General features: G+C 67.6%; 36 protein-coding genes and 4 pseudogenes (1 of these 40 running past the window's edge). 22 read left to right on the forward strand and 18 right to left on the reverse strand.

Going from position 1 to position 57,671, the window contains the following annotated elements; translation table 11 throughout:
• Window positions 1–670 precede the first annotated feature (670 nt).
• From ABS772_RS23425 to ABS772_RS23475, 11 genes and pseudogenes are all read left to right on the forward strand, one after another.
• Window positions 671–1,249, forward strand: a complete 579-nt coding sequence (locus tag ABS772_RS23425; RefSeq protein WP_350397090.1) for a tetratricopeptide repeat protein — start codon at window positions 671–673, stop codon at window positions 1,247–1,249.
• Between the two features lie 33 nt (window positions 1,250–1,282).
• Window positions 1,283–3,046 carry a serine protease gene (locus ABS772_RS23430; RefSeq protein WP_350397091.1) on the forward strand — a complete coding sequence of 588 codons (1,764 nt, stop codon included), beginning with the start codon at window positions 1,283–1,285 and terminating at the stop codon, window positions 3,044–3,046.
• 12 nt (window positions 3,047–3,058) lie between these two features.
• Window positions 3,059–4,411, forward strand: a complete 1,353-nt coding sequence (locus ABS772_RS23435) for a hypothetical protein (protein WP_350397092.1) — start codon at window positions 3,059–3,061, stop codon at window positions 4,409–4,411.
• 50 nt (window positions 4,412–4,461) lie between these two features.
• Window positions 4,462–7,572, forward strand: a complete 3,111-nt coding sequence (locus ABS772_RS23440) for a virulence factor SrfB (RefSeq protein WP_350397093.1) — start codon at window positions 4,462–4,464, stop codon at window positions 7,570–7,572.
• Window positions 7,573–7,574: 2 nt separating this feature from the next.
• Window positions 7,575–10,226: a virulence factor SrfC family protein gene (locus tag ABS772_RS23445; protein ID WP_350397094.1), complete on the forward strand. Its 2,652-nt coding sequence runs from the start codon at window positions 7,575–7,577 to the stop codon at window positions 10,224–10,226.
• A 25-nt stretch (window positions 10,227–10,251) separates the two neighbouring features.
• The gene (locus ABS772_RS23450; RefSeq protein ID WP_350397095.1) at window positions 10,252–11,331 is read left to right on the forward strand and encodes a hypothetical protein; all 1,080 of its coding nucleotides are present in this window, start codon (window positions 10,252–10,254) and stop codon (window positions 11,329–11,331) included.
• A 233-nt stretch (window positions 11,332–11,564) separates the two neighbouring features.
• The gene (locus tag ABS772_RS23455) at window positions 11,565–13,223 is read left to right on the forward strand and encodes a hypothetical protein (protein WP_350397097.1); all 1,659 of its coding nucleotides are present in this window, start codon (window positions 11,565–11,567) and stop codon (window positions 13,221–13,223) included.
• 37 nt (window positions 13,224–13,260) lie between these two features.
• Window positions 13,261–13,845 carry a tetratricopeptide repeat protein gene (locus ABS772_RS23460; protein ID WP_350397098.1) on the forward strand — a complete coding sequence of 195 codons (585 nt, stop codon included), beginning with the start codon at window positions 13,261–13,263 and terminating at the stop codon, window positions 13,843–13,845.
• Between the two features lie 4 nt (window positions 13,846–13,849).
• Window positions 13,850–14,794, forward strand: a complete 945-nt coding sequence (locus ABS772_RS23465) for a tetratricopeptide repeat protein (protein WP_350397099.1) — start codon at window positions 13,850–13,852, stop codon at window positions 14,792–14,794.
• Between the two features lie 343 nt (window positions 14,795–15,137).
• Window positions 15,138–15,908: pseudogene (locus ABS772_RS23470) on the forward strand (IS630 family transposase); the annotation flags it as partial.
• 115 nt (window positions 15,909–16,023) lie between these two features.
• Window positions 16,024–16,128, forward strand: a pseudogene (locus ABS772_RS23475) (IS5/IS1182 family transposase); the annotation flags it as partial.
• Between the two features lie 85 nt (window positions 16,129–16,213).
• On the opposite strand, the gene ABS772_RS23480 reads toward ABS772_RS23475, so the two are convergent.
• The 5 genes from ABS772_RS23480 to ABS772_RS23500 form a co-directional block, all read right to left on the reverse strand.
• Window positions 16,214–16,513 carry a hypothetical protein gene (locus tag ABS772_RS23480; protein WP_350397100.1) on the reverse strand — a complete coding sequence of 100 codons (300 nt, stop codon included), beginning with the start codon at window positions 16,511–16,513 and terminating at the stop codon, window positions 16,214–16,216.
• 242 nt (window positions 16,514–16,755) lie between these two features.
• Window positions 16,756–17,223, reverse strand: coding sequence for a hypothetical protein (locus ABS772_RS23485; protein WP_350397101.1), 468 nt, complete (start codon window positions 17,221–17,223; stop codon window positions 16,756–16,758).
• Window positions 17,224–17,279: 56 nt separating this feature from the next.
• Window positions 17,280–17,939, reverse strand: coding sequence for a hypothetical protein (locus ABS772_RS23490; protein WP_350397103.1), 660 nt, complete (start codon window positions 17,937–17,939; stop codon window positions 17,280–17,282).
• A gap of 4 nt (window positions 17,940–17,943) precedes the next feature.
• The gene (locus ABS772_RS23495; protein WP_350397105.1) at window positions 17,944–23,847 is read right to left on the reverse strand and encodes a hypothetical protein; all 5,904 of its coding nucleotides are present in this window, start codon (window positions 23,845–23,847) and stop codon (window positions 17,944–17,946) included.
• Window positions 23,844–32,900, reverse strand: coding sequence for a hypothetical protein (locus ABS772_RS23500; protein ID WP_350397106.1), 9,057 nt, complete (start codon window positions 32,898–32,900; stop codon window positions 23,844–23,846). Before ABS772_RS23500 ends, ABS772_RS23495 begins: the two co-directional genes overlap by 4 nt.
• Window positions 32,901–33,415: 515 nt before the next feature.
• Here ABS772_RS23500 and ABS772_RS23505 point away from each other — a divergent pair.
• Window positions 33,416–34,594, forward strand: coding sequence for a M12 family metallo-peptidase (locus ABS772_RS23505; RefSeq protein ID WP_350397107.1), 1,179 nt, complete (start codon window positions 33,416–33,418; stop codon window positions 34,592–34,594).
• Between the two features lie 100 nt (window positions 34,595–34,694).
• Here the strand turns inward: ABS772_RS23505 and ABS772_RS23510 are convergent.
• From ABS772_RS23510 to ABS772_RS23540, 7 genes and pseudogenes are all read right to left on the reverse strand, one after another.
• Window positions 34,695–35,319, reverse strand: a pseudogene (locus ABS772_RS23510) (IS630 family transposase); the annotation flags it as partial.
• Window positions 35,320–35,328: 9 nt separating this feature from the next.
• Window positions 35,329–35,488 (reverse strand): annotated as a pseudogene (locus tag ABS772_RS23515) (IS110 family transposase); the annotation flags it as partial.
• Window positions 35,489–36,115: 627 nt separating this feature from the next.
• The gene (locus ABS772_RS23520; protein ID WP_350397156.1) at window positions 36,116–38,146 is read right to left on the reverse strand and encodes a sensor histidine kinase; all 2,031 of its coding nucleotides are present in this window, start codon (window positions 38,144–38,146) and stop codon (window positions 36,116–36,118) included.
• On the reverse strand, window positions 38,134–39,504 hold the full coding sequence (locus ABS772_RS23525; RefSeq protein WP_350397108.1) for a sigma-54-dependent transcriptional regulator: 1,371 nt from the start codon (window positions 39,502–39,504) through the stop codon (window positions 38,134–38,136). Before ABS772_RS23525 ends, ABS772_RS23520 begins: the two co-directional genes overlap by 13 nt.
• A gap of 211 nt (window positions 39,505–39,715) precedes the next feature.
• The gene (locus tag ABS772_RS23530) at window positions 39,716–41,353 is read right to left on the reverse strand and encodes an OFA family MFS transporter (protein WP_350397109.1); all 1,638 of its coding nucleotides are present in this window, start codon (window positions 41,351–41,353) and stop codon (window positions 39,716–39,718) included.
• Window positions 41,354–42,015: 662 nt separating this feature from the next.
• On the reverse strand, window positions 42,016–42,360 hold the full coding sequence (locus ABS772_RS23535; protein WP_350397110.1) for a winged helix-turn-helix domain-containing protein: 345 nt from the start codon (window positions 42,358–42,360) through the stop codon (window positions 42,016–42,018).
• A 100-nt stretch (window positions 42,361–42,460) separates the two neighbouring features.
• The gene (locus ABS772_RS23540) at window positions 42,461–43,711 is read right to left on the reverse strand and encodes a molybdopterin molybdotransferase MoeA (RefSeq protein ID WP_350397111.1); all 1,251 of its coding nucleotides are present in this window, start codon (window positions 43,709–43,711) and stop codon (window positions 42,461–42,463) included.
• Between the two features lie 183 nt (window positions 43,712–43,894).
• Here ABS772_RS23540 and modA point away from each other — a divergent pair, with 183 nt between their 5' ends.
• Window positions 43,895–44,692 (forward strand): molybdate ABC transporter substrate-binding protein, encoded by a 798-nt coding sequence (modA, locus tag ABS772_RS23545; protein WP_350397112.1) that lies wholly within the window; start codon window positions 43,895–43,897, stop codon window positions 44,690–44,692.
• Between the two features lie 70 nt (window positions 44,693–44,762).
• Here modA and ABS772_RS23550 read toward each other — a convergent pair whose 3' ends face one another.
• The 5 genes from ABS772_RS23550 to ABS772_RS23570 form a co-directional block, all read right to left on the reverse strand.
• Window positions 44,763–45,896, reverse strand: coding sequence for a metallophosphoesterase (locus ABS772_RS23550; protein ID WP_350397113.1), 1,134 nt, complete (start codon window positions 45,894–45,896; stop codon window positions 44,763–44,765).
• Window positions 45,897–45,931: 35 nt separating this feature from the next.
• Complete coding sequence (locus ABS772_RS23555) at window positions 45,932–46,984, reverse strand: alpha/beta hydrolase family protein (protein ID WP_350397157.1); 1,053 nt, start codon at window positions 46,982–46,984, stop codon at window positions 45,932–45,934.
• Window positions 46,985–47,556: 572 nt separating this feature from the next.
• Window positions 47,557–48,600, reverse strand: coding sequence for a YeeE/YedE family protein (locus tag ABS772_RS23560; protein ID WP_350397114.1), 1,044 nt, complete (start codon window positions 48,598–48,600; stop codon window positions 47,557–47,559).
• A gap of 69 nt (window positions 48,601–48,669) precedes the next feature.
• On the reverse strand, window positions 48,670–49,026 hold the full coding sequence (locus ABS772_RS23565; RefSeq protein WP_350397115.1) for an ArsR/SmtB family transcription factor: 357 nt from the start codon (window positions 49,024–49,026) through the stop codon (window positions 48,670–48,672).
• Window positions 49,027–49,081: 55 nt separating this feature from the next.
• Entirely contained in the window at window positions 49,082–49,423 is a 342-nt protein-coding gene (locus tag ABS772_RS23570; protein WP_350397158.1) for a thioredoxin family protein, read from the reverse strand.
• 92 nt (window positions 49,424–49,515) lie between these two features.
• Between ABS772_RS23570 and ABS772_RS23575 the strand changes: the two genes are divergently transcribed.
• Window positions 49,516–50,250, forward strand: a complete 735-nt coding sequence (locus ABS772_RS23575) for a cytochrome c biogenesis CcdA family protein (protein ID WP_350397117.1) — start codon at window positions 49,516–49,518, stop codon at window positions 50,248–50,250.
• 17 nt (window positions 50,251–50,267) lie between these two features.
• Here ABS772_RS23575 and ABS772_RS23580 read toward each other — a convergent pair whose 3' ends face one another.
• The gene (locus tag ABS772_RS23580; RefSeq protein ID WP_350397118.1) at window positions 50,268–51,008 is read right to left on the reverse strand and encodes a hypothetical protein; all 741 of its coding nucleotides are present in this window, start codon (window positions 51,006–51,008) and stop codon (window positions 50,268–50,270) included.
• A 78-nt stretch (window positions 51,009–51,086) separates the two neighbouring features.
• On the opposite strand from ABS772_RS23580, the gene ABS772_RS23585 reads away from it, so the two are divergent.
• The 8 genes from ABS772_RS23585 to ABS772_RS23620 all read left to right on the forward strand — a co-directional run.
• Entirely contained in the window at window positions 51,087–51,662 is a 576-nt protein-coding gene (locus tag ABS772_RS23585; RefSeq protein ID WP_350397119.1) for a thioredoxin family protein, read from the forward strand.
• Between the two features lie 168 nt (window positions 51,663–51,830).
• Window positions 51,831–52,307 carry a sulfur oxidation c-type cytochrome SoxX gene (gene soxX, locus ABS772_RS23590; RefSeq protein ID WP_350397120.1) on the forward strand — a complete coding sequence of 159 codons (477 nt, stop codon included), beginning with the start codon at window positions 51,831–51,833 and terminating at the stop codon, window positions 52,305–52,307.
• A gap of 17 nt (window positions 52,308–52,324) precedes the next feature.
• Window positions 52,325–52,783 carry a thiosulfate oxidation carrier protein SoxY gene (gene soxY / locus ABS772_RS23595; RefSeq protein ID WP_350397122.1) on the forward strand — a complete coding sequence of 153 codons (459 nt, stop codon included), beginning with the start codon at window positions 52,325–52,327 and terminating at the stop codon, window positions 52,781–52,783.
• Window positions 52,784–52,827: 44 nt separating this feature from the next.
• Window positions 52,828–53,157 carry a thiosulfate oxidation carrier complex protein SoxZ gene (gene soxZ, locus ABS772_RS23600; protein WP_350397123.1) on the forward strand — a complete coding sequence of 110 codons (330 nt, stop codon included), beginning with the start codon at window positions 52,828–52,830 and terminating at the stop codon, window positions 53,155–53,157.
• A 55-nt stretch (window positions 53,158–53,212) separates the two neighbouring features.
• Complete coding sequence (soxA, locus tag ABS772_RS23605; RefSeq protein ID WP_350397124.1) at window positions 53,213–54,055, forward strand: sulfur oxidation c-type cytochrome SoxA; 843 nt, start codon at window positions 53,213–53,215, stop codon at window positions 54,053–54,055.
• A 15-nt stretch (window positions 54,056–54,070) separates the two neighbouring features.
• Window positions 54,071–55,750, forward strand: coding sequence for a thiosulfohydrolase SoxB (soxB, locus tag ABS772_RS23610; RefSeq protein WP_350397125.1), 1,680 nt, complete (start codon window positions 54,071–54,073; stop codon window positions 55,748–55,750).
• 53 nt (window positions 55,751–55,803) lie between these two features.
• Entirely contained in the window at window positions 55,804–57,099 is a 1,296-nt protein-coding gene (soxC, locus tag ABS772_RS23615) for a sulfite dehydrogenase (RefSeq protein WP_350397126.1), read from the forward strand.
• Window positions 57,083–57,671: the 5' portion of a c-type cytochrome gene (locus ABS772_RS23620; RefSeq protein ID WP_350397127.1), read on the forward strand. Its footprint extends 92 nt past the window's final position; only the first 589 of its 681 coding nucleotides appear in the window; its start codon is at window positions 57,083–57,085; its stop codon lies off the right edge, out of view. The genes soxC and ABS772_RS23620 overlap by 17 nt, the downstream gene beginning before the upstream one ends.

A 57,671-nucleotide genomic window follows, 5' to 3' on the forward strand; every position in this document is an offset into this window, starting at 1 on the left:
GGCGCGAAGCGGCAAGTATGGATCAAGCACCCTGCGCCCGCTCCTCATGTCCGGCGGACGATTTCCGCTGGTGAACGCCTCGACGACATAGCCGACAGTGGTCATTGCGCCGCCGAGGATCAGCACGCCGGCCATCAGCGGGAACGGCCGGCGCTCCGCTAGCGCGAGGGCAACCACAGGGGCAGGGCCGTTCCCCGTCGCCACCGGCCGGACCGAGGCCAGTGGGATCAGACCGAGGATCAGTGGTAGAGACACCGCGAGTTGCACTCAGGCACGAAACTGCCCAGGCCAAGGCCAAGGAGCCGGGTCAGCGCGCTACCGGCGGTGGCAGTGCCGCCCCAAAACCGCACGGCCCTGGCCCACTGTGGGCACCGTGCGGGCGAACCCAGGCACGAGAGCTGTGCCCCCGTTGCCCGTCGCGTGCTCTACCTGCTCCGCCCGGTCACCACCTGTGGCCCGGCCGCGACACCGACCAAACCATCCCCAGCCAACGCCGACGAAACCCCGCCTCACCCTTCCCGACGATGACTTGAGATTGTAGATCTTTCGCCCTGTGGGCGACCTCGCTGAACCGTGCTGACCTCGTTCGATGGTGCTTCCATTGGCTACCCTTGAACGCTCACGCACGTACCCGTCTGGCACCACGCATCTTTTGTTTAGTGCGATGCTAGTGACGAGCCTTATCGGTCCGGCCGCTGCGCTCGAAGAACTTCGAGACGGCGGGGCAATTCAGATGTGTGATCGATTGGCGAGTGCTCCCTGGGATCCGGACGCCCCCGACTTACAGCACACGGTCGCCTTCCAGAGCCTGCGCGCGAGCGAGGCTATCGCGGCGTGCCGGGAGGCCATCGACCAAGCGCCACGCTTACGCCGACTGCACTTTCAACTCGGCCGCAGCTTCGATCGTCTTGGGGCCAACCAGGATGCCTTCCAGGCCTATCAACGAGCGGCAGACCTCGGAAGTGGCGCGGCTAAGGTCAACATCGGTATCCTCTTCCGGCAGGGGCGTCGTTTCGAGAAGAACGACGTCAAGGCGCGTTCCTGGTTTCTTGACGCCGCCAAGTCCGGCATCCCGGAGGGCATGTACTGCTACGCCACTGCCCTCGATAACGGGATCGGCGGGCTGCCCGACGTTGCGTCGGCCAAACTGTGGTACGCGAAGGCCGCCGAACGGGGGACTGCGAAGGCCCGCGACGCGCTCGTCCGCCTCGAGATCGACGGCGCTGGCACGGGGGCGCGCTGTGATTAAGCGCAGCCATCGGCACGCCATCAAGGGCCGGCTATGACCAGTTCGCCGCGCTTTGTCGCTAGCCGCACGCTGTCCGGACTCGAGACCGTCGAGATGGACGGACGGCCCGTCGTCGAGGCCTACGAACGCCTGCGCGACCTCCTGCGGCGCCACGGCGGCGACATTACCAGCCTCTTCGCCGAGCCCGTGATCTCTCACAGCAACGGTGCGGCGCCGGCCCGGATCGATTGGTACACGACCCACGAGGGCCCCGTCCGTTCCTTGGCCGACCTCGACCCGCCGCTGGCCGATGCCCTGCGCCGCCGCATCCGCGCGGCGCTCGCGGCGCTGGCTCCAACGCTGCGCGACCCCGACGGGGGCGCGTTCGCCTCCGCCTGCCTCAACCTCGCATCACCCAGCTCCGTCCTCGCGGTCGGGGACGCGCCGCTCTTCGTCGACTGGGGCCTGCTCCCGGCGGGTCTAACAGCCGATGACCGCGGACGCGCGCGCCACCACGCGGAAGTCCTGCACGCGCTCGCGCCCGATGATCTGCCTGATCCCCCGATCAACCGCGACGACTGGGCGGCCAACTTCAAGCCAACGCCCCCCTCGTCCCCCGCCGGGCCCCCCAGTCCCCGGCAGCGGCGGTCAGCCCAACCGGCAGGAAGCGCGGTGACAGTGCCGATCCTCGCGGCCGCGATCGCCGCCGCGCTCGTCGCGCTATCCTACGTCCCGGGCGTGCTGATCTTCCCGCAGCCCCCGCAAGCGATGACAGTCGAGGCGCGGGCTGTGCAGACGGCGTGGCTCGACGGCCTCAGACAGCGCCGAGAGACCTTGGCCGCTGCCGAGGGGTTCGCCTGCCCCAAGCTCCGCTCCGAACTGCCAACGCTCGTCCCACAAAGCCCGGCGGGTGTGCGCTTGCCGGCGAACGCAGTGGCGCCGCCGCAGGCCCGCGCTAGTCTGGATGCGGTCGATGCGTCGAACTCAGCGGCTCGGTCCGATGCGTCCGGGACCGACGGCCTTGTTGACCGGCTCGAGCGCGGCACCGTCCTCGTCCTGGCCGGTGAGGCCGCCGGATCAGGCTTCTTCGTCGCGGACGATCTTGTGGTAACCAACCGACACGTCGTCGAGAACGCGCCTGCCCTTGTGATCGCTGGGCGGCACACCGGCGCTGTCCCGGCAACTCTCGTGCGGATGGGCGAATCCGGCACGTTGACCGACTTTGCCCTGCTGCGGGTGCCACCCCGGACTGGGGGGCGCCCGCTTACCTTGGCGCCACCGGGCCGCCCTCTCACGCCGGTCGTCGGCTCAGGCTTTCCCGGCCTCTACCTCGGAACCGACCCGACTTTCGGCCGCCTTCGAGACGGCGATGCTGCGGCGAGCCGGGATCTCGTTCCGGTTCTCCAGACCGGGGTAATCAACCATTTGCAGCGCTACGATGAGGCCGCCGTGACACTCGTCCTGCACGGCGCCGAGATCGCGCCCGGCAACAGCGGGGGGCCCCTTGTCGACTATTGCGGCCGCGTCGTCGGCGTGAACACCTTCGGTCGGACTGACGACCGCCTGCCGGTAACCGCGCGCTACGCACTGGGGTCCGACGGACTGGCCGCCTTTCTGACGACGGCGGGCGTGAGCGTGAGCCTCGACCCCCGCCCCTGCGATCTCCAGGCGACCGCGCGACCGGAGGCCACGGCCGCCGCGGAGCCGACGGAGGCTGCTGCCCCGTCGAGTCCGGCTCCGGCTGCCCAGACGGCACCGCGGCCGGACGCACGCCCCGCTCCCCGTCCGGGCCCCGCCGCCCGATCGCCGGCACGCTGAAGGCCCGCAACCATGTCGGCCACCACGAAGCTCACCGAAACCCCGCGCCAGGGGCTCGACCCGGTCAACCCCAAGCTTGCCCAGCAATTCGAGCAGCTCGTCGATGTACTGACGCGCCGTTTGAGCCCGGCACATGCCCGCCTACTCTCTGAACCCGTACCTGTCGCGATGTCCGGCGGCCGCCCGGGCCTCGCCTGGTTCGCCGCGATCGACGGCGACGCGTACCCCGTTTCGGAGCTCGACGCGGCCACAGCCGACGCTCTGCGTGCCGCCGCCGCGCGGCTAACCTCCGAGATCGCGGCGCTGGCCGACGAGCTCGAGCGGGAGGGTGAGGCCTCGCGCGAACTGGCCCGTCTCCTGCGCGATGCTCTCGTCGTGCCGGACAATGCGTACCTCTGGTCGGTCGACAGAGAGCCGGTCCTGGTCGCCTGGGGCTACCGCCGCGCGGGCGGGAACGGCCCTGCGGTCACGCGTGCCGGCGTCATCACCGCGAGCACGGCCCCTACCCTGCAGCCTGCCACCACGAAGGCTCCCTCGCCCGCAGCACCGGTGCACGTTGAAACTCCCCCCGGGCCGCCCCCATCCCCAGTCGCGGCCGGGATGACCCGCCGCGTCTGGGTCGCACCGGTGCTGTGGCTCGTGTTCGTGCTGCTGTGCGGCGTCCTAGCCGACCGTCTGCTGCAGGCTTGCGCCGTGGGCGACGCGGGCTGGCCGTCCTGGCTGCGCGCCGTCCTCCCAGACCGCTGCCCCGCGCCGTCGGTCGCCTTCGACCCGGCGGCAGCGTCCGTGCTCGCTGCGATCCGGGCTGCCGATGGCGAGGTACACGCCGCGGAGCTCGCGCTCACGCGGCGCGCGCTGTCGTGCGACGCGAGCTGCCTCGTCCCGCCGCGAAGGGCCGCGGTCGAGACCCCGCGGGCGATCCCGATCGATGTCGAGCGGCGGCTCGAAGGGATCGAACGCGGGCGGGGCCTCGAATTGACACTAGCCTGGGAGGGGGCGTCCGACCTCGACCTCCAAGTGGCCTGCCCGGATCAATCGCGCATCGCGTTCAACAACCGCACAGCCTGCGGCGGACGGCTCGTAGCCGATCAGAACCACGATGGCGGGACGGGCGCCAGCCGCCCGGTCGAGCACGTGATCTGGGACGCAGCGCCCGCGCCCGAGGGCCGCTACGCGGTCGAGGTCAGCCTCTTCGCCCGCCATGGCGAGACCCGACCGGAGGTCCCGTTCCAAGTCGTCTTGTCCCGCGGTGGGCAGGTTGTCACACAGCGTTCCGGCCGGGTCTCGGCCGAGCGCGTCGGCCTCGGCGTGCTGACCTTCGACATGCCGGCTACGATCGCGGCGGGGGGCTCCTCCGTGCCCTAGTCCACCCGCCCCCGACACGTCGTCCGCCACACTCGAGACCCTTACCCGCGATGTACGTCGATCCCGTCCAATTCGGTCCCACGATACGACTGGTGCCTCACAGCGGCGTGCAGTTCGTCGAGTATGCCTTCCATGTCGATGCTGTCGGCCGCCTGTCACGCCGCTTCGTCGAGCGCGAGGTTCCGGGCGGGGTACAGGCCGATGGGCGCCGGACCTACCGCCTACTCCCGACCTGGGACGAGGACGACCCCATCGGGAACGAGGTCGAGAGCGCACGCGCTAACGACCGCGAATACGCGGTCAGCGAGCGCAGCGCCCTTGAGGTCTTCCTTGAGAAGTGGACGCCGGTACCGATGCTGCGCGTCAAGGCTGGGCTCGACGGCGGCGAGGAACTCGACCTCGGCCCAACCAACTGGGCGCGGGTGCGCGTAGTCGAGGTCGCCGATCGTGCGCCCGACAGCCCAATCAGCCACCGCGTCGTCTTCGCCTTCGACACCGAACTCCTAGAGCGGCGGCCGAACCGTCCCTACACCGCACCCTGTCTCGAGGACGCTGCCAACGAGCACGAGTTCCGCTTCGCCCACCGCTTCCGCGATATCGGCTGGTTCCTGGGGGCCGCCGGGGAGGACGACGCGGGTCGCCAACGCGCAGGCTTCCAGGAATGGGTCCCGTCCTGGTTGCTGGAGCAATTCCGCGAGTTCAAACAGGCCCAGCGCCCCGACCGGCCTTTACGTGAGACGGACTTCCCGAACGCGCTGGAGCACTACGCCCGCTACCTCGTCTTGCTCGAGTACCTGCAACGGGCGGTGCGGCCGCGGACCTTGCGCCTCACCGACACGGTGACCGCTCAACCGGCGATCCGCCCTGTCACCGTCGATCTCATCCTCGACATCGGCAACAGCCGCACCTGCGGTATCTTGATCGAGTCCCACCCCAACGAGGATCGGGTTGATCTCAACAACTCGTTCGTGCTGCAGCTGCGCGACCTCACGGAGCCCGAGCAGGTCTACACCGAACCGTTCGAGAGCCACGTTGAACTGTCCCACGCCAAGTTCGGGCGCGACCACCTTTCGCGGCTGTCGGCGCGACCACGAGCGTTCTTCTGGCCGAGCCCCGTCCGGGTGGGACCCGAAGCCGGTCGCTTCCGCGAGCTCGCGCAGGGGACGGAAGCGGTAGGCGGTCTGTCGAGCCCCAAGCGCTACCTGTGCGACGTCCGAGCCGTGAACCAGGAATGGCGCTTTCCTGACCGCGACTATGGTGCGGACGGCACGAGCCCGCTCATCGACCGCACCATCCGACAGTACGTCAACAGCCGCGGCGACGTCATCGCGCAGCTCGATGCCGATCGGAAACGCTACGGGATCCGGGTGCAGCCCGACGATCGCGTCGGGGCCTCGCGGCTCACCTTTTCGCGCTCGTCCTACTTCACGTTCATGGTGGCGGAGATCGTCTGCCACGCGCTGTCGACCATCAACAACGCCGGAGTGCGTGAACGGCGGCGTACCAAGGACGCGCCGCGCAAGCTGCGTCGGATCATCCTCACCCTGCCGCCGGCCATGCCCGTGCAGGAGCAGCGCCTGCTCCGCTCGCGCGCGGAAGGGGCGGTCAAGCTCATCTGGCAGCTCATGGGCTGGGCCGACAACCCGCCGCCCGGGCTGAGCGCGCCCGAGGTGCACGTATCCTGGGACGAAGCGAGCTGCGTCCAGTTCGTCTACCTGTACGGCGAGATCACGCAGAAACTCGGTGGCGCGGTGGACGGCTTCCTGCGCCTCGTCGGCCGCCCAAGGCCGTTCACGGAGCCAGACACGCCGCCCGCCCCAGACGCCGCGCCGGAACCTTCGGTACGCATCGCCAGCATCGATGTCGGCGGCGGCACCACCGACCTGATGATCACGACCTACTACGCAGAGGGCAACCGCGCGATCAAACCGGTGCAGAACTTCCGCGAGGGATTCCGCATCGCAGGCGACGACATACTCAAGCGGGTCATCGAGCGCCTCGTTCTGCCCACCATCGAGGCTGCCCTACGCTCGGCTGGGCACCCCGACCCGCACGCGCTGTTGCTGGAGCGCTTCGGTGGCGACCGGGCCAACATGGCCGAGCAGGAGAAGCATCTACGGCGTCAGTTCGTGTCGCGGGTGCTGGAGCCGATCGGCCTGCGAATGCTCGGCGACGTGGAGGCGAGTGCCGAGATCACCGCGCGGCCGTTCCCCGAGTTCTTCCCCGAGCGCGGGGGCCGCACGTCGCGCCGCGCCCTGCCGCAACAACGCCTTCTCGACTTCTTGGAAGTGCCGGCCCGTGCGGGTGGCGCGGTCGGCTTCTCCTTGACGGACTGCGTCTTCGAGAGCCGCGCCGAAGTCGTCGCGACCTGCGTCATCTCAACCCTCGACCTCGTCCTCGACAACTTGTGCGAAGCCATCCACGCGCTGGATGCCGACGTGGTGCTACTCTCGGGCAGGCCCTCGCGGCTCGATGCCTTCGTCGATCTCCTCGTCGACAAGCTGGCCGTCTCGCCGGACCGGGTGGTGCCGCTGCACCAATATCAGGCTGGCAACTGGTACCCGTTCCGCGAGCGCGACAACCGCCGGATCGGCGATCCGAAAACCACCACGGCGGTTGGCGGCATGCTCTGCGCGCTGGCTGAGGGACAGCTCACCAATTTCACGCTGTTCACCCGCCGCCTCGGGCTGCGCTCAACCGCCCGCTACATCGGCGAACTGGAGCTGAGCGGCCAGCTGCGCGACGCCGGGCTGTGTTTCCGCGACGTGGACCTCGATGCCCCGCCCGCCGACCGGCGCGCTGGACCGGCGATGAGCGCCAAGCTGCGCTACTATGCACCGATGCGACTGGGCTACCGACAGCTCCCGGTCGAGCGCTGGATCGCCACGCCGCTCTACCGGCTGCGGATGCGCGCGGGCGAGGCGGCGGCGAACCTTCGGCTGCCGATCGAAGTCGCGCTGGAGCGCGTCGGCGACGGCCGGCCCGACGACGACGGCCCAGACGCGCTGATCCGGTCAGAATCCATGAAGGAAGAGTTCGAAATTACCGACGCCTACGACGCGGACGGCCTCGACGTAAGGCGAAAGATAGAACTCGTCCTCGATACTCTGCCCTCGGAGCAGGGATACTGGCTCGACACCGGCATTCTTACCCTGGATTGAACGTGCCAGACCCGATCGAAGATACATCGACCGCCGACATGTCGACTGAAGATCTGACGCAGGATTGCCGTGACACCCGCCGCTTGGCCGACGACGCCGAGCGCTGGCTCGGCGATGAGGCCAATGCCGGGGTCGTTGGGCGCGAGCGCGAGGATCTTGTCCGCTACGTCCGTAAGGCGGGCCACCGCGCTGATCGCCTTGCGCGTGCAGCGCAGCGTCCGATGTGCGCTGGCGTGTTCGGGCCGAGCCAGGCGGGCAAATCCTATCTCGTCGAAGTGCTGGCGCGCCCGGAAGGCGGGGCCCTACGCGCGCGCTTCGACGGGCGCGCGGCCATTGATTTCCTCGCCGAAATCAACCCAATCGGCGAGAAAGAGTCGACGGGGCTCGTCACGCGTTTCAGCGCCGCTCACCAACCGGGGACGCCGCCGGGTCTGCCAGTGCGGCTGCGCGTGTTGTCCGAGGCCGATATCGTCAAGGTCCTGTGCAACACCTTCCTGCACGACGGCGACACGACCAAGGAGAGCCCGCCCACGGCGGAAGAGATCGCTGCCCTCCTCACCAACCTGAAGCCAGCCGTCCGCACGGGTGCCGCGCGCCTCACCGAAGCCGAGATCGACGACCTGCAGGACTACCTGCGCGACCAAGCTCGTGGCACGCGTTACCTGGACGCCCTGGCCCGTTACTGGGACGGGGCACGCGCGCTCGCCGGTTGCCTCGCCCTCAACGAGCGCGCTCGGCTGTTCGCCCCGCTTTGGGGCGGACACGCGGCGTTCACCGGCCTCTACCGCCAGCTTGCAGAGGCGCTCGAACGCCTGGGCCATCCAGAGGAAATCTTCGCGCCGCTCGAAGCGCTGGTGCCGCGCGAGGGCAGCATTCTTGACGTGGCGACGCTCGCGGGACTTGGCGCGAGTGCATCGAGTGACACGCTGACCGTGCGGGCGGCAGGCGGATCGGCAGTCTCGCTGCCGCGGGCTACAGTCGCCGCGATCACGGCCGAGCTGCGCATCGAGATCGCCGACGCGCCCCGCGCCTTTCTGGGGGAGGCCGATCTCCTCGACTTCCCCGGGGCGCGCAGCCGCCAGAAGGTCGATCTCGGCCACTTCCTAACAGCCCAACCCGACGCGCTGAAGGAGACGTTCCTGCGCGGCAAGGTCGCCTACCTGTTCGATCGCTATGTCGCCGAGCAGGAACTGACGGCGATGATGCTGTGCGTCCGGCCCTCCAACCAAGAGGTCGTCACGCTGCCCGACTTAGTGGAGCGCTGGATCGCGCTCACGCACGGGGCGACCCCGGAGGCGCGCGCGCAGCTGCCCAACCTTCTCTTCCTCGTGCTCACGTGGTTCGACAGCCACTTCGTCGACAAAGCGGGCGACGCCGGACAAGACGCAGGCCTGCGCTTTCGCAACCGGATCGAGGCGTCGCTGACGGGTTTCTTCGGCAAGGCTCATGCGTGGCCGCGTGAGTGGACACCGGGGACGCCGTTCCGCAACGCGTACTGGTTCCGCAACCCGAACTATCCAGCCGAGTCGGTGATCCGCTACGAGGGGCGGCGCGAGGTCGCCTTCTTGCCAGAGAAGCAGGGGCGGATCGCGGAGTTGCGCGCTGGGTTCAGCGCTCTGCCGGAGGCTGCTGCGCACTTCCAGGATCTAGGACGCGCCTTCGACGAGGCGCTGCGCCTCAACGACGGCGGGGTGAGCTACCTGGTCGAGAACCTCGCACGCGTCTGCCGCCCCGCTCTGAAGGCCCAACAGATTGCTTCCCGGCTCGACGCACTGAGGGCAGAGATGCGGGAGCGGCTGGCCCGCTTCCACGTCGCCCTCGACATCGAGACGCGCCTCGCGGAGCGACGTGAGGCGGCAGGGCAGGTGTTCGATGCCCTCGACCCTGTCGTCGCTGCTGGCAGCCTCGGCTCACTCCTGCGTGCCCTCCTCGTCGATCCCGCGGCGCTTACCGACATCCTGCATGGAACCGAGGTGGCCCCCCAGGAGGCTCACCAGTCGGCCGCGCCGCTGCCTACCGCGCCGCGCGTCGTTCGACCCGGATCGATTGCGCGTCCGGGAGCACCGGCAGCCCGGCCTCAGCCAGTCGCTCCCGTACTCGATCGCGAGCGCACTATGGCGCGCGCCGCGCTCGGTGCCTGGATCGATCACCTCAATCGCACCGTCGAGGCGGAAGGATTCGGGCGCCGCTTCGCCGTGCCACTGACCGCAATGGAGATCGTGGTCGGCGAGCTGATCACACTCGCCCGCCGCGCCGATGTCGAGGGGACGATCGCCGCCGACCTTCGGACGCTGGCAACCGTCGAACGGTCCGAGCAGTCCACAGCCAAACTCGCCCTGATCGCCGCCACTCGCCTCAATCGGCTTGCAGGAGGGCTCGGCTTCAACCTCGTGCCGCCTGCCGGGGAGCGCCCGTCGATCGAAGAGGACGAAGGCGTGCGGATCGCCTTCGCGCCGCGCCCGATAAGTTACGACGCGCGCGCGATTACGCAGGCGCCGGCGACGTTCGCGCACGCCTACGCGACCGACTGGTTCCATGGGTTCTACCGCGTGGCCGAGGACAACGCGAAGAGCGCGTCCGGCGTAACGATCGACCTGGAGCAGAACGCCAGGATCGGTGCGATCCTCTCCGGCCTCCAGCCGCGCGTGGCCTGATTCCTCGGTCCTGGAAACACCCACCATGACAATCCGCATTACCGAGGACGAGGCCGAGACCGGCGGCTATGCCTTCGTCGACCTTGGCCGGCCCGCGCCCTCAGCGCTGCTATCGTTCCGCCGCCAGGACGCCGAGCCCCGCCACCTCGGCGCCGAAGGCTGGCAGCCGGAAGTAGCTTGGCTCGCGCCACTGTCGATCAGCGAGCGTGACGGCCGTGCCGTCGCGCGGTTTGGGCCGAACGTCGTCGATCGCATCGAGGAACTGGTCCCGATCGAGATCGTGGCGCAGGACGGCACATCGTTCGGCGTGGTTTCCTGGCCGTTCATTACGCCGGCCCCGGCCGGGTACGGAATCCTCGCCGCGGCGCCAGTCGCCCCGCTCAGCCTGACGGAGACCGCCGCACGGGACGTGTCACCGGAGGTCCCGGTTGTAGCCGACGCGGAGAATGCGCCAGCGTCGGCCCTTGATCCACCCACGCCGCCGAACGCTGCGCGGGCAAGTCTGCCGCTTGCCGAGGTGACGGTTGAAAGGCGTCCTCGGGTCTGGCCGGTGGCCGCTGCGCTGTTCCTCGGTCTGGCTCTGGCCGCGGCCGGTGGCGCCTACGTCTACCGGGACGATCTGCGCATGATCTTAGCCGCCTGGGAAACGCCGCAGCCAACGTCGAGCAACACGCCGCCGGTTGTGGAACAGGCACCCGTGACCCTGGCTGCTCCTTCGCAGGAGGCGCCGCGCCCCTCGGCGGCGGAGCTGCGCCAGCGGTATACTCGCCTTATCGAAGAGCGCGCGTCCGCGCCCGCGTTCCTCGATCTGGGCGAGACAGCGCTCGCCGCGCACCAGGGGGGGACCGCATTCCGTGCCTTCGAGGAGGCCGACCCGGTCGCGAACGCGGACGCCGCATGGCAGCTCGCGCGCTTCTACGATCCTAGCAACCCCGACGCGGTTGCTCGCACGGCGGCGCGGCCCGACGCTGTGCGCGCCGCCTACTACTACGCCCTGTGGCGCAACCGCTCGCCCCGACACACCGATGCGCTGCGGGGGTTGTGCGATGCGAACACGGACCTCGCGGGCCGCGACGAGCGTCTGCGCACCATCTGCCGCCCGTGATGCGAACCAGCCGAGCCGCGATGACCGTCCCCTCTCACGACCCGCCCGCGATGCCGAGCACGCCCGCCGTGGCCCCACACGCCCTGATCAGCCATGCCATGATCACCCACGTTCGAGATGGCCATCGACGGATCGCCGCTGCGCTAGCAGTAGCGCTCAGCCTCACTCCCGCTATCGGGCACGCGGCCGCGCCGGGGCTCGCAATTCAAGCCGCGACGGGGCGGAGCTCCGCGGTGACCACCCAGCGCATCGCGCTACTGATAGTGCCGCAGCCGGCAGCCGCCAGCGGCCGGGCGGCGACCGCCCATGCCGACGAGGAAGCTTACCGCAAGCGGCTGCGGGACATCGGCTTCGACGTGTGGACGCTCGGCCCCGCCGACCGCCCGCAGCTGGAGCGAGGCCTTCGGGAGGCAGTCGCCCGCCTGCCGGAGGACGTGCAGATCGCGGTGTTCGCGTTAGGCCCGAGCGTCGGCGGCACGGACGACGTCCACATTCTGCCGAAGGACGCCCCATCGGACGCCAGCCAGCGTCCGGACATGCTCGATAGCGAGGGGCTGCGCCTGAGTGACCTGCTGCGCCGGATCTCCCAGCGCCGGGCACGCGACCTCGTGGCCGTAGTCGATGAGTGCCAGCCGGCTGCGGGCGGGCGCTGCGACTTCGACGCGGCGGCGGGCGCATCGGGCGCCAGCATCATCGGCAGCGAGCGTGCCGGGCGGCGCAGCCCCTCCGGGGCACCTCTCGCCGGGCGCGCCTCGTTGCGTGAGCCGATGCTTGGGGCGATGGCGCAGGAGGGCGAGAGCTTCCTACAGTCGTTTGCCTTCCTGCGCCGCGCTCTCAGCGACAGTGATCTGGAGCCGCGCGCCAGCGGCTCGCTCACCACGTCGTTCGCGTTCCTGCCGCAAGGCTTCTTCGCGGGACTGCCCTCCGCTTGCAACCGCATCGACCCGAACGCAGACCCAGCGTCCTTGCGTGGAGTAAACCTCGACCCCCCGATCGGCGCCTGCGAGGCGGCGACCGCAACCTATCCCTACGCCCGCGCATTCGAGGATCGGCGCCAAGCCGGACGGGAGCAGCGTGCCTTCCAGAAGGCTACCGCCTCGTGCGAGGACGGGACCGCCATCGCGAGCTACAGCGCGGCTTACCCGGCGGGCCGTTTCCGTGGCCTCGTCGATAACTTCAGCATCGACTGCAATCGCAAGCGCGACCGCCAGGAGGCGGACGAACGGCGTCGACGCGAGGAAACGGATCGCCAGCGGGAGGCTGAGCGGCAGCGACAGGAGGTTGAGCGTCAGCGACAGGAGGATGAGCGGCGCCGAAGAGAGGAGCTGGACCGGCAAAGGGAGGCGGCTAGGCTCGAACAGGAGCGACTCGAGCGGGAGAGGCAAGCTCTGCGTGCCCCCGCCAGCAGCGCTTCGGGGTGGACGCTGAACTTCGCGAGCAACCTGCTCGAGATCAGGCCGATGATGAACGACCAGTACGACGCTCAGAAGCAAACCTACACCACGATCTGGCGCTCGCGGCAGCACGGCGATCAAGTGATGATGTACGTCCAGATCAGTCCGAACGAGCGCTGCGGCAGCGCGCAGCAGTACATCGCCGAGCAGATCCGCCCCCGGCGTGGTCAGGTTAGCCGCTCACAGGAAGTCAACTCGGCGCCTGGGCGGGCGGGCTTCGTCCTCGAGGGACGCGGAACCGCCGTCGCCCAGGGCAGCTTCGACGACCGCAGCTTCTACGACTTCGCCACCGTGCGGCGCGACGATCGCAGTACGATCATCAACATCGGGGCGCGCTTCCCTGCTGAATACAGCGATCTGTATCGGGCTGAGCTGCTGCGGATGATGAACTCGATGCAGCTGCCCAACCGCGACATCTTCACGAACCGGTGCGGCTAGTAACAGCACCGGACGGCACCGAAGCGAGGGATCGGACGTGCTGGCTTTACGAATTACCGCGATCATCGCAACCTGTATGGTGCTGGTGGCATCCGGACGCCTCGGATCGTCAGCGCTCGCCGACGCCACGCAGGATTGCCGCTCGGGTACGCCGGACATGCGCGTCGCCGGGTGCAGCCGTCTCCTGTCAGAGGCGCGCACGCCACGGCAGCGGGCCATTGCGTTCGATGGACGCTGTTGGGCGCAGATCGATCGTGGTGCGTTCTCCGACGCGCTGGCTGACTGCAACAGGGCCATCCGCGCCGACGACGAGTACCCGTACGCGTACCACAACCGGGGCGTCGCCCTCGCTGGGCTGCAGAATCCGTCGGCGGCGATCGCGGACTTCGACCACGCCCTTGCGATGCGCCCCAACTTCTCGAACACGCTCCTCAATCGGGCGAAGGCCTACATCGCCCTGGGAAACACTTCTGCCGCCATCCGCGATTTCGAGGAAGTCCTGCGGCAGAAGCCTGACAACGAGGAGGCTCGGTCGAACCTTTCTCTGCTGCGAGGTGGACTGTCCGTCGCTGGCGGCTCACTCGTCTCCAATACGCTCTGCGGCTCCGTCGGCTGCAACTGACGCGATGGGCGATGCTGTTGAACAGGTCGGGCTCGCAGCGGACGGCACCGAAGATGCGAGCGCACGATGCCGCTCGACCGCCCGCGTCGGGCGCAGCGCCCAAGCCCAACGCCGCGCTTTCGCCGGCGGATCGACGCCACCGCCGGCACGCAATGGGTCGGCGTTGACCATCGTCTCTGTCGTCGCGCTCACCCTGCTCGGCATGAGCATGGCCGTGCACGCCCGTGAGGCTCCCGCAGACGACGCCAGCGAACGATGCCGCAACGCGGACGAGGCGCTCGTCCGTGTGTCGGCTTGCACGCAGGTGCTGACTGGGACGCGCGACAAATCCAAAATTGGGCAAGCGTACAATCGACGCGGCCATGCCAACGCGGCACTGGAGAATTACGAAGCGGCGGCCCGAGACTTCGCCGAGGTGGCCCGGCTGAATCCGACCGTCGGCGGCTACCAAGACAATCGCGCCAAGGCGCTGCGGCTGGCCGGGCGTCTCGTCGAGGCGTTGGACGCGGCCGATACCGCCGTGCGGCTCGCCCCCGGTCACGCCTTCGTCCTTCGCGGGCGGGCCATGGTCCACGAGGAGATGGGGCGGCTCGATCTAGCGGTCCTCGACATCAGCCGCGGTATGGAGATCGACCCTCGCGACCCGGGGCTGCCGGCGGAACGCGGCCGCCTCTACGCGAAAATGATCAGGGACGAGGATGCCATACAGAATTTCACGGCGGCTCTCGAACTGGACCCGACGCGGACGGACCCGCTGCGGGATCGCGGTCTAGCTTACATCCGGATGGGGCGGACGGATGCGGCACTTGCGGATCTCGCCGCCTACGCTGCGGACCATCCCGACGACGCGCAGGTCGCGGAGGTCTTGAGTGTCCATAAGCAGGCGTCTGCGCCGGGCGGGCGGTCGCCGCTGATCACTGACACGGCAGAGACTGGTGGATTGCCTTAAGGGGCCGGTCCGGCAACCAGGAGGAGCGGGCCGCGAGACGGTTCGACGCGAGCAGAGGGTGGAACCGTGCTCCAGGTCTCGGTGGGGGCGACGGCCAGACGATGTCCGTGGCCGCGATCGGCGTCAGAACGTATGCTCGCCCCGTCGCGGATGAAGCATAGGTCTTGCAGTCTGCACCACGTCCCTGCTACACACCCTGTGACGGCGGCGAAGCTAACCGTCTGCAGTTGCTCAGGTTTTCGCGTGGTAGTCTGGTGGATCCGTATCCAGGTCCCCTAGCCATCTAGTGCACGGACGCCGACGGAGGATTCACGGGCGCACGGCGATGTGCGAGTCTATGCGGATGGCACAGACTGTCTGTGTGCTCCTTGATGAGGCGATCAAGGCGCGGCTGACCGGGATCGCCGACGACCGTGCGCGTCCGCTCAAGCACATCCTGCGCGCCCGGATTGTGTTGCTGTCGGACGAACGCCTGTTGGTGCAGGAGAGATCGCGCGGCAGGCTGGCGTGAGCCGTCCTGCGGTCTGGCGTTAGCAGCAGCCCTACGGCGAGGAAGGCGTCGAGGGGCTGCTGCACGACAAGACCCGGCCGCCCGGCAAGGAACCGCTGCCTGCCGGGACCGTCGCCCAGGTCCTGGCCCTAACCTGCTCCGAGCCGCCCGGCGAGGTCACCCACTGGACTGGGCGTGCGGTCGCCAGCGCGACCGGGATCTCGCTGCGCTCGATGCAACGGATCTGGCGGGCCAACCGCCTCCAGCCGCACCGAATCCGCACCTTCAAGCGCCCGAACGACCCCGCCTTTACCGAGAAGGTGGAGGATGTGGTTGGCCTCTATATGGACCAGCCGACCCATGCAGTGGTGCTCTCACTCGACGAACAAGAGGCAGATCCAGGCTCTGGAGCGTACGCGCCCCGATTTGCCGCTCGCCCCCGGACATCCGGCTGCCCAAACCCACGATTACACGCGGCACGGCACCACGACGCTGTTTGCCGCCCTCGACGTTCTCCATGGTACAGTGATCGGCCGCTGCATGCAGCAGCATCGACACGGTGAGTTCATCCACTTCCTCAACGCCGTCGAAGCAAATGTGCCGGACGACAAGTGTCCACATCGGCGTTCCAGGGTGAGCGTCAGACACTCTCCCAACGCTGACGATACTCGCCGCTCACACCGAAACAGGCGCCGCAAGTCTCTTATGAAACGGGGTCTTAGACTTCGACACCGTTTACAATCGACGCCTGGCAAAAGACTTTGAAGATTGCTTCGAAAGCATAAAGGCATGGAGCGCTTTGGCCAGCGTCAGGCTCATTACACGACAACTCGCCAGACCATGAGAGACTTTCCAGCCAGATTCACAGGAAGAGTTTCGAAGGGGAGCGTCGGCTGGCCCATTTTCAGTGAAAGGGCGGCCGGGACCGGTTACCACTTCTTGCAATCGGACTCGTCGTCATATTCGCCTTGGCGACACGCCTGCTTGGCCGCCGTCTCGTTGATCGTCTTCCCCTTCACGCAGATCGTCGTCTTCTTGCCGTCGGCAGCTACGGCCTCAAACTTCCAATCCGCAGCGGCTCCGCCGACGCGTTTCTGTAGTACTTTGCATTCCTTGTACTCTGCTCGCGCAAGCGAGAGTCCCAGCGACGTCGTTGCAATGACAATCGAAATCTCCAGTGATCCAAGTAGACGTCCGGAGAGACTTGAAGAGCGCGCTGCGAATCTCATTTTCATCCTAGTCCAAACTCGGAGTATGGAAGGCGAAAGAGCCCTTGCGAATGCAGTGCAGTTGAGGGACCCTAACCTAGCGTCGGATGTTCAACAATGCAAGTCTGCCGTCTTCGAGGTGTTGCAAGCAGTCTGACGCGGTCATCGGAGGGGGGGTGGGACTAATTAGGCTTATCTCTGTAAAACGTTACGCATATTGGAAAGTTCTCTAACTTTTTTCGGCAAGCCTGGACAAAATTTAATTAACAGGGCTTGTCCTTATCGCACCGGATCGCGCGTGAAGCATTAACGTCGTCCTCGCGATCGTAGTCAGACATCTTGTCGTAGCTTGGCTCCCCGCAGCAACTGAAGGCACGTCTCGCATTGTAGATCCAGAACCTACTTAGCTCCCCAGCCTTTACTTTGACCGTCACGTTTTTTTGATTCTCGGCCGACCAGGGCACGGTTTCCTTGGCGTTGTTGTTTTGAACGACGAGGATCGTGAAGATATCGGGTGAACGCGTCACCCGAGCCACACATTGCGGCCCGCGGTACAAGAGCGCGACCAGACGCACTGGGTATTCGCGTGCGAGCACCGCCTTCTTCTTGGCGAGCAGGGCGTCCGTACGTGGATCGTCCGTGCAGAAATCGGGTCCACAAGCGCAGGCTGCCATGGCGGGCGCAGTCTGAATGGCCGTCGCCGCAAGCAGGAGCACGGCCGCAATTCTCATGATGACCATCCATGCTGAATTGGTTTGGCTAGCTCACGCTTGGAACTGTTTGGCCCTCAGTTCGTGTCGATCAGCCTCTGAACGTAGGCCATCGGCACGTCGGTCGCGCCTCGGTCCGGCACCTTCAGCCCGCGGGACTTGAGGGTCTGCGCGACCTCGATCAGGAAGCTCATGCAGTCCTGGCTGCCGAGCCGGTAGGCCTGAAAAACGGTTCCCTCGGTGGTCGTCAGCCCCATCTTTACAAGCGGATCGGCCGCAAGCGCCCGAGCTCTCCGGTAGTCGTCTTGGTTCACTTGGACGTCCAAGCAGTTTTGCTTGACGCTCGTGTAGAGCTCCTCCTTGAGGAGGCCGGAGACCGCGCCGCCGAAATAGGACCATACCACGCCTCCGATGGCTGCCCCGGGCGGGACTGTGTGGCCGATCGCCAGGAAGTCGCGGTCGCCATCGACCTTCTTGTGACTATAGGACACGAAGGCGTGGCCCGGCTTGCCGGAGGGGTCGGGAGATGGACGGCCGCAGAAGGCGACGTTGAATACACCTGCCGGATCGGTCTTGTTGCTGAGGTCTATCGTCTTACCGCGTGCCGGGGCTGCAAAGGCGACCAGAAGCCCGACGGCTACGGCTGCGACGCGCCGCGTCGGCGCAAGCTTCCTGGGTCGAGAGCGATCAAGGCTCGAGGATGTCGCTCGGTTGTCGAAAAAGGTGGCCTCGGGCATACGGTCAGCTCTCCCCATGAACTAACAGGAAAGTTGGCTTCTCGACTACAGGCGTGTGCGGGAGTTTGGGCGCGTCCTGCCGCGGAATAGCGATCCGAGCCGCGAAGCGTGGCCCTGAAGGAACGAGGCGATCCTTGTCCTCGGCCTTGGCTGGGTCGAACGGTTCCTCCGGGTAGGTGCCCGGCCGCATCAAGTTCACCTCGGTTACGACGGCCGCGTAGGTTGCTCCTTGCTCGGCGGGGGACTGCGGGTCCTCGTCGAGATCGAAGGTCGCTTCCCACCAGAGCCCGGCCCCGTCCTGCTTCGGGCGGACCGCCTCCTCGGCACGCTCCCGAGCCTGTCGATCCGGCTCGGACGGGATTGCGGAGGTGTCGGTGCGCAGCGGCAGCCGATCTCGGCGTGCACCTTCCCCGACCTTCGGCGCGGCGAGCCTCGCGACCGTCTCGATCCCGTCGGCCGAGCGCCGGTAGACAACTATTGTCATGAAGGGCCCGTGCTCCATCGCTGCCGCCGAGGCGTCCTCCCTCGTCGTGGCTCCACCGCGGGTCGGGGCGGGAAGGTGAGAGCCGGCGCCCTTCACGGATACCGTCACGCGCCGCCCGTTCGGCCGTACCTCGACTTCGCGACGGGGCAGGAGCTGGGCCCACTCGACCGTGGGCTCCGACACCCGCAGCGCGGAGGGGGCGTTGGCTTGGTAACGCACGAGCCCGAGTCGGACGAAGGGCTCGGGCACCTCCAGTGGATCGATGTCGAGGTCGAAATACCAATGCTCGGCATCGACGTCGAAGCGCGGCCGATACGCCAAAAGTGCCACTTCCATGCTGGGAAGGTCCGCGGCTGGGGCGGCCGCAGGCGGCGAGGAAGCGGCCGAGTTGACGGGGGGCGGCGCCGCGGCGGGCTGGAACGAAGCCGCCGGCTCGACCGGCAGCGGCATTCGCACATGCGGTACGTAGATGACCTCGTCCCGCTCGGCTCCCTCCTTCAGGGGCGTCCAAGATCGCCGGTCCGCCCGGCCGCGGGGCTGCCCGTACGCCCCGAAAGACACGTCCCGGAATTGAGTCGGGGAGAGGAGCCAGCCCCGCGGCCGGGCACCCGCCTTGATCGGGTCCGCGCCCCAGCGCGAGACGAAGGCCCCTCCCGGGCCGAGGTCGACGTCCGAGAAACCGCGCAGGTTCATCCGCTCCTGCTCGTCGGCTTCCACGTCATAGCCTCGATGCGCGAGGTCGGTGTTGGCATCGATTCCGCCATCGAGAATTTCGGGGGGCCAGAGCACAATCCCGAGCCGCTCGCCTTCTCCCGAGCTGAACCAGGGACGTCGTGCGCGAAGTCTAAGGCGCGCTGTCCGGACGAGGCGCAGGGTCGGCTGCGTTGAGGCGCCGGTTATGACTGTGCTCTCCGTAGCGAAAGCCGGAACCAGTGACAGCGGGTCGACCTTGGCAGGAGCCTTTGTTGAGGGCAGCGCCACACGGCGTGTCTCGCTCCTCACGACTTGCTGGTCGGCACCGAGCGCCGCGCCCGTCGCGTCCCAGATCAGCGGGGCCGTTTTCGATCCGGCGACGAGTTCGACGGTGAGGATGCGGGCCTTGGTGTCGGGAACCTTGTCGGGATAGGCAATCCCTCGCGTGACACGCTCGACCGGCGGCAGAGGGAGCTTCGGATCAGGGCTGTCCACCTCGCTGTTCACGCGCTCGCGCTGGCGCGCAAGGATGTTGACCGGTCGTAGGCCCGGGGCGGCGTCGACCGTGCCGAAATCCTCAAGCCGGAGCAGATTCGCTTGCTCGGTGGGCAGCTCGACCGTTCCGTCCTCCCGCACCTCGAAGCCGAACATGCTTAAGGGCCGGCGCCAGATCGGCCTCGGTGCGTCCCGCTCGGCGTCGTTCGGCCAGATGCCGCGTGCCCGGTCGTCAGCCGAGCGACCGCGCCGCGGATCGTCAAAGGCGGCCGAGACTAGGGAGGGGCCATTCGCCCGAACTTCGAGGAAGCGGGTCGTGGCAAGATCCATCCAGATCGTACCGCCGAGCACGACGTCGGTGCTGCCTGGGACCGCACGCTCCGTCGACCAGCTTCCGACTAGCTGGAATTCGCCGGTTGCGTTCTCCGCCAGGGTCTTGGACCGCTCCGCGGCATCGAGTCGTTGCAGGGCGAAGCGCGGCGTGAGGTTGGGTTGAGGCGCCCCGGCGACCTCGAAGCTCGGCGGGAGGGCAGGTCTGTTTATCGCGTGTGTGCAACGGATTGTGGTTCGGGCGGCGACCTCGGGCACGACACCCGCCAGCATTCCATCTCTGATAAGGCCTGCGACACACTCGAGGGCGAAGCGCGGCGGCAGTGGCAGCTGCCCGCCGCCGCACCCGACTTCGTCATCACGCTCGTGCCAGTCGGAGCGGCGAGCGCGATTTTCGATGCTGTCCAACTCGCGGCCGAGGAAGTCCGCGACGCCTCCAAGGAACTTTGCCCGGTTCTGGCAGGTCGCGGGCGTCCTGCCAAAAGCATCGGCGACCAGGGCCGCGGATTCGACCACGTCGAACCACTCCACCAGGCTGTCCGGCGACGGGAGGCACCAAGCATCCAGCTGAAAGCTTTCGCCGGGCTCCAGTAGCACGCGTACCCGGGTCGCCTGCACCCGGCCGGAACCGGCCTTCCTCTCGATGGTCTCTCCGGCATCCACGAAGACCGCCGCCGGCTGTCTCTCCAGGCCGGAAAAACCGGTCACGAAGGACTCAGTGCCCAAACCGACGTCGAGCCCTAGGATGCGCTCGTGCGTCGGCTCCTTTTCCGAGCGGGTCAGGGTCGCGACCACGTCGATCACGATCGGGGTCACCTCGGGAAAGGCTACGCCTTTCTGCCTGATCGGGACCACTAGGAACTTGCCGGGCAGATCCCCGCCGTCCGGCCGGCGCAGGCGAAACACCATGAAGTCCGCCGCTGGGTCCGGATAGTAGGCGACCTTCCTATCGTCAGGCTTGATGCCGGCTCCGATCGGTCGGAAGATGGCGTCGCCGGTCGGTTCCGGGTAAGGGCACACCTCGCGACGGTCCGGTCCGGTACGGCACTCGCCCGGGTTCCATTGCGGATAGACCTTGCCGGAGGATGTCTCCTGCGTGCTCCAGATCGGGAAGCCGCCCTTGGGCCGCGTGTCGTAATCCACCGCGCGCAGGCCGCCGGGCGGCTCGCGGCCGGGCTTGGGTTCGAACATGTCGTGTCGGTCGGCGAAGTCGAGTGAGACCGGCGGCGGTACCAAGATGCGATGGGTGGTAAGCCGGCCGAGCGGCGCGTAAGTCGGCGAGGCGCCTGGCTGCGGTTCGCTCGCTTGGCTCCGCACGACGAGCTCGGTAGCGGTCTCCTGAGGCCCGCGGACGTCGCGCTGCAAGATGCTAAGCGAGGTTGCGATCACCGGTCCTTCGATGCGCTCGTGGCGCAGAACGCGTCGGCCTGTGCTGCCGTCCCTGGTCTTCGGGAGCGCGAAGCGGTGGAGATGGCCGTCGTCGTAAAGGGCCGTGGCTTCCTTCAGCGACAACGCGACGCCGCCGGCGAGCTGTGGGCGGACCCCGAACCGATAGGGCCAACCGAAGCGCTGCCGCGGCGGCCGCGGCCGGTCGGGAGTGTCAGGCAGGCTATAGGTCTGTGAGAGCTGGAGAAGGCCGGTCTCGGCGAGGGGAACCTCCCCGCCTTCAAGGTCGACGCCGAGCGGCAACCCGTGCCACTGCGCCACAACTTCCTCGACGAAGGCGGTCGCGGGCGGCAGCGGAGTGTCCTTGCTCTCGCTGACCTTCCCCTCCCCACTTTGCGCGCTGTTCGTCCGTAACCTGGAGGGTAGCGTCAGGACGGCCGAGAACAGCTCTCGGCGCTCAGCCTCGTTAGGGACGAGCGTTGCGATTTCAGCCTCGAAGAGCCTCTTGCCTTCGCGCGCAAAGGCGATGTCGCGATCGACGAGGGATCTCCAGGCCCGCTCCTTGCCCTTCTTTCCCGCGATGTCCATTCCTAGATCGAGCTTCAGGCCGACCGTCAGGTCTTCCACGTCGACGACCTCGTCGCGTGGCCCTGCCTTTTTGGCCTGCTCGCGGCGCTCGCTGCTCGCGACGGCCTGGAACACGGCCTGGCTCTGCCGCCAGCGGTCGACCAAGACGAGACCGGCGCTGACGAGCGTCGTGACCGGCGTGAGCTTCGTCTCGGTCGCGTGCACCTTAGTGACGGTCTGCAGCTCGCCCTCGCTCACGCGCGGGGCGTCGAGCGTCTGCAGGTCGAAGCGCGGGTTGCAGACCCCGCCCTCGGTCCGGGCAGCCCCAAGATCAAGCAGCCCGTCCATCTGGGTCGCGATCGCCCGGTCGAGAACCTGTTTCTGACTCCAGCCGATGGCTCGGGCGTCGAGCTCCTCGCGCGTGCAGGCCCAGAAGTGGGTTGGCTCGCGGTTGCCGTTCAGGCGGATCTTACAGGTGGTCCAGACGAGACGGTCGCACGGGAGACCGACGCGCGCGGTCACGAAGAGGTAGCGGGCCTCGGCCCGACGTCCGCCGCCAACGACCTCGTCTTGAACGCGCGCCGCTTCGACGTCTTTCAGGACTCCATCGTCCAGCGGTATGACTACATCGACGGCGAGGTTGAACAGACGGGCCAAGGCCGGCTGGCTCTGAAGGGCGAAGTAGCGGGCCCGCGCGGCCTCAACGCCTTCGAGGCGCCTCGACCGCTCATGGGGAGATATTTGGTGCTGAGGATCGAGTTCGTCGACGCGGGTCGCGGCCGCGTGCAGGACCCGTAGTCGCTGGAGCGTGCCGTCGAACTCCTTGGGCCGGTCCTTCGCCACGCAGTCGCGGCTCTCGGCCGGGGAAGCGCAGGCGACCCTGATGCGCGTGAGCCCAAGTAGCCCCTTTTCGACCTGCGCGGACGATTTCGCGTTGATGTAGTCACGACGCGCATCAACCTGCGCGTCCGTCCGCGTTCGCTCGCTCTCGACTTCTTGGTTGAGGCGCCGACTGGCCGCGGCGCGCTCCCTCGCGGAGGCGAACCTCTGCCGCTTTCGCGTCTCCTCCAAGCTGAGCTTGGCTACCGCCCCGCCGCCCACCGCTGGCGAGGGCTCCGGACCGGCGTCGGTGGCGGTAGCCTGCGCGTAGCGGACACGCGCCGGCTCGATAACGTCGAGCCACGGAAGGAGAGCCAGTGCGCCGTTCGCTGCCCTGGGCGCACGGGTCCGTAACCGCTCGCCTCGGCGTCCGTCGCGATCGGGCGGAAAGGGGGGCACCACTTTATCAGCCGCCGCGTCGGTCGGGTCGCGAAGCCGTTCTAGGACCGAGCGGCCGCGCTCCAGTGCCAGGAGCAGACCCATCTCGCCACGACCCGTCGGCAATATGTCAGGAACCTGCTTGTCCCCGGTCCCGTCCACTCTCGTTCTCGCAAGCCGCTCGGCCGCCGACTTGGGAACGCTCACACCACCTGGCTTGGTCCCCGTTTCGAGCGCGGCCAAGAGGCTCGCCCAATCCTTGTCGCCGCCCGGTGCGAGGAGGCGAGTCCACATCTCGCCAAGTTCGTTGACCTGCCTCGCACGGGCGTCCCTGCGGCTCCTCGCATCATTGTCGACGGCTGATTGCTTGCGGGCGAAGGCCCGAACTACGGGGCGCCAAGTGCCTCTATTCGGAGTTGGGCGATCAGGCGAGGCGGCGACCTCCCTTACGGCCGAGATCATGACCGCGAGCGCGGATGCGTCCGGCCGGTCCGAGCCGTCGAAGCGGCCGATCAGTTCCTCAATGGCTTGCGGCCAGCGGCTGATGTCGACTTTCTTCCCCCCGCACGCTTCCGCCGGCGGCCCGGTCACGGGCGCGAGCGTCAGGGTGCCGCGGAGCAGCCAAGCATCTCCCGTCCCCTTGGCGACGCCCGCCGGGACGAAGCGGACGCTGACCCCGACCATCCGATCCGTCACTGCCCGGGCCTCCTGCGCGCGCCGACTGGGCGAAGCCTATCGTCGACGTACCGGGCGAAACCCGCCCAATCTCGGCTCTGCGAACACCCATCGACCTTCAAATGCTCGCCCCGTTCTCGCGCCGCCGCGCCGGGCCGGAACGCGAGCGACATGAGCGGGGGGCCGTCATTCGCCTGAAGCGTGCTTGCGGCGTAGCGGATGCGACCGAGCCGTGAGGGCGAGGACCCGCCGTCGGGGCGTTCAAGGGCCGCGCTCTGCTGAGCGCTGCCCATGGTGCGGCCCTCGTTTTTCCTGACCTGGACGCTGAACTCGATATCGTCGATGCCGAGCGAGAACGAGAACGTGTAGGTGGCCTCGCCGTACATCGGGCCTCCGTCGTTCTGGACGAGGCGCACGAGAAGCGAAGTCGAGAAGCCGAAGCAGGCGATGTGGGCCGAACCGCCGACGAAGAAGGTGGCCCCGAGCGAAGTCTTGACGCCCCCTTGTGGGGTTTCCTCCCGGCGCAGGTAGATGCCCATCGTGACGCGGCCGATCCCTTGGAGCGGGCCGAATCCGAAGGCGAGGACGCCCCCATAGTCGAACGAGGCCTCGAAACCCACGATGGAGCGGCTGCTGGCGATCAGGGCGAGGTAGCCGCCGCCGCCAAAGATCGTCGACGAGATCAGGAACGGCGCGTCAGAGCGGCCGATCGAGATGATGAAGCGGGCTTCGCCTCCGGCATCGAAAGGCAGGCGGGCGGCAGCGTTCAGGACGACGTTGGAGAAGCTGAGGGCACCCACCCCGATCACGCCGAGGTTGATCCCATAGCCGGCCTCCAGGCCCGGCCGCTCTGTCAGGAACTTGAGATAAAAGCCTCCTGCCTTAGGCGACAGGAAATCCTGTAGAGGCTGCAGGAATGCCGCCTTCTCGCCCATCACGACTGTATTGAAGCGCACGCGGAAGTCGGGCGAGCGGCCGCTTCCGCCCTGGAAGCTCAGGCCGTGGAACTTGATCCTGACGACGTCGAACGCGTCGCCGAGGAGATTGACAGCAAAGGGGCCGACCTCGCCGGTGACGCTAAACTCAGGCGACTTCAGCTCCCCGGACGGTCCCGGCAGGAGGTGAACGACGGTGCGCGCCTGCAGCGTCAGCCTCGTACCCGGATCAGGCAGGAAGATCGCATCGTCTTTCGGGTAGGCACCGAGCTCGTTGTCGAGGTCGTAGGGGAGCACGACGCGGGCCGGCACGAGGTCGCGGATGCGAGCATCGATCTCGCGCCGGATCGCCTTCAGATCGATTGCCGAGAGCACCAACGAGCGGGCGAAATCGGCATTGATCGAGGCGAATTGACGTACGATCACGGCTAGGCTGGGCTCGGGCGAGCCCTGGCTCCAGGCCTCGATCAGTGGCCTGACCAGGCTCAGCGCTCCGGCGAGCCCTCCGGCTCCGGCCAGCTCGTCCTTGGCTCTCCGGAATACGTCCGCCTCGAATGCGAGCCGGTCGGGGAACTTAGTGCACTCCTTGTAGGGAGATCCCTCGGCGGGCGGGGAAGGGCATGGCGCGAGCAGCAGACTGTCGCCCAGGCGTCCCAAGACGACGGCCAGAATGGACTTGAGCAGCGGGTCTTCGTTCGGCTTTCCTGTACCCTTCAAGGTATTGAGTAGCTTGACCCGCTCGGTCACGAGCGTCGCGAGCCCCTTCGCCAAGGCCTCGACGAGCGGCTGCACAATCGGAAGGAGGCGGCTCTCGAGCGCCGCGAAGGTCGCGCCAGCCCCGACCAAGAGGCGGGCGACGAGCTTGGTTGCCTCGCGCTCGATTCCCTCCTCGACGGTCTTCCGGATGTCATCGACCAAGACCGGCATGCTCTTTACGGCGTTGTCGAGAGCCATGATGGCGTCCTCGAGCTTTGCCTCGTCGGCCGCGGCGGCGATGGTCTCTCGCCATCCCTTGGCGGTGGCGCGAACGGCGGTATCGAGCCTTTCGACTTCTCCGCCTGCCTCCGTCAGCGCCTTGATCACCGCCAGGATGTCCGGTTGCGGATTCTCCTTCGACCCTAGCGCTTCGGCCATAGCTCTCAGCGCGACCACGAGCGCGTCGAGCTTCGCCTTCCGAACGGTGCTATCCGCGAGGTCGCCTTCGCTGCCGTCCTTCCAGGCGGTCGCGACCAGGGTTCCGGCCCTGATGATCCGTGTGGCCGCAAGGCCCGCTCGGGCGAGCGCGTCGGTCACCTTCGCAACCTCGGCCCGAAGCGCGTTCTTCACGTCCTGCTCGGCCTTTTCCTCAACCCCGAGCAGCAGGTCCTTGAGGGCCGGTCGCACGGCCGGGAGGATCTCGACGAGCTTCTTCAGTTCGCCGAGGACCCGCTCGCGCGCCGCTGTGGCGGCGGCCACGGCCCGGGTCGCCTCCTCGGGCAGGACGAGGCACCCCTTCGCCGCATCGCCCGACCAGTTCGCGACCCGCGCCATCTCACCTTCGAGCCGTGCGATGTCGGCCGCGAGCGGACGCATTGCCTCGGCGAGCTTGATCCGGAGCGCCGTCGTATTAGCGATCCTATAGCCCGCCACGCCGGCCTTCTCGAAGGCGCATTCGATGACGTGCAACTGAACGACTGCTCGCAAGCCCGCCTGAGACAGCTCGCCGAGGCTGATCGTGCCCGAGGTTCCCGGTGAGGCCGGGAGCACGCCGCTGCATCCAACCGTGGTCGCTCCGTAGAGCTTGAGATCGTCCGACACCTTCCGGGAGGCCGCGGCGTCCGTGGATGCCGCGGGGGGCAGGAGCGCCCCAAGCAGCGAGGCGAAGCTCTCGACCACCTGCCCGGCGACGCCGCCGCAAGCCGCGTCGGCTGCCTTCAGCCGGCCGACGAACTCGGCGTCGACCAAGATCACGGCCGGCAAGTTCAGAATCTCCACGAGGACAACACGGAGCGTTTCCAAGACCTGAGCAGGGTCGGCCTGGACAGCGTGTTGAATCCTCCTGGCTGCCGTTTCCGCTCGCAGAAGCGCGGCACCAACCTGCCGCAGGTATGGCGTCGCGATCGCCTCCAATCGTGCTTGCGCCTCCTCCTGGACCCGGGCAGCGATGCTCTCAAGCGCCCTCGCGACGGCAAGCTGGTGCTGCTTGGCCTCGAGATCGAGCTCCTCCGCCAACCTTCTCGGCAGGCCGGCAAGGTCGAAGCCGTCCTTCAGGGTCTCCATCAGCGCCTTTCGCAGGGCGTTGTCGACAGCCGCCGCTAGCTCCGCCTGAAGGGCCTGTGCTACCGGTACGTCCGGGAGCGGCAGGGCGAACAAGGCCTGGCGCCACGCCCTCGTGGACGCGTCAACGAGCGTGTCCGTCAGGAGGTCCTTAAGCTTCGCCCCAACGTCGTCCTGCAGATTCTTGAGGATCGCCGGTATTTCTTTGGCGACCTCCTGAATGTCCCTCACGACCCCCTTCAGCTTCGCGACCTGGGCCTCTGACGCGCTGGCCAGGGGATCGCGCAGGATGCGGCCGATCGCGGCGACCAGCGCCCGCCCGGCCTCGTAGACGTTCGCGAGCAGGCCGAAAAAGGTGGCGTCACCCGTGCTCGGCAGCAGCGCTTCCGCGATCGCGTCGCGCAGCGCCGTCAGGCTTGCGCCGATCTGCGGATAGGCCTGGCCCAGACTGAGCGACCGTCCTCCGCCCAGATCGAGGTTGCGAGCCGCGATGTCCCTCCAAGTCGCGTCGACTTGGTCGAGCATGTCCTCGATCGGTTTCAGGACGGTTTGGGTGATGAGCGCGCGTGCCTCCGCGCCGACGCCCTGGGCGGCCGAGGCCCCGTACTCGACGACCTCCTTGAGCTGGGGCTGCTCTTTGAGCAGCCGCTTGCCGACAACCTTGAGGACGTCCGCCAATGGTACGAGGCCGAGCAGCTTGGCGTCGGTCGGAAAGACCTTTTCGGGCGTGGGGTTAGCCGTGTGAGCCGAGATGCTGGGGAGGGAGGTCCGCTGGTCCTCTGTCCCCTTGGTGGTCTCGTCGTCCTTGGGAAGTTCCCCCGGCCCGGCGCCCTCCGCGGCCGTGGCGGGTTTCGCGGCGCCAGGTGCAGCGGACTCGGCCTGGCCAATCGGCCCGGTTGAGCGCGAGATGCCGACGACGTCGAGGTTTGGTTGGCCGACCCCGCCCGAGCGGTCGCCGCTCGCCATTCGCATCTTGATTGGGGCCGGATCGCCGAGGTCAGCATAGCCCGAGATCAGCCGCAGGAAGACTTCGCCGGCCGGTGCAAGCGTCGCGTCACTCCCTTCCTTCTTGGTCTCGCCGAAGCCTTTGGCCACGTAGGAACCGTCGTAAGCGACCGAGGCCCACGTTACGGCCCCGCCCGTGAACCGCTCGACCTGGGTCAGGCGCACGCGCGCCACGTCGATCAGCGGGTAGAAGGCGGGCTGGTCGAGCCCCTCCATGAAAGGGTCGCGATCGAAGCGGCGGTTGTTGACCGAGAACGAGGCGGCCACGAAGCCGGCCTCCTCCGGCGTCGGGTTGTCGGGGTCCTTCGGTGTCGGCGGAACCTGCAGCTTGCCATCCTTGTCCCTCTGCCCAACGCCGCCTCTCTCCCGACCCTCAGCCTTCAGGTCCCAGAGGTCCGTCTCGAAGCTCGTGTCGCCGGGCTTGGCCTCCGGTGCCATGCGTACGGGCTGTCCATTGCGCTTGAGCCGACGCCGAGCGACGTTCTTGGGACTGCCGATCTTCGGTAGCGGATCGAGCGCGTTGTACCAGTCGACAAGCAGACCCATTGTCTTCTCGTCATTGGCGGCAACGTTGTCGACGAACATGAGCGGCAGCGTGACGGGTGCGGATTCAGCGTCCATGAGCATCTGAAAACCGACCTCGGCACCCTGAACGTTGGCGGTCCGCGGCCAGAATATCTGCCCGGTTCTACCCGGGACCTGCAGGATCTTAAGCTCGCCGGCCTCATCGTCCGGGTCAATCAGGTCCGGCGTGCGCCGAGTCAGCATGGTAACCCGCTCACAGGGCCAGCGCCGGCCCTCGTTCGGGTGGTCGTAGGCTGGGAAGGCCTTCACGGGCTCGCCGACCCGCAGGAACTTGCGCTGGATCAGGACCGACACAGGCGGCCCGCCCGGCACGACAGCCTCGAAGCGGCGCTCGGTGATCTTCACCAGCGTTGCCTTGTGTCCGATGGGGAACAGGAAGCCCTTGTAGACGACCTCCACGAGCACATCCCGGCCGAGCACCGTGCGGTGCCGCCAACGCTCGATCGAGAACGCGTCGAAGAGGTTGCGGCCGTAAGGCGAGCCGTCATCGACGCGGGCTGAGGCTGGCGGGGTGAAACTCGTGTCGAGGTTCAGGTTGCCGCCGAGCGCGGTAAGCGCGAGCTCGGTGATCGCCAAAGGTTGCGGTCGGTAGATGGCGCTGTAGTCGCGCGGGGTCGTATCGAACGTTTCCGTGCTTCCACGGCGCTTCGCCGGCGCGTCGTAGCGCATGTTAGATAGGCGGTAGCCGGCCGGCGGGTCGAACTGGCTGCCGCCCAGGATCTCGCCGTTCACGTCGCGGCGGCCAAGCACGGGCAATCCGTGTAGTGACGAGAGCACCACGAGCTCGTGGCGGTCATAGGCGTCGAGCGAGGTGCGGAAGCGGGGCAGTCCCTCCAACCTTTCTGGAGGCTTAGTTCTGACGCCCAGGGAACGAGGCAGCGACCAGGGCGCGAACGGGCCGTGAGGCGGGGCGCCGGGATCGTTGGTCGACAACAGCGCCGCCGGGCGAAAGTCCGGCGACCACACAGCCCTGACGCCCGCTTCCACCCCTTGGCCGGACAGCGTTGCCGACCATAACTCTCTACAGGTCTCAACGAGGTCGCCATCCTCCTTGCGGAAAGCCTTGCGCCTAACCGCGTCGCTCGGGGTCACCCAGGTGCCGTCCTGGGCCGGCGAGAGGAAGAGGCGGAAAGGCAGCTCGATGGCAGTTTGGAACGGGTCGGGGGCCTCGCGAGCCGAGGCCGCCACCTGGGCCAGGCGCTCCTGGGGCGCCCGGCGGCTCGCCCGAAACTGGAACGGCTCTCCCTCCTTCGGCGCGGGCTCGGATGGCCTTCCACCGCGCAGCGTTGTGTCGTCCCAGATCGCGAACCGGTCGCCTGCATCGATGCCCTGGAAGGCGAGAATTTCGGCATCGTCCAAGTTGTAGGTTCGGGCCCAGCGTGGCTGAGCGGGTCCCCGCGCGGGCGCCTCTGGCAGTTTCTCTGCCCGTCGGACGACGGAGAGGTCGAAGCTGCCCCAATCCGTCAGACCCTCCAGCGAGAAGGGAATGCCGCCGCCCGCATGCTCGGCCTGGAAGTCGTCGCAATTGATCCGGAACGCGAGACGGCTCGGACCTGACAGTCGCGCCTCCGTCAGCTCTTCGAAGTCTTCGTGGGGAGCGGTGGCATCCTTTCCGAACCGCTCCGTCCAGTCGGCAACGCGGGCCGGTAGCTTGTCTCGGACCGCCTTGAACCAGGCACGACCGCGATAGGTCGCGTGCTCAGGTTTCCCCTTGGCCTTGAGGTGTTCACGTCGAAACGCGCGTCGGAACTCCGCGTAGTCGCCACTGCGTCTTTCCTTGGCGAGCTCAAGGGCATCGGAAGCAGCCGCATGCTCCGGTTTGGTGGGGTCAATCTCCCCCTTGGAGTCCCTCCCGTCGTTCAGCGCCGCCAGCGCCGCCTGCTTGAGCTCGGCGGACAGCTCGACATCGGGAGCCTCCAGCGCGGCCTCTGCGGCATGCGGACCGAGGATTGCCAGCGCGATGCGGCGCGCGTCAGGGTCGAGGAAGTCCGGCCCCAGATAGATCCGCTGCTCCTTGGGTAGCTTCGCTTCCGTCGTGCGTCTTTTGAAGTCGCGGCGAAGGTCCAAGTGCCTCTGTGCCTGCTTCTTCACCTCCTCCTTGGTACTTTGGAGGTCCGCCATCAGGAGCGCGGTCACCTCCGGATCGAGCCGCTCGCGCGCGGCCTGCCGCTCCTTGCGGTGCTTTCCGGTCGGATCGGCCCCCCGCCGCGGCTTCGGCTCGCGGAGCTTCGCCAAGTCGATCTTGTCTTGGTCGCTTTTCAGGGCATCCGTCAGCCGCGGCAGGTCGATCGTGGGGATCTGGCGAAAGTAGGCGCGCTCGACCACGTGCTGGGGCGGGAATTCAACGGCGAGGACTGGCCGCTCGTCACGCGTCGGGTGGCGCGTGCCGTCCTGCGTTGCCGCAGGGCTGTCCGCCCGGCAGACTGGGCCGCCGCGGCTGGGCAGGATCCGGGCAGGCGGCCGCCTGCTGACTGCTGAAGGGCGCGGAATTTCGAGCAGCAGACCGGAGAAGTGATAGGAAAGCGAGAGCAGGTCCGTCGGGCGCAGCACAGTGAGCTTGGCGCGATCGAGACCGAGATGCGCACCGCGCGAAAGCGCGGCAGGATCGGGCCCAAGTGGCACTACGGCATCCGCCGAAACGGGCACTGCCGCCGCGCCTAGCGCGGGGAGCACGAAGCGGCACTCTGCATCGGCGAAATCGAGACGCGTGACGTGCTCTCCTAGCCTCTCTGTCGCGGCCGGGTCCTGACCGGCCGCGCGCTCCGGCAGCCGCACGCCCGCCGATACCATCGAGAGCGTGGCTTCGAAGTCCTCCAGACGGCGGATCTCTTTCTGCGGATCGATGTCCACGGCCTTGATGACGATTGGCGGAACCCGCGCCGGCAAGGCTGTCCGAGGCGAGACCATCGGGGCGGCGCGCGCCTCCACAGAACCGAACGGCGTGACGAGGACGTGCTCCTTCGTGCTCGGCGTCAGAAGGGCACGGGTCTCTACTCGAGCCGGCCCGGGCCTAGTCGGGTCGCTCGGGCGCTGCTGCCGCGTGATCGTGACGGCGGAGAGATTGAAGACGGTCGGTGGCGCGGTCGGTGCCTTCGGGTCGCCCGACGAGATCTCCAGCCGGGCGAGCGTCCGCAACCCGTCGCGATCGCCGCTCGCCTCCAAGACGAGTCCCGAGACGGTCTCCTCCGGCCGCCCCCAATGCCGCAGCCCTGCCCGAAGATTCTCGGGCTTGAAGGGCACATCTATTGCCAGCGTGGCGCCGACGCGGCCAGCGCCCTCTCCCGCGAAAGCGAGCTCGAAGCGGCTAGGCAGCAGGAACGGGCCGCCCGCCTCCGCGTAGAGCCCAACCGAAGAGGGCGTCTGCAAGCCGCTCTTGGCGTCGGCCCGCTGCCGGGGCGCCTCTTCGGCAAACAAGCGCCGCCGCAGCGTCCACGACGCGGGCGGCGGCGAGCGACCGTGCGCCGCAGTTTGCGTTGGTCCCGGTCCTCCAGCCGGGACGGCGGGTCTGGGGAGCCGCGCCGTTGCCGTCTCGTCGGTGCCGAAATTGCGCTCGATCGTGAGCTTTGCAAAGCGAAGCGGGTAGTCCAAGATGTAGAGGTTTCCAGCGACGCGCCAAGCGAGCGTTCGGTCGAGGCCGAGCACGATCGGACCGTCTGCCTGAACGCGCAATCCGAAGAAGCCGGCGAGTGTCGGTTGCACGAGCGCGGGCGGCAACTCCGCCTCAAGGCAAGGTAGGCCCTCCCCGCCGTCCGGGCCCATGAGAAAGCTGCTGAGCTCGCATCGCGAGATTATCGGACCGTTCCGCACACCGAACCGTCGCGCCGTGTCTGCCTTTGCGGGCCACTTCGAGGTTTCCAGCAGGATCTGCCAAGGACGGAGCGCGCCGACACCCGACCGATCGCGGGTGAATCGGAAGGTCAGTTGATGCGGGGCGGCCTCTCGCCCTGGGAAGGAGGCGTTTTCGACCGTGAGGGTCCAGGCGCTCGCCTCCCAGGTTCGCGGTCTGTCCTCAAGGGCGACGACAGCGCTCTCGCGAAAGAGCCGGAACCTCGCCTTTTCTCCGAAAAGCTTGCAAGCCCAGCGCCACTCCACGCCGCCATAGGAGATGACGATCTTCTCGTGCTGATCATCGGCGAAGAACAGTTGGAGGTCTTCAGTATCAGTGGCCCGCGCGCCTTCGACGAGAAGCGCGCTCCCCATCCCTGCCAGGACAACGCGGCGGGTGAGCTTCGGGCCTGGGACACCCGAGAAGCTCGCCTCCAGGAACTCCCTCGATTCGGGGTCGCGATCCATCGGAAGTTCCTGGGAGGCACACAATCGATATTTCCATCGATCCTGCCATTTTTAGAATGTTTGTCAACTGACTTCGACAGCGTAAGATATTCGTTGATCTGTATCGCATTCTCGGCGATGAGTTTTCCAAGCTATAGTATTTTATCTGATGTTTATAAAGCCAAATTTCATGTCTCTTTATCATGCTTCGCACAGGTAATGAAATATATTCTCTGAGCGTTATTTATATTTTCATTGAATAAATCGCCAGGATCGTTCTAAGGCTGCGCCCGGTTTCGGCTTAACATGCGTTCTATATCGCGGGACGTCCGCTCTGGATTATTAGCCTAGACAATGCTCGTAAGTCCTAGCGAGGCTTGTCGAAGATCATGGCGGTTGCCAACCTAGGTACGCCAGATTAGTCAGTTTTCGTTCGGATGATCGAATTAGTAGAGTGACTGAACTCGTCATCTTATCAAGCATGCATGATAGATTTGTCTTGACAAGATCGCGACTTTGCAAGCAGGAGGTTAAAAATGGGAACCGATGTATTTATTGAGCCAGATACAGGATATGATGGAAAAATTCCAATAAATGACAGTACAATTCGCTATCGGCTAGTACACATAAATCCAAGTTCATTGAACCTGCTGCACGATGCACATGATATAGAGAATGCCGGGTTGGGACTATCGGCTAATTTATTTGATGACATTAAGGTAAACTTATTGCTTTCTCAAAAGACGAGTGCCAGAGATAAGACTGTCTTCTATGGTTCTGTCGTCATGGCGAAACAAAGCGACGTTACTGTCATAGTAAGAGGCGAACGGCTCTCGGCTACTATCTTCACCGAGGAGCAGATGTTCCGAGTTGAGCCGCTCAGTAAAAAAATGCATGTCATCAAAGAAATAAATTTGGAAATGGAAAGTGACTGCGAAGTAAAAAATCTCAGCGAGGATTGTGAGTCAAGCGATGGGGTGGATAGTAAAAAAATTTCAAAAGCAATCAAAGCGATAGATACAACTAGAATATCGGGTAACCCACACATTATTTCAATACTAATATTATACACACCCTCGGTAAAGGATAGCTTCTCATCCGAAGAATCGTTGAATATATATATAGATGATATGATCACCGAGTCAACTAAATACTTCTCAGAGTGCGATATTAATGCAAAATTTACGTATACAGCAAGAGAGATCAATCGCGACTTTCCCGCCGCAGCGGATGAATGTCTCGAAATGATAAAAGATGACCCCGAAATTGCTCGTTGGAGGTTGGAAGACAAGGCAGACTTGGTTTCTTTGCTGAGGGTAAGTAGAGGTAGTGTGGCTTACTGCCTAGGTTCAATAAATCATGGAAATCCTAAAAAGGGATTTTCAGTAGTAAATCTTGATAATTCCAGGGATGTTTTTTCATTTATTCATGAAATCGCTCACAACATGGGTTGTGCTCACGATCCAGAAGGAGATCATCTAGATTGTAAAGGTGCGGATACAATAGCTCGTGGCCACATTTTCGAGGTGCATGGGAAAAAGCGAAAGACGATCATGGCATACGGTTCGGCAAAACGAATTCCGCGATTCTCTGGGACTGATGTATCTTGGGATGGCGTGTTGACGGGAAGGGCAGACCGTAACAACTCGGCTATACTTCGCAATACAGTGAAAACGGTTGCGACATACTTCGAAAGCTTATATAATGAAGTTTAGATGATTAATTTACGGCAACCACGGTGTCTCTCAGTGCAGGGTGAGCCAGAGAATCAACCGGGCACGTTGGGGTAGCTGCGTCGTAGCGTGCAGCGGGAAGTTAGTTGCGGTACTCATCTGGTGTGAAGCGCCTCAAAGCACGTTGAATGGATGGTTCAGAGGTCCGTGACGGCGCGGGCAGCCTCGGCGTGCAGGAAGGCCCTGAGCTTGGCGACGGCCAGTTTGACTGGGTTGAGTTCGGGCGAGGAGGCGCGCTACCGAACTCGTTGTGCTTGCCGATGACGCTGACCTTATAGGTATGCAGGTTCGAGCACGACCGTATGGCTGAGTCTCAGAGCCGGCACCAAGGTCCCCTCGACATAGCCGTGGAAGCGAGCGCCCGCCATCGGCGTCGAAGAACGCGCTGGTCGTCAAACCGCTGGCGCGCTGGCTGGCGGTGACGGTGATGGCTTTTCCAATGACCAGACGGCACCGCCACCCAGCGGCGCTCGCCGCGTGGTGCGCGCCCGTAGCGGCGACTCATCCTTGTCATGGTCTTGTTAGGAACACGAGACTGTCCGGATCGAGATCGAACTGGCCCTCGAAACAGGACAGGCGGGCCGACTTGACCTCTCCCCGATCCTGCTCGGCCGCGTGGCCAGTGATTTTTTTCTATGCCTGATGCCGTGGCGCTTGAAGAAACGCGACAGCCTTGTGATCACGATCTGTGGGCTACGCCACACGAGCGCGCAGTCGGTCGCCTCCAAGCCGCAGGTCACCGGGTGGCCGAGATTGGGCACGAACGCGATCAGACGGTCGTGCTATGTGCGGGTGTTGAGGACGCTCAACCGGCGACGACGGCTTGAGCCGGGCACCTCGATCAGGATGTCGTTGCCGAGCCTTGGCAACGTCGATGTCTACGAGAACGCCTTCGGGCGGAGTAAGCTGTGGTCTGGACCGCGTCGAGGAAGAGGCCTTCTATGTGCTCGACGGGGTGTGCGACTGGCAGGTCAGCGAACATACCGGTCATACCGACGACGCGTAGAGTGCGGCAGTCCTGAGCGTTCAAGGATAAGCGTCGGCGCCGGGTGGGCGGTCGCCGCTGGTCACCGATACGACGGGGATCGATGGATCGCGCTGATGGTCTCGTCCGGTGACGAGAAGGAACGAGCGAAGGACGGCTCGACCTGAACGGCGCTGTGGCACGGTTCTGTAGGTCTTGGAGAGACGGCCAACGGCCAGATGGTGGTCCCGACCGTGATAGTTTGCACGGGTGGCGGCCCACCCCGTCGCGGACGGCCTTGAGTCTTGTCGCCGCTCCACTGGACTGCTACAAATCCTGTGGCGGCAGCAAGGCCAAGTGTCTTTAGGATTTCAGGTTTTTCTTTCCGGCTAGACTGGTCCGTATCCAGGTCCCCCAGCCACTCAAGCTCCTCAGCCACCGAATCGTTAGCGTCTCGCGCGGTCGTCCTGCGGAGCGGGCCTTTTGTTGCAGGCCGCCTCACGGCGATGCCGACCATCAGGACCTGCGGTCACCGGATATCAAGCCGGACGGTGCGTCGTCGGGAGCCAGATCACGAAGATCGAGCCTCGTTCGAGCTCGCTGTCGACCGTGATGGTCCCGCCGTAGCGGGCGATCAGCGTGTAGCTGATCGAGAGGCCCAACCCCGTACCGCCATGCGTCCGGGTGGTGAAGAAGGGGTCGAAGATCTTGCGCAGCCGGTCGGCCGGAATGCCGATGCCGGTATCCGCCACCTCGATCGCGACGCCGTCGAGGCCGGAGCGGTCCTCGTCCCGCGTGCTCAGGCGCAGCAGGCCGCCCTCCGGCATGGCGTGGATGGCGTTGACCATCAGGTTGATCACGACCTGCTGCAGCTCCGTCCGGCTGACCTCGACGGTGCGCGTCGCCGTGTCCCCCCTCTCGATCGCGACGGCGGCGCGTTCGAGGAGATGGCGGACGAGCACCAGGCAATCGGTGACGACGTCGGCCGGCACGACGGTCTCGACATAGCCGGCATACTCGTCCGGACGGGCGAACTGCAGCAGACGGGTGACGATCATGTTCACCCGGTGGACCTGCTGGTCGATCAGGTCGAACTCGGTCCGGACCTCGTCGGCCGCGGGGCCGAGCGCCTCGCGCGCGACCTCGAGGTTGCCCTGGATGACGGCGATCGGGTTGTTGATCTCGTGGGCGACGCCGGCGGTGATCTCGCCGATCGAGGCGAGCTTCTCGGACATGACGAGTTGCCGGCGGGTCTCCTCGAGCTGGCGGGTGCGCTCCTCCACGCGGGCATCGAGCTCGCGCGCGAAGGCCCGCAATTCCGCGTCGCGCGCCTGGAGACGGTCGAGCAATTCGTCGAAGCGGCGGGCCACGAGCCCGATCTCGTCCTGGCTTAGAACGGTGCCGGTCCGGGCACCGAGGTCGCCAGCATCGACGGCGGCGATCGTCCGGTTCATCCGCTCCAGCGGCTTGAAGATCGCCCGGGCGAGGCGGAGCAGGAACGGAACCGTCACGAGGGCGGCGATGGTGAAGGCGGCCACGACCGCCGCCACCATCGCCCAGCGCGCCAGCCGGAACGGGCGTTCGAGGAAGCCGACATAGAGCATGCCGACCCGCCGGCCGGTGCTGTCGGTGACCGGCTCGTAGGCCGAGATGTAGCGGTCGTTCACCACGAACGCGCTGTCGAGCCAGATGCGGCCCCGGCCGAGCACGGCGTCGCGCACTTCTCTCGAGACCCGCGTGCCGAGGGCGCGGCGGCTGCCGAACAGGCGCACGTTCGTGGCGACCCGGACGTCGTCGAGGAACAGCGTCGCCGTGCCCTGGCTGCTGCCGGGCAGGTCGGCATGGGCGTAGATCAGGTCGTTGAGGGTATCGACGAAGCCGAGATTGCCGTTCAGCAGCGAGCCGCCGACGAGGGCGCCCGTCCGCGCCTCGCCCGCGCTGTCCGGCAGCGGCGCGGGGCTGGCGGAGTGGACGACGAGGCCCCGGGTCTCCACGGTGCGGTCGGTCTCGGCGGCGGCCGGCGTCGGCACGAGATCCAGGCGTGCCCGCGCCGCGAGACCGGGCGAGAGGGCGTCCAGCGCGTCCGCGTCGAACACGTCGATCGCGGTCTCCGGCTTGCCGCCGAGCGCGGCGTCGACGACCCGCCATCGCGCGCCGCCCGACGGTCTGGCTCCGGCGGGCGAGGCGGCCACGATCACGCCGTCGGCCGCCGTCAGGTACAGGAAGTCGAGGCCGAGCGTCTTCCGACGCTCCTCCAGGAGGGCGTCGAGTCCGCCCGCGCGGGCCGCCTCGGCGAAGGCCGCCGACTGTCCGAGCGCCGCGATCTGCTCGTCGCCGCGCTCCATGATGCGGCGCAGATACTGGCGGGCGATGATCAGGTCGTCATGCGCCTTCGAGACCAGGAGCGCATCGAACTGCCCGAGCCACCAGAACAGGGCGAAGCCGAGGACGATGGGAAGCACCGCTCCCATCGGCAGCAGGGCGATGGCGAGCAGCCGCGTGCGAACCGAGCGCAGGCCCGAGACGTTCGGGGGCGGATCAGGCGCCTTCGGATCGGTCACGCATTCCATTCCGCGCATTTGCGGTCGAGGGTCTTGCGCGACACGCCGAGCCGCCGCGCGGCCTCGGCCCGATTCCCGTCGGCGGCGGCGAGCACCCGCAGGATGTGGCGCTTCTCCACCTCGGCGAGGTCGTCGGTCCGGATCTCGGCGGTCGCCCCGGAACCGGGCTCGCCGAAGGTCCCGAGGATCAGGGCGCGCTCGATCCGGTTGCGAAGCTCGCGGGCGTTGCCCGGCCAAGCATAGGCCTCGAATCGCTGCAGCACGCTCGGCGGGATCGGCAGGGGCGGCAGCCCGAGCTGGGCCGAGAGCTGATCCATGAACATCCGCGCGAGGGGCTCGATGTCCTCGACGCGCTCGCGCAGCGGCGGCAGGTGGATGCGGACGACGTCCAGCCGGTAGTAGAGGTCCGCCCGGAACCGGCCGGAGGCGACCCGCTCGGCGAGGTCGGCATTGGTCGCGGCGATCAGGCGGACATCGATCGGGATCTCACGGTCCGAGCCCACGGGGCGGACCTTGCGGTCCTCGATCACCCGCAAGAGTTTTGCCTGCAGCGCGAGCGGCAACTCGGCGATCTCGTCGAGGAAGAGCGTGCCGCCCTGAGCGTAGAAGAAGAGACCCTCGCGCGACGAGGCGGCGCTGGTGAAGGCGCCCTTCACGTGGCCGAACAGCTCGCTCTCGATGATGTCGGCGGCGATCGCCCCGCAATTCACCGGGACGAAGGGCCGGTCGGCGAACGGGGACTGCTCGTGCAGCGCCCGCGCCGTGACCTCCTTGGCCGTCCCCGATTCGCCCGTGACGAGCACGGTGCTGCGGGTCGCGGCGGCGCGGGCGACGAGTTCGCGGGTGCGCACCATCTGCGCCGAGGTGCCGACGATGCGCTCGACGGCCTGCGCGCGGGCCGGCGGGCTCAGCTGGCGGCGCAGGACGAAGTTCTCCCGCCGCAGGGCCGAGCGGTCGAGACAGCGAACGACCGCGTTGAGGATCTGCTTGGTGCGGAACGGCTTGAGCACGAAGTCGGCCGCGCCCGCCCGGACGGCCTCGATCGCCGTCTCGAGATCGGCGAAGGCGGTGATCAGGATCACTTCCGTGAACAGGCCGTCGCGCCGCAGGTCCGCGAGCCAGGACAGCCCCGTGCGTCCGCCGAGGATGTTGTCGAGGATGATGAGGTCGAAGCTGCTCGCCTCGATCAGCCGGCCCGCGGCGGCGGTATCGCCGACCGCCTCGACCCGGGCGCAGCGCGGCGCCAGCGTCCGGACCAGGAAGTTGCGCATGCCGGGCTCGTCGTCGACGACGAGGATGTGCGCCTTGGCGAGCCACGGGTCGCTGGTCGCAGCGGAAGCGTCTGTCGCGCCTGGGCCGTCTGTCATGGAACCGCGATCGGGCCAGCGGGAGGGGCTGCCGCAAGCAGGCCCGGAGCGACGCCTGCTTCGTGTCTCTCACAAAACTCCCGCTGCGCCGTCGCGGTCGAATGGGACGCGGCCGGTGACCGGGAGTTTTGTGAGGCACTCTTAGAGGAATTCCCTCCCGCTGGCGATGCGCCGACCCGCCGGCACGGGGCCGGCGGGTTGCAGGGGCGCGTCAATGCAACAGGATCGCCGTCTTCTGGAGCGTGATCAGCACGCCGACCGCGAGCGGCACGCCGACCGCCGCCCAGGCCAGCACGACGAGCACGGGCGACGCCGTGGGCTCGGCCGTCGGCGTCGCGGCGAGCGACGCCTGCGCCTCGGGACGGACCGCGGCGGGAGCCGCCTTGTCCTCGGCCATGTAATGGCGCGCCGCGACCGGCCGGACCAGGAGGTTGCAGATCAGGCCGAGGACCAGGAGCCCGGCCAGGATGTACATGGTCTGGTTATAGGCCTGCGCGTTGGGCAGGCCCGCGGCGATCTGGTACTCGCGCAGGTAGTTGACGAGCACCGGGCCGAGGATGCCCGCCGTCGCCCAGGCGGTCAGCAGCCGCCCGTGGATGGCGCCGACCATCTTGGTCCCGAACATGTCGGCGAGATAGGCCGGCACCGTGGCGAAGCCGCCGCCGTACATCGAGATGATGATGCCGACCGCGAGCACGAAGAACAGCGTCGTGCCGAGACCCGCCAGCGTCGGCACCGCGGCGTAGAGCACGATGCCGAGGAGGAAGAAGATCGCGAAGGTGAGCTTGCGCCCGAGCTTGTCCGACGAGGTCGCCCACAGGAAGCGTCCGCCGATGTTGCACAGGCTGAGCAGCCCGGTGAAGCCCGCCGCGATGGCCGCGATCTGCGCCTTCTGCGCGGCATCGAGCTGGCCGAAGGGGATGTCGAGCCCGATCAGACGGCCGCCGAACATCTCCTGCAGCATCGGCGAGGCCATGCCGATGACGCCGATGCCGGCCGACACGTTGAGGCAGAGCGCGGCCCAGATCAGCCAGAATTGCGGCGTGCGGGTCGCGACGCCGAGATCGACGTTGCGCGAGGAGACCATGGCGCTCTTGGTCGTGGCGGGCGGCGTCCAGCCGGCCGGCTTCCAATCCTCCCGGGGCACCCGGTAGCCGAGGGCGCCCGCCGTCATGAACACGGCGTAGATCAGCGCCATCGCCACGAAGGTCTGCCAGACGCCGACGGAGGTCGGGCTGGCGAACTGGCGCATCAGCCAGTCGGCCAGCGGCGCGCCGATCATCGCGCCGCCGCCGAAGCCCATGATCGCCATGCCGGTGGCCATGCCGCGCCGGTCCGGGAACCACTTGATCAGCGTCGAGACCGGCGAGATGTAGCCGAGGCCGAGCCCGATACCGCCGATGACGCCGGAGCCGAGCCAGAGCATCCAGAGCTGGTGCAGGCTGACGCCGAGCGCGGAGATCAGCAGGCCGCCGCACCAGCAGAGCGCCGAGACGAGGCCGGCCTTGCGCGGCCCGGCGCGCTCCAGCCAGCCGCCCCAGACCGCCGCGGAGCAGCCGAGCAGCACGAAGAACAGGGTGTACATCCAGCCGAGCTGGCTGATCTTCCAGTCGCAGCCCGTCGCGACCAGGGAGCCGAGGAAGCCCATCTCGGCCGGGCAGGCGACCGGCTGCGTGATGCCGACGGCGCGCGAGAGCGGCAGCCAGAACACGCTGAAGCCGTAGGCCATGCCGATGCAGAGATGGATCGCGAGCGCGGCCGGCGGCACCAGCCAACGGTTGAAGCTGGGCGCGGCGACCGTGCGCTCGCGACTGAAAAAGCCGGGTTCGGCGGCGATGGTGACGGACATGGATCCTCCTGGCGCGATTTCTCGAGGTGCGGTCTTCGCCGCACTTCGGAGGTTGCGTCAGCAATGTCCGAGCCATTCGGGGAAATGCTGAATTTCGCGATGCTGTGCAGGAACTTGGACAAATCTGGCGCCGGATGGCGTCTGGACAATTTGTCGACTTTATCCGCCAGCTTTTCTCTTGAGAGTGGACAAAATGACCGTGCCGATCGCCTGCGTCCTGCCACGAGACGCGATGGCGTTGGGTTCGATGGCGACGTGGTGCGGGGCGGGGTTTCGAAGGGTTCCGCGGGTCTCCGTTGCGCCCGAGGCGATCGTCCTCGGCTTTTCTCGAGGCGGTTCCGGCCGGCGCCCTGACGATCGCCGCCGCCGGGATGCTGTTTCGAAGGTATGCCCTCATCCGTTTCCGGTTGATCACCTGTGGCCACGCCCCCTCTCCTCCCCACATGGGGGAGCGGACAGGCCATGCTCTTTCCGAAGCGATCAACCGGAAACCGGAACATGCTCCGCCGTGCTCGGGATGCGCAGAATCGAGGCACGGCGGGGATCAGGCGCTGGTTGTGAAGATGCATAGCGAGCGTCGCCCGTAAGCGTCCCGCACGACGGACAGGCGCGCAGAGGGCGGTGAGCGAACCGATTTCGAGGGCCGCTGTCGCCCGCAGATCCTACACGGCCGGATCGGCCGGCTGCGCCAGGCGGGCGAGGAACGGCGCCGCCGCCTTCTCGGCGGCGCGCTCGATCGCCCGGTAATGCGCGATGACGTCGGTGCCGAAGGCCGAGAGCCGGGCGCCGCCGCCCGCCTTGCCGCCGATCTGGGCCTCGATCACCGGGCGCCCGAAGCCCTTGTTCATGTCCTCGACGAGGAGCCAGGCGCGGCGGTAGGACATGCCCAGCGCCCGGCCCGCCGCGGAGATCGAGCCGTGCTCGGCGATCGCTTCGAGGAGCTGGACCTTGCCGGGGCCGATCCGCCAATCCGGTCCGAGATCGATGCGGATGCTCAAGCGGGCCATCTCTCTCCTCGTGCTTTTCGAACCGTTCTAGGCGCCTGCACGGGCGAAGACGAGGCCGGCATCGCGGGAGCCGCGCCCGGCGGATGCGCCCTAACCCCCTTCAGAAGCCGGGGCTGAGATCGAAGCGGAGGACCGCGACCGGCTCGCCCGGCGCGGCCGGAGGAGCGTCGGCCGGGCGGAGGACGAGAGCGTCGGCCAGGGCCAGCCCCGACAGCATCGCGTTGTCCTGGTCCGCCAGGACGGAAAACGTCGGCACGCCCCGCCCGACACGGCCGAGCCGGCCCCGCAGGAACGTCGTGCGCGGCCCGGTCGCCGGCAGCGGCGTCGCCAGGACGGCGCGCTCGGGCGACGGCTCCGCCCATCCCGCCCCCGCCAGCCGCGACATCGCGGGTCCGAGGAAGAGAAGCGCGCTCACCAGCGCCGCCACGGCATTTCCGGGCAGCCCCAGGACCGGGAGCTGTCCGAGACGCCCGAACAGGGTCGCCTTGCCCGGTCGCATGCGGACCTTCCGGAAGGCCGGCTCGAAGCCCAACTCCGCGAGGACCGGGCTCAGGAGGTCGAAGTCTCCGACCGACGCCCCGCCCGACGTGACGAGGAGATCAATCCCCGCCGTCGCGCGCGCCCGCGACAGGGCGACGGAGAGGGCCGCGCCGTCGTCCGCCGCGATGCCGAGATCGAGCGGCACCCCGCCCCAGCTCCGGACCAGCGCCTTCAGGGCCGGACGGTTGGCATTGAGGATCTGGCCCGCCTGCCCGTCCGCGAAGGCGCGCGACAGCTCGCTTCCCGTCGAGAGGACGGCGACGCGCGGCCGGCGATGGACGCGGATCTCCGCGTGGCCCGCGGCGGCGGCGAGGCCGATGTCGCGGGCGCTCAGGCGCGTCCCGGGCCGGGTCACCGGCGTGCCCGTGCCGAAATTGCTGCCGGCCGCTCGGATGTGCCGGTGCGGTTCGGCGCCCGGCAGGATGCGCAGGCGCTCGCCGACGGTCTCGGTCAGTTCCTGAACGACGACCGTATCGGCTCCGGGGGGAACCGGTGCGCCGGTGAAGATCCGCCGGCAGGTCCCGGGTGCGAGCGGCGGACCGATCGGATCGCCCGCCCTTGTCACGCCCGAACGGGCCAGGAGGGCGTCGGCATCGGCCCAACGCAGGGCGTAGCCGTCCATCGCCGCGACCGCGAAGGGGGGAGCGTCGAGGCGCGCCGGCAGGGCCTCGGCGCAGACGCGGCCGGCGGCATCGTCGAGCGGCACGCGCTCGCACCCGACCGCGCGCAGGCACCGCTCCATCCGCGCGAGGGCCTCGGCGATCTCCGGCATGTCGATGGGCGCTGTCGCGGCGGCGGTCGGCGTCTGCACGTGGGCTCCTCGGCACATCCCAACCGTCGCAATAGCCGATCGGCCCTGGTCGAAGCTATGTTTCTCCGTATATAGCGCATCCAAGGCCGGGCGCCTTCATCGCGGAGAGACGCGCAGTTGGCTGGCGAGCCTGCCCGCGGCCGCGTGATCCCCTCCCCTCATTCGAAACAGGAACTGTCGCGTATGGCCATGCTCACCCGCACCCGATTCCTGGCCGGCCTCGTCGCCCTCGCCCTGGCAGGGCCGCTGCCCGCGCCGGCCGCGGAAGCGCCGACCGTCTTCGCCGCCGCGAGCCTGAAGAACGCCCTCGACGAGATCGCCGGAACTTACGCCAAGGAGGGCAAGCCGGCCCCGCGGATCTCGTACGCGGCCTCGAACACGCTGGCCAAGCAGATCGAGCAGGGCGCGCCCGCCGACCTGTTCTTCTCGGCCGACCTCGACTGGATGGACTACCTCGCCAAGAAGGATCTCATCCGGCCCGACACGCGCGTGAGCCTGTTGGCCAACAGCATCGTCCTGATCGCCCCGAAGGACTCGAAGGCCGAGGTGACGATGGGGCCGGGCCTCGATCTCGCCTCGGCCCTCGGCTCCGGCAAGCTCGCCATGGGCAACGTCGAGGCGGTGCCGGCCGGCAAGTACGGCAAGGCGGCGCTGGAGAAGCTCGGCGGCTGGGCCGGGGTGAAGGACAGGATCGCGCAGGCGGAGAGCGTGCGGGCCGCCCTGCTCCTCGTCTCGCGGGGCGAGGCGCCGCTCGGCATCGTCTACGCCACCGACGCGGCGGCGGACGCCAACGTGAGGATCGTCGCCACCTTCCCCGCCGACAGCCACCCGGCGATCGTCTACCCGGTCGCGATCACCAAGGATTCGCGCAACCCGGACGCCGCCGCCCTCCTGACCTATCTGCGCGGACCCGCCGCCAAGACCGCCTTCGAGAAGCAGGGCTTCACCGTGCTGAGCCGCCCGGCGACCGCCGCGCAGTGACCGGCTCCCGTTGCCCGTTCGGGCAACGGCAATCCGCTTCTTCGGGTCTCGACGCCGGACCCGGGTTCGGTCAGCTGGCGCGCGGCCGGACGCCGGCGCGGAGGGTGATGCGGGTCAGCTCGGACGCGGGACCCAACCGGAGGGCGAAGCCCGGCCACAGCGCGGTGCCGTTGTTGACGTAGAGCGTCATGCCCCCGACCGCGTACGCGCCCGAGACGAAGCCGCCATTCGCCCGTGCGACGAGCCTGTCGAGGCCGACGATCATCCCGCCATGCGTGTGGCCGGACAGTTGCAGGGCGACGCCCTTCGAGGCCGCCCTGGCCGCATCCCTCGGCTGATGGTCGAGGAGGACGATCGGGGCGCCTGCCGGAGCGCCGGTCAACGCCGCGTCGAGGTCGTGGGCCGGCTGGCCCGAATGCGAGGCCGAGAGATCGGTCACGCCGGCCAGGACGACGGCATCCTCACCGCGCTTCAGGACCGTGTGCCGGTTCGCAAGCACGGCCATGCCCAAGTCGGAATAGTGGCGCATCCACGCCCGGTACTCGAAGAAATATTCGTGGTTGCCGGGGATCAGCCAGACCCCGTCGGGGGCCCGGAGATCACGCAGCGGTTCGACGTCGGCGCGTCGGGCAGCGAGGGACCCGTCGATCAGGTCGCCGGTGACCACGATGAGATCGACGCCGAGCGCGTTGGAGCGCGCCACGACCTCGCGCGCCCAACGCGCCGGGAAGAGGCGGCTGAGGTGCAAATCCGTCAGCTGAAGCAGGGTATAGCCGTCGAAGCCGGCCGGAAGGTTGTCGATCTCGACGGTGACGTCCTTGAGCGGGGGCACCCGCACGGCCTGCTGCACCGCGACCGCCGACAGAAGCATGGCCAGAGCGGCCTCGGCGTAGCGCCACGCCACCGGCTGCGACCAGCTGCCCCCAGGCACGAGCTTGCCGGCCAGCGCCGCGACATCGACCGCCAGCTGCAGCGCCGCCAACAGAAAGATGGTGCCGAAGGCCCAGTTGAACAGGATGACCAGGGCGCGTGGAAATTCGGGTGAGAAGACCGAGCCCGAGGAGAGGCGGCTCCACAGGTGGTACTGGGACGCGATGAGCAGGAGAACGGCGACGCAGGCCTTCAGCAGGAACGGCCACGGCAGAGGCCACAGCACCCTGGCGATGACGTAGAGGCAGGGCAGACCGAAGATCAGGTGGAACATGGACCGTCCGAGCGGGGCGAGGGTCGGCGCAACCGCTACGAGCGGGGACGATCTCGGCGTGATGGATGCCGCCCCGACCCGGTGACGGGGTAAGCTGTGGGCGCCACGGCGAGGAGCGGTCGCCAGGTCTCGCTCCACGACGCCAAGGGTGAGGGGTCGCCTCGGAACGTCAGGTCGAGGAAGGCCAGCGCGCCTTCCGCCGTCGCCTGCTTCACCTGCGGGTTGAGCGTCACCCCGCCCGTCAGGGCCCGGTCGGTGAAGATGCTGTGCGATCCGCCCTGGAAGACCGCCAGCGCCTTCCTCGACGTCCCGACAGCCTCGTAGACGTCGAGGCGGTCCTGCACCGGCGACCGTCGACCGGGCAACGCGATCACGTCCGCGGTCGCGGTCACGTGGAAGGTCGGCATGGTGACGGCTGCGAGAACGGCGTGCAGGTCGCGCTCGCCGTAGAATGGCGGCGCCGAGATGACGATGCCGGCCTTGAAGCGCATGTCCCTGCGGTCGATCGTCTTGCCCTCGCGAACGACGCGCGCCCCGCCGACGATCAGGGTCGTGTTCGCGCCGTAGGAATGGCCGGCGGCGACGATGCGCGCCGGGTCGATGAACGCGGCGAAGGTGCTGTCCCTGCCGAGGATCCGGTCGAGCGCGAAACTCATGTCGGCGGCCCGGGCGATGGCCTCGCGTTCGTCCGCCGCCAGGTTGACGCGGTCGAGAACCTCGAACGGATTGCCGGCCCAGACGGTGCCGTCGCTCCCGACGTGCTGCACGTGAAGGCTCGCGTAACCGTTGGCCGCCCAGTGGCGCCCGAGATAGCTGTAGCCCGTCCGCGACTGACCGAGGCCGTGCGAAAAGACGATCAAGGGAACGGGCCCCGCCGGTGCCCCCGGGGACGGCCAGTACAACCGCGCCGGCACGCGACGGTCGCGACCGGCATCAACCCAGTCCAGATCGGCGATGCGGACGTCCTCGGAAGCTGCCCCGGCCGGACGGATCGCAGGCGTGACCGCGGCGGCCGCGACGCCGCCGACGAGCATGGCCCCGAAGCGACGCCGGCTGACGCCGGGTCGCGGGAATACGTCGTCCCTCACGGGGGCCTGCCTTTTCAAGACGGTGGTCGCATCGATGCACATTGCCGGGTAAGGCATTTGCCGACAGGGACGCGGTGAGGAGGCGCACACCGCGTACGGCCCTGTCCGCGGCAAATCCACCCAGAGCAATGGCCCGCGAAAGAGCGGCTCTTCCGCCGGCACCGGTCGAACGCCCCGAAGGAGCGCATTCCGGACGTCCACCACCTCGCCGTCGAAATGTCAGAGCCCGGTCGTCCCGCGCCTTGGCAACTCCGTGCCCACCGGGTCGCAGAGTCGAGTCTCGGCTCGTCTGCGATTCCCTCGTGAGGCTACGGAGGATCTGCGCCGCGGCCGGCGCGAACTCATGGGCCGCCTCGGCCCGGGCGACGTTCGAGCTGCCAGGCGACGCGCGACGGGGCCAGATCTTGCCTTGAAACAAGGATGCCCGAGTCCTCGGGTTCAGAATTCATGGAACAAGTCTGAGAACGCCCTGTGAAAACAAGAGAAACTTGACGGATAGGGAGTTAATATCAATATTTTAGATTTAAACATCATCAACAAACATATTTCAGCGTCGCTCAAGCCTCCGAGGCTCAAGCGTGACGATCGACCAGATAGTAAAGCCCGGCTCGCGCACCTGCGAGAATGAAGGTCAAGGCGAGTATCGATCCGACCGAAAGCGTCGATAGCCCGCTCAAGCCCTGGCCGATGGTGCATCCCAGAGCCGTCACACCCCCGGTGCCCATCAGGAAGGCGCCGAGGAGGTGGCGTTTGACCTCGCGGGCGTCGTCGGGAGCCTCCCAGCGGAAGTCATCCGTGCTCCGCGCGGCAGCGAAGGCACCGAGGATGACCCCGACCACGGACCCCACGCCGAAATCGACGTTCGTTCCCGTCGCGAGCATCGCGTAGAGCAGCGTGTCGCCGACGGGGCGGGCGAAGCTGAACGAGCCGACCGTGCGCGCCTCGAATTCATCGTAGCCGGCAACCCCGTTCGTCCACCATCCGGCGGCAATCAGGCATCCGATGGCGACGGCCCCGTACAGCAGCGGACGGCTCTTCCGGAAGTCGCGGCTGGCGAGGGCGACAAGCACGAGACCCGCGGCGGCGACGATGGCCAAGGTTTCGGTGCCGACACGGCCGAGGCCGAGCAAGGTCCCGAGCCGCTGGCTCCCGACGTCCAGGCTCGACGACCCGGTGAGCGCCACCCGCGCGAGCCCGGTCAACCCGCTGATGGCCATGTAGGCCGAGAGCCCCAGGACCAGCAGGACGAGGAACGCCCGCAGGTCGCCGCCGCCGAGGCGAAGGAGGGCCCCGAAGCCGCAGGTCCCCACCAGCGCCATCCCGAACCCGAACATCGTGCCTCCGACGATCAGGGCACCCCATTCGAGGCGCGGGCCCGCATAGATCGAGCGAGCGAGGTCGAGGCCGGCATAGGTCTCCAGCAGATGGGTTCCGAGGATGGCGATGCCGGCGGCGAGCATCCAGGCGCGCGCCCTCCGCGTATCCCGCGCGTAGACGGCGTCCTCGACCGCGCCCAGCGTGCAGAACCGCCCACGGCGCGCGACCAAGCCGAGCAGCGCTCCCAGGACGAGGCCGAGCGTCGCCCGAAACAGGTGCGGGGGCAGGGATTCAAACATCGGCCGAGGCTCACGACGGAGGTTGCAACGGCATCGACCTGTCCGAAAGCGGGGGGCGTCCGCCGAAGGTCAGCCCGTCCGCGTCTCGCAGAATGCGCGATGCAGCGCCGCGATGATCTCTCTGACCTCGGGGCGGGCCAGGGCATAGTAGATGTTCTTGCCGTCCCGGCGTGCCTCGACGAGGTCGTCGGCGCGCAGGCGTGCGAGCTGCTGCGACACGGCCGGCTGGCGCAGGTTCAGCAACTGCTCGAGCTCGGACACGGACCGCTCGCCCTCCACCAGAAGGCAGAGGATGACGAGCCGGGCCTCGTGGGCGAGAGCCTTCAGAAGCTCGCTCGCGTCGCGGGCGTTGGCGAGCAGCAGTTCCAGATCGAGGGATCCGGAAGCTGCACCGTCCGTCGTCCTCTCCGCCTGCTGCAGCGGCATCGTTCCATCCTCTTCCTGGCCGTTCGCGTGCATTGGGCGTGCCGTCCGCTTCGCTTCAGGGCGAAGTGGCCGATCGAGCGAGCAGCCGCTCGGCGCGCGCCCAGAAGAAGTCTTCGCCCGGGTACCCCTCGATGCGGCCGACCTCGCGCCCGCCCTCGGCGAGAACGAAGGTCGGTGTGTAGCGGATCGGGCGCTCGAGCGTGAGTCCCGGCGGCACGCCCGCGTCGAGGTCGATGCGCCGAAGCGGCGCCCGCCGGCCCACCTCCGTCTTCGGGTAGATCGGGCCGATCACCGCGTCCCACCTCCGGCACCACGGGCAGCTGCGCCGCTCAAACATCAGCATCTCGGCGGCCTCCGCCGTCGCGGGCAGCAGGCAGAGCCCGCCCGCCCACGCCATCATGGACCGCCTCGTCGCGTGCATCGGCCTTCCCAAGCGGACCATCCCGACGCATGATATAGAAAAAATCGAATATATTCGAGGGGGGCATCGTGACCGCCGATATCGGGATCCTGACGGCCTTCGGCGCCGGGCTGCTCTCGTTTCTGTCGCCCTGCATTCTGCCGCTGGTGCCGCCCTACCTCTGCTTTCTCGCCGGCTCTTCGTTGCAGGAACTGGTCGAGCGGCCGGACCGGGGGCTGGCGCGTCGGGCCGTCCTGCGCGCGCTCGCCTTCGTGCTCGGCTTCTCGGCGGTGTTCGTGGCGCTCGGCGCGAGCGCCTCCGCGGCCGGCCAGTTCCTCGCGGACCATGTCGGCGTCCTGTCCCGGGTCGCCGGCCTCGTGATCGTGCTGCTCGGGCTCCACATGATCGGTGTCTTCCGCTGGATGCCGCTGCTGCGCGACGTGCGCTTCCAGGTCGAGGCACGGCCGGACGGCGTCGTCGGGGCCTTCCTGGTCGGGCTCGCCTTCGCGTTCGGATGGACGCCGTGCGTCGGACCGGTCCTGGCCTCCATCCTTCTTCTCGCCGGCGGGGAGGACGACGTCGCGCGCGGCGCGTGGCTGCTCGCGGCTTACGCCGCCGGAATCGGCCTGCCGTTCATCGCCGCTGCCCTCTTCACCGGCCCGTTCCTGCGGTTGGCCGGCCGGTTCCGGCGCCACCTGCGCAAAGTCGAGGCGACGATGGGCGGTGCCCTCGTGGCGACCGGGCTCGTTATCTTCGGCGGCTGGATGCCGCTGCTCGGCGCCTGGCTGACGGATGCGGTGCCCGTTCTCGGGCGTGTCGGCTGACCCAGAGCCGCAGGGCCTCACCCGTAACGGAAGGCCAGGAGCCGCTCGAAGGCGCGCAACTCGATCAGCAGGCGGTGCAGCAGCGCCGGGTCGCGGGCGTCGAGGGCCGCCGGAATCCTGGCGAGACTGGCCGACATCCCGTCCGAGAGCCGCCGGAATTCCGGATCGGACCGGATGGCCTCGCCGGCCTGAGCGTCGCAGCGGCCCATGGCGGCGGCCGCGGCGTCGGCCGCCGTCCCGACCTCGATTCGCGTCTCCGGATCGCCGAGGTCGGGACCGGCCTGACGATACCGGTCCAGCGCCTCGTAGCGCGCGGAGAGGTCAGCGATGCAGTCGGAGAAGAGGCGGAACCCGCCCGCGCGCCGCCACGCATCGAGTGGGGCGCTCGCCCCCTGGAGGACCGCGCGGGCGCGGGTGCCGTCGCCATGCTCGACGGCCTTCGCCGCCTCGGCCAGGGACGCATCGAGCGCCGCGAGGATCGGGCTCGGGTCGGAGCGCCCGCCCGTCGCTGCGACGAGCCTCGCGCCCTCGGTTTGGAGAAGCGCGCGCCAGCGGTCGAGGGCGGTCAGGGCAAGGTCGGGATTGTCGTGTGCGAGGTAGGCGAGCACCACGCGCCGCTCACCCTGAAGGCGCTCCAGGATCGCGCCGACATCCGGAGCGGGCGAGCCGCCGGCCCGCGTCGCGGGAGCAGGCGCGGCGGCCAGGAGCACGCAGAGGGCGGCTCGGCGCAGAGCCGACGGCAGGCGTCTCTGAGGCATGGAACGCGGTCCCCGGATTGCCAGGTGCCGACGAAGCACCCTACACATGCATGAAGCAGAATATTTGGAGGGAGCGCCATGTCCACCCGCCGCCGGTTCCTCGCGGGCGTCCTGGCACTCGGTCTGCCGCGGCCCGCCTTCGCCGAGCCGATCCTGGGTGATGACGGTCTCTATCGGCAGCCCTGGTTCCTCGAAAGCTTCCTCGACCTGACGGACGACCTGAAGGCGGCCCGGGATCGCGGCAGACGCCTCGCCGTGCTCTGGGAGCTGAAGGGGTGCCCCTATTGCAAGGAGATGCACCTCGTGAATTTCGCGAACGCCGAGACCAGTGCCTTCGTCCGCGACCGGTTCGAGATCCTGCAGCTCAACATCATCGGCGCGCGGGAGGTGACGGACTTCGACGGGGAGCGCCTGTCCGAGAAGCGCTTCGCGGAGAAGTACGGCATCCGCTTCACGCCGACCCTGCAGTTCTTCTCCGACGACGGCGCAGCGCTCGCGGCCAAGCGCCCGCGGGAGCGGGAGGTGCTGCGCATGCAGGGTTACGTGGCACCGGAGGACTTCAAGCGCACCTTCGCCTTCGTTTCCGAGCGAGGCTACGAGCGAAGCACCCTGCGCGAGTATCTGCGTGAAGCCGGGGGTGACCGAAAGGGCTAGGTCAGGCGCGGCGTCGGTGCCTCAAGAATTATTTCGGTTGACTCGGGACCGATCCAGGGCAAACTTGCAATAATTCGCATATGTCGATGGGTCGAGGCCCGGCGACGATGCGAGCGGCCGGAACCGGCCGCGCAAGCCGCTCAAGACGGCACACCGAGGGAACGCCAGATGCGCAGGCAGATCCATGCCTTGGCGGTCGCGGGAGCTTGCGCTCTGGCGACGGCTGCCGGAGCGGAGACGGGTTCGAGCGGCCTCGCGCCCATCCGGGTCGTGGCCGTCGACGGCACCGACGCCATCCCGGACCCCCTCACCGACAGGCCCGGCGACGCCGCCGCCGGCGCCAAGGTCGTGGTGAACCGCCGTCAGGGCAATTGCCTCGGCTGCCACCAGATCTCGTCGCTCGAGACCGAATCCTTCCACGGCGAGGTCGGCCCTTCCCTCGACGGCGTCGCGGGCCGCTGGGACGCGGCGCATCTGCGCATGATCGTGGTCAACCCCAAGCACGTCTTCACCGAGGCGACGGTGATGCCGGCCTTCTACCGGATCGACGGCCTGAGCCGCGTTCGCGCCGAATTCCAGGGCAAGCCGATCCTCACCGCCCAGCAGGTCGAGGACGTGGTCGCCTACCTCACAACCCTGAAGTGATCCGGGAGCCGCGTCCGATGAGATACGCACTGAACCGCCGCCAGGCCCTGGCCCTCGGCACCGGCGCCGCCGTCGCGGCGACGCTGTCCCTGCGCGCCGGTCCGGCCCACGCGGCCAAGAACAACAGCGCGGAGGCGATCAAGGCGTTCACCCGCGGCAAGGAGCCGGTCAGGGGCAAGGTCAAGCTCGAGCTTCCCGAGATCGCCGAGAACGGCAACACCGTGCCGATGACGGTGAGCGTCGAGGCGCCGATGACGGAGGAGAGCTTCGTCGAGGAGGTGATGATCGTCGCCGAGGGCAACCCGAACCCCGGCGTCATCAGCTTCCACTTCACGCCGTCGAGCGTCGCCGAAGCCAACACGCGCATCCGCCTCGCCGAAACCCAGAACGTCGTCGCGATCGCCCGCATGAACGACGGCTCGATCTTCAGCGACGTGAAGCAGGTGAAAGTCACCATCGGCGGCTGCGGCGGCTGACGCCCGGACGAGCCGAGACAGCAGCGCGAGACCGGGAGGACGACATGGCCGACGTGAAGCCGCGGATCAAACTGGACAAGAAGGAAGTCGCCAAGGGCGGCGTCATCGAAGTGAAGACGCTCGTCTCGCACACGATGGAATCCGGCCAGCGCAAGGACAAGGACGGCAAGACCATCCCGCGCAAGATCCTGAACACGTTCAGCTGCGACCTGAACGGCAAGACGATCTTCAGCGCCAACATGGAAGGCGCCGTCTCGGCCAACCCGTACTTCCAGTTCAAGATCAAGCCCTCGGAATCGGGAACGTTGACCTTCACCTGGATCGACGACGACGGCTCCAAGATCCAGGCCACGGAGCAGATCAAGGTCTCGTGACGCGCTCCGGAGCATCCCGCCCCGGAGAGCCCGTCCACACCGTGTCGGAGCTTCCATGCCGTCCGTTCCCCTTCGTGTGGCCCTGGCCGCCGCCGTGATCCTCGCTTCCGCCGTCCCGCCGCATGCGCAGGACGGTGCGGAGCGGCCGGCCTGGCAGGGACACGGCATCAAGCCGCAAAGCCCCGATTCCCCGTTCGAGGAGGTGGTCTCGGGCCTGTATTTCCGCTCGAAGGAAACGCAGGCCATGCAGGCCGACGACTTCAACAATCCCGGGTTTCTCGCGGTGGAGCAGGGCGAGGAACTCTGGTCGAAGGTCGACGGCGCCGCGGGCAAGTCTTGCGCGAGCTGTCACAACGATGCCGCGACGTCGATGAAGGGTGTGGCGGCGGCGTATCCGAAATGGAACGAGAAGCTCGGCAAGCCGGTCAACCTCGAGCAGCGGATCAACATCTGCCGGGGCGGGGCGCTGAAGGCGGAGCCCTGGGCCTTCGGCTCATCCGACCTCACCGCGATGACGACCTATATCCGCAACCAGTCCCGCGGCATGCCGGTCGCCGTGAAGGTCGACGGGCCGATGACGCCGTGGTTCGAGCGCGGCAAGGCCCTCTACTATCAGCGCAACGGCCAGCTCGATCTCGCCTGCGCGAGTTGCCATCAGTCGAACCACGGCAAGTATCTGCGCGCGGACTTCCTGAGCCAGGGCCAGAGCAACGGCTTCCCCGTCTACCGCCTGCGCGACCAGCGCCTCGTCCCCCTGCACGAGCGCATGGAGGGCTGCATGCAGGACGTCCGCGCCACCCCCTACAAGCCCCTCTCCGACGAGTTCATCGCGCTCGAAACCTACGTCGCCTGGCGCGGCCTCGGCCTTCCGGTCGAGACCCCGGCCGTCCGCAACTGAGCGTCGGAACCCGCGATGACCTCACGCCGCGACTTCCTGCAGATCGCCGCCGCCACCGCCGCCCTCGTGCCGTCGGGATGGACCCGCGCCTTCGCCCAGCAGCGCCTCGCCCAGGACGACCTGCTGGCCTTCGAGCCGATGGGCAACGTCACCCTGGTCCATCTGACCGATATCCACGCGCAGCTCCGGCCCGTCCTGTTCCGCGAGCCCTCGACCAATCTCGGCGTCGGCGAGGCCCGGGGGCAGGTCCCCCACGTCACCGGCCGCGCCTATCTCGACCTGTTCGGCATCCCCGGCGGCTCACCGCTCGCCTACGCCCTGACGCCGGAGGACTACGTTGCGCTGGCCCGCAGCTACGGCCGCATGGGCGGTCTCGACCGCATCGCCACGGTGCTCGACGCGATCCGTGCCGAGCGGGGCGACCGGGTCCTGTTCCTCGACGGCGGCGACACCTGGCAGAACAGCTACACGTCCATGCTGAGCAAGGGCCAGGACATGGTCGATTGCATGGCGCTTCTGAAGCCCGACGCCATGACCGGGCACTGGGAGTTCACCCTCGGCACCGACCGGGTCAAGGAGATCGTGGACGGGCTCGGCTGCCCGTTCCTCGGCCAGAACGTGCGCGACGCCGAGTGGAACGAGCCGGCCTTCGAGGCGATGCGGATGTTCGAGCGCGGCGGCGCGAAGGTCGCGGTCATCGGACAGGCCTTCCCCTACACGCCGATCGCCAATCCCCGCTGGATGATCCCGAACTGGTCCTTCGGCATCCGCGAGGAGGATGTGCAGGCGAGCGTCGACAAGGCCCGCCGGGAGGGCGCCGACCTCGTCGTGCTGCTCTCGCACAACGGCTTCGACGTCGACCGCAAGCTCGCCGCGCGGGTGAAGGGGATCGACGTCGTCCTCACCGGCCACACCCACGACGCGCTGCCGCAGGCGGTGACGGTCGGCCAGACCCTGCTCATCGCCTCTGGCAGCCACGGCAAGTTCCTCACCCGCGTCGATCTCGACGTTCGGGACGGCGCCGTGAAGGGGTTCCGGTCGAAGCTGATCCCGATCTTCTCCGACGTCATCGCGCCGCAGAAGGCGATGGCCGACAGGATCCAGGCGATCCGCGGCCCGCACGAGGCCATGCTGACGGAGGAACTCGGTCGCACCGAGGGCCTGCTCTACCGGCGCGGCAACTTCAACGGGACGCTCGACGACGTGATCTGCGACGCGCTGCTCGCGGAGCGCGAGGCCGAGATCGCCCTCTCGCCGGGCTTCCGCTGGGGCACGACCCTTCTGCCGGGGCAGCCGATCACCCGCGAGGACGTCTACAACGCCACCGCCATCACCTATCCGGCGGCCTACCGCATGCCCATGACGGGCGCCCGCCTCAAGGAGGTGCTGGAGGATGTCGCCGACAACCTCTTCAACCCCGACCCCTACTACCAGCAGGGCGGCGACATGGTCCGGGTCGGCGGCGTCTCCTACGCCATCGACGTCGCCCGCCCGGCCGGCCAGCGCATCTCCGACCTGACCCTCCTGCGGACCGGCAAGCCGATCGAGGCCGGCACGTCCTACACCGTGGCCGGCTGGGCGAGCGTCAACGAGGGCACCGAGGGGCCGCCGATCTGGGACGTCGTCACGGCGCATGTCCGGCGGAAGGGCACCGTGCGTGCGACGCCCGCGCAGGTCAGCGTCCGCGGCGCCTGATCGTGTCGAAAATATTCACGCATAAGAATATGTCTAATAGTTCGGAGAGACCCATGTCCGACCCGAAGCAGCGCCCGGACCCGTCCGGCCCGACGTCACGTCGGTCCTTCCTGCGGACCGGCCTCGCGCTCGGCGGCGCGGTCGGGGCCGGTGCGTTCGCCGGTCGGGCCGCCGCCGGAACTCCGGAGGCGAAGAACCTGCCGCCGAACGTGCCCGAATGGTCGCAGGCCCTCGGCGACGGCGTCGTCAGCCGCCCCTACGGCCGGCCTTCGAAGTTCGAGGCGGATGTGGTCCGCCGCGACGTGGAGTGGCTCACCGCCTCGCGCCAGAGTTCGGTCAGCTTCACGCCGCTGCACCAGCTGGAGGGCATCATCACCCCCAACGGCCTCGGCTTCGAGCGCCATCACGGCGGCATCGCCGAGATCGATCCGGCCGAGCACCGGCTGATGATCCACGGCCTCGTCGAGAAGCCGCTGATGCTGACGCTCGAGGACGTGAAGCGCTTCCCCCGCGTCAACCGGATCGCCTTCCTCGAATGCGCGGCCAATTCGGGCATGGAGTGGAAGGGCGCGCAGCTCAACGGCTGCCAGTTCACGCACGGCATGATCCACTGCGTGATGTACACCGGCGTGCCGCTCAAGCGCCTGCTGGAGGAGGCCGGCCTCAAGGCGAACGCCAAGTGGCTGCTGCCCGAGGGGGCCGATGCGTCGGCGATGACCCGGTCGGTGCCGATCGAGAAGGCGCTCGACGACGCCATCGTCGCCTACGCCATGAACGGGGAGGCGCTCTATCCCGAGCACGGCTACCCGATGCGCCTCGTCCTGCCCGGCTGGCAGGGCAACATGTGGGTGAAGTGGCTGCGCCGGATCAAGGTCGGCGACGAGCCCTGGCACACCCGCGAGGAGACCTCGAAATACACCGCCCTGCTGCCGGACGGGCAGGCGCGCCGCTTCACCTGGGCCATGGACGCGAAATCCGTCATCACCAATCCGAGCCCTCAGGCGCCGATGCACCACAAGGGCTTCACGGTGCTCTCCGGACTGGCTTGGTCGGGCCGCGGCGCGATCAAGGGCGTCGACATCTCCCTGGATGGCGGGCGCAACTGGCGGGCCGCCCGCCTCGACGGGCCCATCCTCGATAAGGCGCTGACGCGCTTCTACTACGAGTTCGACTGGAACGGGGATCCGCTGCTGCTGCAATCGCGCGCGATCGACCAGACCGGCTACGTCCAGCCGACGAAGGCGGCCCTGCGGCAACACCGCGGCCTCAACTCGATCTACCACAACAACGGCATCCAGACCTGGCACGTGCTGCCCAACGGGGAGATCGAGAATGTCGAGGTCGCGTAACGGGATCTCGGCGGCGCTGGCGGCCCTCGTCCTCGCCACGTCTCCGGCGGCGGCGGCGGAGCGTCTGAACATCGGCCGCGTCGCGACTCCCGAGGAGATCAAGGGCTGGGACATCGACGTGCGCCCGGACGGCCAGGGCCTGCCGGTCGGCAAGGGAACGGCGGCGCTCGGCGAGACGGTCTTCCAGGAGCGCTGCGCCAGCTGCCACGGCGAGTTCGGCGAGGGAGCCGGCCGCTGGCCCGAGCTCGCGGGAGGGGCCGGCACCCTCAAGTCGGACAGCCCCGTCAAGACCGTCGGCTCCTACTGGCCCTACGTCTCGACTGTGTTCGACTTCGTCCACCGGGCGATGCCGTTCGGCGCGGCGCAGACGCTGACGCCGGACGAGACCTACTCGGTCACCGCTTACCTTCTCTACCTCAACGACATCCTGAAGGACCAGGACTTCGAGGTGAACGAGAAGAATCTGGCCAGCATCCGCCTGCCGAACGAGAAGAACTTCTTCATGGACGACCGCGAGACCGCGGAGAAGGAGTTCTGGAACGCCGAGCCGTGCATGACGAACTGCCTGCCGA

Source organism: Methylorubrum podarium, assembly GCF_040270385.1.
In the GTDB taxonomy this organism is placed as follows: domain Bacteria; phylum Pseudomonadota; class Alphaproteobacteria; order Rhizobiales; family Beijerinckiaceae; genus Methylobacterium; species Methylobacterium podarium.

Excerpts from the sequence above, each read along its gene's own strand:
- ABS772_RS23430 (WP_350397091.1), top strand. The coding sequence starts at position 1,283 with ATGACCAGTTCGCCGCGCTTTGTCGCTAGCCGCACGCTGTCCGGACTC.
- ABS772_RS23435 (WP_350397092.1), top strand. The coding sequence starts at position 3,059 with ATGTCGGCCACCACGAAGCTCACCGAAACCCCGCGCCAGGGGCTCGAC.
- ABS772_RS23440 (WP_350397093.1), top strand. The coding sequence starts at position 4,462 with ATGTACGTCGATCCCGTCCAATTCGGTCCCACGATACGACTGGTGCCT.
- ABS772_RS23450 (WP_350397095.1), top strand. The coding sequence starts at position 10,252 with ATGACAATCCGCATTACCGAGGACGAGGCCGAGACCGGCGGCTATGCC.
- ABS772_RS23465 (WP_350397099.1), top strand. The coding sequence starts at position 13,850 with ATGGGCGATGCTGTTGAACAGGTCGGGCTCGCAGCGGACGGCACCGAA.
- ABS772_RS23480 (WP_350397100.1), bottom strand. The coding sequence starts at position 16,513 with ATGAGATTCGCAGCGCGCTCTTCAAGTCTCTCCGGACGTCTACTTGGA.
- ABS772_RS23485 (WP_350397101.1), bottom strand. The coding sequence starts at position 17,223 with ATGAGAATTGCGGCCGTGCTCCTGCTTGCGGCGACGGCCATTCAGACT.
- ABS772_RS23490 (WP_350397103.1), bottom strand. The coding sequence starts at position 17,939 with ATGCCCGAGGCCACCTTTTTCGACAACCGAGCGACATCCTCGAGCCTT.
- ABS772_RS23500 (WP_350397106.1), bottom strand. The coding sequence starts at position 32,900 with ATGGATCGCGACCCCGAATCGAGGGAGTTCCTGGAGGCGAGCTTCTCG.
- ABS772_RS23505 (WP_350397107.1), top strand. The coding sequence starts at position 33,416 with ATGGGAACCGATGTATTTATTGAGCCAGATACAGGATATGATGGAAAA.
- ABS772_RS23520 (WP_350397156.1), bottom strand. The coding sequence starts at position 38,146 with ATGGAATGCGTGACCGATCCGAAGGCGCCTGATCCGCCCCCGAACGTC.
- ABS772_RS23525 (WP_350397108.1), bottom strand. The coding sequence starts at position 39,504 with ATGACAGACGGCCCAGGCGCGACAGACGCTTCCGCTGCGACCAGCGAC.
- ABS772_RS23530 (WP_350397109.1), bottom strand. The coding sequence starts at position 41,353 with ATGTCCGTCACCATCGCCGCCGAACCCGGCTTTTTCAGTCGCGAGCGC.
- ABS772_RS23535 (WP_350397110.1), bottom strand. The coding sequence starts at position 42,360 with ATGGCCCGCTTGAGCATCCGCATCGATCTCGGACCGGATTGGCGGATC.
- modA (WP_350397112.1), top strand. The coding sequence starts at position 43,895 with ATGGCCATGCTCACCCGCACCCGATTCCTGGCCGGCCTCGTCGCCCTC.
- ABS772_RS23550 (WP_350397113.1), bottom strand. The coding sequence starts at position 45,896 with ATGTTCCACCTGATCTTCGGTCTGCCCTGCCTCTACGTCATCGCCAGG.
- ABS772_RS23560 (WP_350397114.1), bottom strand. The coding sequence starts at position 48,600 with ATGTTTGAATCCCTGCCCCCGCACCTGTTTCGGGCGACGCTCGGCCTC.
- ABS772_RS23565 (WP_350397115.1), bottom strand. The coding sequence starts at position 49,026 with ATGCCGCTGCAGCAGGCGGAGAGGACGACGGACGGTGCAGCTTCCGGA.
- ABS772_RS23570 (WP_350397158.1), bottom strand. The coding sequence starts at position 49,423 with ATGGCGTGGGCGGGCGGGCTCTGCCTGCTGCCCGCGACGGCGGAGGCC.
- ABS772_RS23580 (WP_350397118.1), bottom strand. The coding sequence starts at position 51,008 with ATGCCTCAGAGACGCCTGCCGTCGGCTCTGCGCCGAGCCGCCCTCTGC.
- ABS772_RS23585 (WP_350397119.1), top strand. The coding sequence starts at position 51,087 with ATGTCCACCCGCCGCCGGTTCCTCGCGGGCGTCCTGGCACTCGGTCTG.
- soxX (WP_350397120.1), top strand. The coding sequence starts at position 51,831 with ATGCGCAGGCAGATCCATGCCTTGGCGGTCGCGGGAGCTTGCGCTCTG.
- soxY (WP_350397122.1), top strand. The coding sequence starts at position 52,325 with ATGAGATACGCACTGAACCGCCGCCAGGCCCTGGCCCTCGGCACCGGC.
- soxZ (WP_350397123.1), top strand. The coding sequence starts at position 52,828 with ATGGCCGACGTGAAGCCGCGGATCAAACTGGACAAGAAGGAAGTCGCC.
- soxA (WP_350397124.1), top strand. The coding sequence starts at position 53,213 with ATGCCGTCCGTTCCCCTTCGTGTGGCCCTGGCCGCCGCCGTGATCCTC.
- soxB (WP_350397125.1), top strand. The coding sequence starts at position 54,071 with ATGACCTCACGCCGCGACTTCCTGCAGATCGCCGCCGCCACCGCCGCC.
- soxC (WP_350397126.1), top strand. The coding sequence starts at position 55,804 with ATGTCCGACCCGAAGCAGCGCCCGGACCCGTCCGGCCCGACGTCACGT.